Genomic DNA, 57,671 nt, shown 5'->3' with positions numbered 1-57,671 from the left:
GGCCCGCTGAACTGCTTCTGCATTACGGTACGCAAGAACAGCGCGACCACTACCTGCCCAAGCTGGCCAGCGGCGAACTGCTGCCCGCATTTGCGCTCACGGAGCCCCAAGCCGGGTCCGACGCGGGGGCTATGACCTCCCATGGCGAGGTCTTCCGCGATGACGACGGCGAGCTCAAGATCCGCCTGAACTGGACCAAGCGCTACATCTCACTGGCCGCCATCGCAGGCGTTCTCGGACTCGCCTTTAAGCTGCACGACCCGAACAACTATCTCGGCAAGGGCGAGGATCTCGGCATCACGTGCGCACTCGTGCCCACCGACCTTGACGGTGTGAAGCTGGGGCGCCGCCACGACCCGCTCGGCATTGCGTTCTACAACTGCCCCACCGAAGGCGAAGACGTGGTCGTGCCCATCGACGCCATTATCGGCGGCAAAGACGGCGCAGGCAAGGGCTGGGGCATGCTCATGGATGCACTCTCAGCCGGACGCGGCATCATGCTGCCTGCTCAAGCTACCGGCGGCGTCAAGTACTGCACCCGCGTTGCGGGCGGCCACGCCGCGGTGCGCGAACAGTTCGGACTCTCCATTGGCAAGTTCGAGGGCATCGAAGAGCCGCTGGCACGCATGTCGGGCTACTCGTACCTGCTCGAATCCGCCCGCCAGTACACCAACGGCGCCGTCGACAATGGCGAGAAGCCATCGGTTGTCTCCGCCATCGCCAAGTACCAGTTCACTGAACTGCAGCGCGACGCGGTGAACGACGCCATGGACGTGCTCGCCGGAAACGGCATCTCGCGTGGTCCGAAGAACCTGATGGCCAATGCCTACACCGGCGTGCCCATCAGCATCACCGTGGAGGGGGCGAACATCCTCACCCGCACCATGATGATCTTCGGGCAGGGGGCCATCCGTTGCCATCCGTACGCGCTCAAAGAGATCGAGGCACTCATGGAAGGCGATGTGAAAGCCTTCGACAACGCATTCTGGCCGCACATTGGCCACGTGGTGCGTAACGGCTTCCGCGCCTTCGGCCTCAGTCTAACGCGCGGTCGCCTCGCGTCCTCGCCGGTTGGCGGACCCTCCGCGAAGTACTACCACAAACTTGCGTGGGCCTCGGCCAGCTTCGCCTTCTGGGCGGATGTGGCAATGGGCACGCTGGGCGGCGGACTGAAGCGCAAAGAGAAGATTACCGGTCGCTTTGCCGATGTCCTGTCGTGGATGTACATGGCCACGGCCACACTGGCGCGCTTCGAACGCGACGGACGTCCCAAGGAGCAGGAGCCGTTCATGCACTGGGCGCTCCAGCACGCCTTCGCCCGTATCGACGAGGCGTTTGAAGGGCTGTACACCAACCTGAAGGTGCCCGGCCTCACATGGGCACTGCGCGGCATCGTCGCGCCGTGGTCGCGGCTGAACACCATCGGCTCCGACCCATCGGACGACCTGGGCCACACCATTGCTCGTGCCATCCAGCAGAAAGACGGTGCGCGCGAGTGGCTCACCGAAGGTGTCTACACAAACACCGATCCGAGCGACCCGATTGGGCAGCTGGAGCACGCATTCGAACTCAACCGCGAGGCGTATCACATCGGACAGACGATCAAAGACGCCATCCGCAACGGCGACCTGCCGAAGGCGCGTCCGCTGACCCTGCTCGACGAAGCCCTCGACCAGGGCATCATCACCCAGGACGAGTACGACCTGGTGCAGCGCGCCGAAGAAGCGAAAGCGCAGTACGTCAAGGTGGACTCGTTCACGCTCGACGAATACCGCGCCAGCATCCGGCGTCCGGGTACCCCCCGTGGCGACGGCGCGCCCACCCCGAAAACTGCGGGCGATGGTGCTCCGGCGGCTACGCCTACGGACCCGGAAGCGGTCTAATAGGCAACTCCTCAACCCAACTGGCGCTGAACTGCGTCACTCCATCGTGTGCAATCAGTGCACGATTCCTCGACGGGAGCGGCCCGGCACGTTCAGGCAACGTGTCGGGCCGTTGTGGTTGTGGGGGGAGCATGTTCATCTACCGTTTGAATATATCGTATTACACACGCTCCCCGCTTCACTGAGAGCTCGCTTCAAAAGATACGTCTGCTCATGCGGCTTCTGTCTGGTGGCTCGGTGGGTTGTGCGGTATTCGGGTGCCAGAAAGGTCCATCAGAAGAAGAGAAGCTCTGAACCTGATACAGATGTACCCTGCAACTATCCACACATGTATCCGAAATTGGATACAGATGTAGCCAAAAATAGGGAACATCTGTGTATTGTGGGAGGGCATTGCGCCGTGTAGATTGCCTGTGGTTTGTTTCCCAAGGGCGTGTTGAAAGCTATCTCACAAGGGATCGATCGCATGCATGCATACCAAATGTTAAGTTTGTGTGATCATCGGGAGGGGGCGGTTTTACAATGGCTGCACCGCCTTGTATGCTACCCGTGCATGTATTTCAAATCATCGGCTTTTCATGTTGTAGGTCGTTTCTCGTTTTCCTGTACGATGAATTTGCTTCTTATGCTTGTACACTCCGTTTCACCGCCAACAGCCTCGATATATCTTGGGCGAATGTCTGTCCTTTCTGCATTGATATTCATTCTGGTTTTGGTGGCCGGATGCGGGACAACCGGCCCTGAAGAAGAAACAGCAATTAATGAGGATATTGTGCTACTCAAGGAGGCAAGAGCGGAAGGGGAGACACTTGAAAGTAATCTCATCATGGGAGCCTGGACGCCCGAGTCTATTTTTGCGGCGATTCCTTTATGGGAAATTACTGTAGATAGCGACTTAAAAATAGGGGAGGAGAGTTTGCTCTTCGAACTGGGTTCACATCCTGGTCGTCCTGTCACTTTCATTCAGACAAGCCGTTCAGAGTCCTCGCTTCTCTACGTCCGGTCTATTTTTGGTGGTGCCTCCCTGGGTACTTTATACGAGTTCAACGGTGATGGGGAAGAGCGTGTACTGCGTGATAGTAGCTATGCGGTTTCGAGCGCAGTGTACCATCCGGAAGACGCGAATATCGTCTTCTACTATAGCTATGGGTCTGATCCCGCTTTCGGGAATGCCGATCAAGAACGCACGCCGGGGTACTACCGCCTCAATACCACCACTGGAGATGACACTCTCCTTGTAGAACACCGCTCGCCGTTGGGCCCGGATGAGATGATAAACGGCTTTGACGTGCACCCTAACGGCACCACGCTGCTCATTCCTGATGTCCGCTCCTCGATTTCAACCCCGCGCAGACCACGCATTGTGGAGTATGATCTGACCACAGAGACGCCCGACACCCTTGCTCTGGACTACGACTCGTTTATCAATGAGGGACTCTGGCTGCGCTACAGTCCGGACGGGGCCCAGATTCTCTACAGCAACTTTCCGTTTAATGCCTACTCGAACACAGCGGCCCCCGAAAGTGAAGTCGGCATTTTCGACCGAGCTACCGGGGCAAAGCGCGTGCTTGACGTGAATACCGACCCGCGTGGCGAATCGGTGCAGATTGCCCCGACATGGAGCCCAAATGGACAGCATATTCTGTACGGAAGTGCGCCGCTGACGTTACCACGTGGGGCTGTCGGGCCGTATTCGCTCTATGTCTTACAAGATGTGAACTGAACCGATCATAGACCCAGATACTGTTTTCCACAACTAATTTGCCAGTACACAAAAAAACCCTGCAGGAAATCTGTAGGGCCTCCAGTGATTTGCAAACACCAAACACAGCCGGGTACATGACAGCTTCTTCCGTGAAGCTCCTTCATTTATTTACTTGTCAATCACAGCTATAGGTGCTATGTGTCGCTTTCTCCGCCCCCTTACTCTCATCCTTCTAACGACCGCCGGACTGCTTCTTGGTCTTACCTTGATCGGATGCAAAAATTCCATTGAGCCAGAGAAGCCTCCAGCAATTAACGAGGCCATCGTGCAGATCGGTGAAGAACATTATCAAATGGGGGTTTGGACCCAACCGACTGAAATCTATGCGACTGAACCCCTTGACCGTCTGCGACTCGATAATAACTTAACTGCCAAAAAAGATACGACCCTTATTCCCAGTGGTACACCGGCACCCATTTTTATTGAGAAAAGTGAAGACGGAAAGAAGCTGTTGTTCATCGAAACGCCTCTCGAGTCACGACCCGGATTCTGGGGACCCCTCTACGAGATCGATACGCAGACCGGTGAAAAGCGCCGACTTCGCGACAGTAACCATGTCGTTAGCAGTGCTGTCTACCTTCCGGGCTCCAGTGGAAAGAAAGTTGTCTACTACAGCTACGGATCGATTCCAGAAGGAATTGAAGACGGCCCTATACCGGGCTACTACCTCCTGGACACCGAGACTGGTACTGATAGTTTGCTCGTCGAGCACGCAAGTCCAGCCGGACTGGAAGAAATTTTCAACGGCTTCGACGTAAGTCCCGACGGTCGCACGCTCCTCTATCCAATCAACTACGACAATATTGGGGGCGCCCGTTCACCAAAAGTAGCGACTTACGATTTGCCTACCGGCATCCGCGACACGCTGAGTTGGAGCTTTCGTCCCCAACTGCTCTGGATGCGCTACGGGCCAAGCGGCGACCAGCTTCTGTACAACATCTACCAGGAAGACGCCCTTTCGATTAGCAGTGGGCGTGTAGACTCGATCGGCGTGATCGATCTGGACACCGAGGCACGGCGCACGCTGCGCACAACGACTAACCCTGAAGGAGAGTCCATCGACCTGTTTCCCCGCTGGAGTCCTGACGGGCAACACATCGTCTACGGAAGCGGCCCGGTGGCTGGAGCAAGTGGGGCGGTCGGCAACTTCTCGCTACACGTGCTAAAAAACGTGAATTGATTCCTGACAAGGAAGTTACACACTCAAAATATTACAAAAACCCCCGCGGTTCGCCCGTGGGATATGCAATGGATCCGCTTGGATCCACTTGATCCGCCAAGATCACACATTGCCAGAGGGACCGTCCGCGAGGAAGTTGAGCTCACTGGCAATCAGGCTCTTTATTTACTCACAAGCACAAGATTGCCATGAAATTGCGCTATACCACTCTCATCCTATCAGCATTGATTCTCCTATTTGGGGACTTTACTGCCTATGGACAATTATATTCATCTTCACTAAACGACCCAGCTGTTGATCCCGCTGTCGAGATTATCGATATGGAATTAAGGGGGGATCCGGTGCGTGGAGCCACTGTCCAGTTGCAGGTCCGGTTTAAAGCTCATGTGGATGGCACGGGCGAAGCAATGCTTCACTTTCCAAAACACCTTGCACCGCCCAACCGGCAACGCGGAGAAACATACCGTACGGAGGAATTTAATCTTAAAAAAGAGAAGACATACGTAAAAAACTACACAATTCGAGTAGAGAGTTCGGGTAGTGCAATGATCGAGTTTATTTTGAGCGTTCCTGAGGCCCCTGTCGGCTATGCCCAGAGTGCCTCGGAGCATCTCAATGTTGATAGCGGTACCGACAGGTATCAAGTGTTTGCACCAGGAGATACCACTCGACATCGTATTAGTACCATTCAAGGATCGGTTGGAGAGGCCGGGGCAACAACGCAGTCAACTACCACGGTTTCAGTTAGTGGAAATGTGAACTTCATTGATCAAAACGAGAGTCCAAGCAGAATCGAAGGCCTCTACGGTAGCAAGGTGAAAATTTGGTTTCGGGACAGTAGCAATCCAAATCAACTCTACCACCCAAAGATTGGCGACAACGAGCACGTTCACTACGATCGAGTCGAAGAAGATGGGGGCTACCATTTCGAGTTCAGCTTTACACAGGATATAAGCGAGTACGACGAACTCCTTGTACTTGTAGGAACCTCGAATACAGCGGCTACGCTATCGGTTGGCCAGGGAGCTTGGATTGAAGATATTAGTGGAGGCACTGAGTCGTTTTTTGGTCCACAGCAGGGTGTTTCCTATGATATCAGCGGGATGGGATCAAATATTTCTATTTCGGATGCAAACGCTACAGTGAATTCGAAAGATGGGGCTATTCTTCGCAATATGATGCTTTCCCAAGAATTATTAATAGAGCGTTACGATGGGGAGATCCCCTTTGAGCAGCCTATTGTCAATGTTGTCCGTGAAGACCTTGAAAGTGACTGTGGCATTTTTTGGTATAAGGAAGATTGGCTTACAGGAAATGAAAGTTATGGTATAAAAATAGACGATACTTGTACAAATTTACAGACTGTATCACATGAGTATGGACACTACACGAACTACAAGATGTGGGGAGGTGAAACAGGTCGAATGCTGGCAGCAACCACTCAACTCAAGGAGGGATGGGCAATTTTTTTCTCATTTGCTGTTCGTAACTACGCCAACGAGGAATACGGCGATGAACTCCGTTCATACGTCGATAATACAGAGGAGGACGTTTTCGAGACGGGCATTCGCCCAGACGGCTCCTCATACCGATTCCAAGGCATTAAGTATGCGAATGGTGGAAGCCCCTCATACGCAGCATTTGCATGCTACCTTTGGAACCTCTACGATAGCTACGAAGATGATTTTTTCGAGAATACTCGCTATGGAAGTGGTGATAACGACGATATTAGTGGACTGGCAGATCGTGTATTTCAAGTGTTTCAGTCGGAACGAAAGAAATATGTTTCAAACTTTCACGACGCATTTAGAAGCGGACTCGATGGCGAACGCCAAACCTCAGTGGAAGGCAATTATCAGTTCATGTTTGACGACTTAGACGAGGTCCCTGACATCGGACTGCGTCCAGCCCAAGTCACAGATCTAAGTGGTTCCATCGGTACACAGGGGGTCGCCCTGCAATGGGAATCCCAAAGCTACCCTACAGGCCGGGATTACGGAAATTACGAATCGGGCTATCGTATTTACGCCGACGGCACTCTGATTGACACTGTGCCCTTTGGGGCCGATACATACACGCACAACACCAGCCAGCCTGGCACATTCTATCGCGTTACCGCATACAACGAAACTGGAAATTCTTCCAGTGCTCCGAGAGAGCAAGTTGGAATGACAGTCACCCTCTCCGGCCCTACGTACGTTGATCATGGACAGTCAGGCACCTGGAGCGCCAATGTTGAAGGCGGCGATGGGGCTACCAGCTACGATTGGGAATATCGCAATGTCGGCTCCACAGTGTGGAGTGCGAAAGGTTGTACAGGTGCGTCGTGCAGTCACACTTTTTACAACGATAGCGACCGACTCGACACGGGGGCGATGCGCGTGACCATAACCAAAGGAATCGAAACGGAAACAGCCAGTCAGTTGGTCTCGGTGGCACCTGGAGCCCCAGGATGCGAGCCCGGAGTCATCATTTGCCCTTCTACACAGCTCGCCGAGGTGAGCTCGTTTGAAGCCGAGCCTCAGGGCGAGTCGGCCCAGCTGGCGTGGACGACCACCGGCTCGATAGGCGAAGGCGCCTTCCGTGTGCAGCACCGCGCCGATAGCACCGCCGCGTGGAGCGACCTCCAGACCGTCGAGGTCGCGGAGAGGACGCAGGTTGACTCCACCGATGATGCGCCAACCTACCAGCTTGAAACCGACGCCCTGGCGCCGGGCACGCATCAGTTCCGGCTGCAGTGGGCCGCGGGCGACGAGACGGCGCTTCTGTCGGATGTGGTAGAGGCAGAGATCACACTGGAAGATCCGTACCGGCTGCGGGCCTATCCGAACCCAGCCGGGGCACAGATGACCGTGGAAAGTGCGGTCAAGGAGCGTCAGCACGTGCGGGTGCAGATCTACGATGTGCTCGGACGGCGCGTTACGACCGTCTACGACGGCCCGATGGCACCGAATGAGGTGAAGCACTTCACGGTGCAGCCCGGAGCCGATGGCCTAAGCAGCGGCACGTACTTCTTGCGCATGACCGGCGAGCAGTTCCAGACCACTACGCGCATTAGCGTCGTGCGGTAGACGCCCGGTGACACGTTTTGCAACGAGCCTCATTACAGGGACGCCCGGCCGCGTTGTCGGTGCGTCCCTGCGGTATGTGAGACGGGTACGGTGTGTATATCCGTCATGTGCTGGATACGCCGTTCGACCATTCGTCCCAGGACCCGTTTTACAGGAAGCAATCACGCACAGCTCAACTGCGGTCTCACTCATTGTAGTTTGCACATTGCATTGTGTATCTTGCCGATGCATGCACAGGCTTCGTCCGTGTGCAGGCAGACCGCATCTGTTCTCTGGTTTCTCTCTACAGCGTATTTCTATGTCCAATATCTTTGCAGACGACCTCCTCGACGGCGAGCACATCGTGATCACGGGCGGCGGGACGGGCCTTGGACGCGCCATGGCCGAGCAGTGCGCGGCGCTTGGCGCATCGGTCACGATCAACGGACGCCGCACCGAGCCGCTCGATGAAACGGTTGCTGCCATCGAAGAAGAGGGCGGCACCGCAAACGGCATCTCGTGCAACGTGCGCGACGCCGAATCCGTCAACGCCTTTTTCGATGAAGCCGAAGACGCGCAGGGCCCCGTCACCGCGCTTGTGAACAATGCCGCGGCCAACTTCCTGGCGGCCACGGAAGACCTCTCGCCCAACGGATTCGACGCCATCGTCAAGACGAATCTGTACGGCTCGTTCTACTGCACCCAGGCGTGCGGGCAGCGGTGGATTGAGCGCGGATCGGGCGGCGTGGTGCTGTCGATTGCCACGACCTACGCCGACACCGGAAGCGCGTTCGTCGTGCCGAGTGCCGTCTCAAAAGCAGGAATCGTGGCCATGATGCGCTCGTTGGCGGCGGAGTGGGGACCCGAGGGCATCCGCCTGAATGCAATTGCGCCGGGGCCTTTTCCTACGGAGGGCGCGTGGAGTCGCCTCGTCCCCGGTATGGATGTCGAAGAGGACATGAAGCAGCGGAATCCGACCCGCCGCTTTGGCGAGCCTGAGGAGTTGGCCACGCTCGTCGCGTTTCTGCTCTCCGATGGCGCCGCCTACATGAACGGCGAAGTCGTCACGTTCGACGGCGGCGAGAAGCTCGTGGCCGGGGGACAGTTCAACGCGTTCACGGCCATGCCGCGTGAGCAGATCAAGGGGCTGTTTGCGAAGATGAAGGCGGCGCGGGATAAGTAACCGGCTTCGGGCATCCATAGTAATCGGCCTGTAGGGGCACGGCGAGCCATGTTCCTACGGCGGTTCCACCGTCGTCCCTCCGCATCCCCAAATGCAACGAAAAGCGGTTCCGGGTTCACTAAGAACCTGTTTGGGTTTTGGTTTGACGGCGAGAGCGCGAGACGCTGAGGCGAAAATTGGACCCCAATCGAGGTTCGTAGCCGGGGCTACGGGCCGAGATTAGGGGCAATTTGCAGCCCAGCGGAGCCGCTCGGAGCCCAAAATAAGAAATCAAAACAGGTTCTAAATCCCTAAAAATGCGGCACGGCGCTTGCATGTCACTTCACCAATCCTTAGGCATGGATTAACGACATGTTAACTGAAGTACCCTGTCGCTTATGGCTACCCTCGATCTCAACCTTTTCGCACGCGCTGCCGACGACGTCGAACGCACGCAATATCAGATCCTTAGTGGGCTGCAACAGGCCCACAGGGATTTTGAAGAACAGCGCATCTACCCGCACCTGGGTCAACTCGTCTCGCTCTACACCTCGATCCAGACCATTATCGATCGGTCGGATTCGTACCGCAATGCCACTACCGGCGAGGCGACGGGCGTAGATTGGGAGGCGGGCGCGCTGCAGTACAAGTGGCCCGAACTCGAAGACGATGAGCTCTCTACGGTCCGAGCGCTCATGGAGTGGGCGCTGCCGCGCATCCAGGAGGCCATCGAAGAAGGCCGCTCGATCTATGAGATGGTCGAAGACAATTTCGATGTCGAGACCGTCGGCATTGTGCCGTCGTACGTGCAAGAGGGCTACGTGCTCGTGCCCGACCGCGAGGTGCACCGCCTGCACGTGCTCCGCTACACAGTGTCCATCTTCACAAAAGAAGACGAACAGTACCGCACGCTCCGCACCGAGCACTGTAAATCCATCGACCAGTTCGGGGTCGATACCCATCCCAGCACGATCAAGCTGGAGATGGTCGATGAGCGCAAGGACCTCCCGAATCCGGCAACGTACATGTTTAACACCGACCTGGCGGTGCCCTACGAGCCCACGTTATTGCCTGTAGCCAAGCGCACCCTCATGCGGCATTTGGCGCAGGAAGACGGCTGGGCATAGCATTCGTCTGATTTAGCACTGGGATACGCCGTGGTGTAGCCTCTGCATCACGGCGTTTTTTTGTTGAGGGGATGCGAAGCGTTGCGCCTCAAACAACAGTCCCGGCCAGCTTCGCAGGCGGGCATGCCATTGCAAAAAGCGAGTCGGGCGCGGACATTCGTCTCACGAATGGGTGGTTGCCAGCATCCCCGCGGCCTGCCAGCCCGAGTCGAACGCATCCTCCACCGAAATGCCGGTTCGGTAATTGCCTGCGAAGTGCAGTCCGGGATGGGCGGTTTCCAGTGCGTCCAGGCGGCCCAGCAGGCGTCCGTGGGCAGCGGTGTACTGCGGGATGGCGCGCGGCCACGTTACATGGTGCGCGTAGGTGGGACCGCCCGAAAGCCCAAGCAGGCGACCCAGATCGCGCTGCACCAGGGCTTCTGTGGCGTCGGGGCTCAGTTCCATATGCTCAGGATGCCGGGCCCCGCCTACAAATGTGGTGAGGAGCACCTGTCCCTCGGGCGCACGGTCTGGAAAGAGCGTGGAGGCGAAGATCGTCCCCAAAATGCGCAGATCGGACTCCGCTGCAGGCACGAGCATGCCGAATCCGTCTAAAGGATGCGACACCGCGTCTTCGGGCACAGCCAACGAGACGCTGCGCATGGGCGCATAGGGCAACGCGTGGAGCGGATCGAGGCCGAGTGGCGTATCGAGCGTAATGCCATCGCCCAGCCGGTGCAGCGGCGCCGCATAGACGACAGATTCAGCGCGCGTAGTGCCGTCCGCGTGGGTGAGCGTCCAGCCCCTTACAGCTGGCGCAATCTGCTGCACGGGGCAGTCAAGCGTCACAGCATCACTCAGGTGTGCTGCGAGGGCGTTCGGCAGCGTCTGCAAGCCGTCTCGAAACGAGAAGAGTCCGCTCAGGGTGGGCGCGTCCCCATTGTCGGAAGAGCCGCTGAGCGCCTTGCGGAGACCGCCTACGAAGAGCGAGCCGTGCTTTTTTTCGAGGGTCTTGAGCATCGGGAAAGCATGCTGCACCGCAAGCTGGTCGGGGCGTCCGCCGTACACCCCGGCCACGAAGGGGTTCACCGCGTAGTCGAGCACCTCGGGCCCCAGGCGGCGCGCTACGAAATCGGCGAGTGACTCGCCCGACGGACCGCGCTTGCGAAAGGGCTCCGTGAGCAGGCGGGCTTTGGCGCGGGCCGAAAGCAGCGGCGTGCGCAGGAAGTCAGGGATGGACTGCGGGATGGGCACCGGCTGTCGGTTGCGCACCACGAAGCGGTTACGCGCATCCGGGTTGGCAGTGATGCGCGCCGCCATCAGATCCAACTCGTGCAGCACCCGCGTGAGCGCCGGTCCCGCGCCGTTGATCGAGTTCGGCCCCTCCTCAATCAGCAGCCCGTCGTGCCGATGCGTACGAATGACGCCGCCCGCTTGCGCGTTCGACTCAAACACGCGCACGTCGTGTCCGCTGGTGTGAAGACGATAGGCTGCAGCAAGTCCGCTGATGCCTGCTCCGATGATGGCGACCTGCGTATCCATAACGATGTGGCGTATCCCCAAAACCAATACATGTGTTGAATAATGACGCGTATCTGTACGTCCGGCTGGAAACTCCCGTTGCGCGGCTCCCGTAAATTACGATACACATTTTGTAACCGTTGTGCGTGTTGCAGCACATTCTGTATTCAGCAGCACGGAGCACGGTTCGCGTTACTCGGACTACAGCAGAGGATACGTATGGCTACAGAAGCAATGAACGAAAGCTGGCGGCGCATCCGCGACCAGATCAAGACCATCTGGGAGGACGCCGAATTCGACGACAAGGAAATGAAGCGCGCACGCGGCGAGATGGATAAGATTGTGGGCCTCATCCACGACAAAACGGGCGACGATCCCGAAGAAATCCGCCGCAAGATGGGCGCTATTCTGTAGCATGTGCGCTCTGGGCGCATCCGGTCATCTCTGCACAAACTGAATCGCCTGCCCTGGATCTTCCACGGCAGGTGATTTGTTTTTAAGGGCTGGAACCGCTTTCAATCTCCTCACTCACCGTTTCGTATTTGCATGGCCGACGTTTCTGCTCCTGCCGACCTGGGCACCCCCGCCAATCCCGATTCGTCCTCGTTTCAGCGCCGCGACGCGCATTACCGCGACCTGCTCGACACCTTAGCCACGCGCCAGGCCAAGGTGGCCAAGGGCGGCGGCGACCGGCGTATTGAGCGGCAGCATAAGCGCGGCAAGCTCACTGCCCGCGAACGCATCGCCCGCCTGCTCGACGACCCTGACGACTTCACCGAGGTGGGACAGTTTGCCGGATACGAGATGTATGAAGACGAGGGCGGCTGTCCCTCGGGCGGCACGGTCATGGGGCTGGGCCACGTGAGCGGACGCCTGAGCCTGGTGGTAGCCAATGACGCCACCGTCAAGGCTGGCGCCTGGTTTCCGATCACCGCCAAGAAGAACCTGCGTGCGCAGGAGATCGCGCTCGAAAACCACGTGCCCATCATCTATCTGGTGGATTCGGCGGGTGTCTACCTGCCCATGCAGGACGAAATCTTCCCCGACAAGGAGCACTTCGGGCGCATCTTCCGCAACAACGCGATTCTCTCCAGCAAAGGCATCCCACAGATTGCGGCCATCATGGGGAGCTGTGTGGCGGGAGGCGCGTACCTGCCCATCATGAGCGACGAAGCGCTTATCGTAGACGGCACCGGATCGGTCTTCCTGGCCGGGCCGTTCCTCGTGAAGGCCGCCATCGGCGAAGAGGTCGAAGCCGACGAGTTGGGCGGTGCCACCACGCACACCGAAATCTCGGGCGTAGCCGACTACAAGTGCGAGTCGGACGAGGAGGCGCTCGACACCATTCGCGACATCATGAGCCACATGGGGCCGGAGCACCGCTTCGGCTTCACCCGCGACGAACCCGAAGCGCCTGCCTTTGACGCCGAAGAGATCTACGGGCTCGTGCCCGACAGCGGCCAGCAGCCCTATGATATGCGCGAGGTGCTGGCGCGCATTGTGGATGCGGAGTCGTGGACCGAGTACAAGAAAGGCTACGGGCGCACGCTGCTCACCGGCTATGCCCGCATTGACGGGTGGAACGTAGGCATCGTGGCGAATCAGCGCTCGGTGGTGCGCAATAAAACGAATCACGAGTCGAAGGGCGAAATCCAGGTCGGCGGCGTCATCTACGCCGATGCAGCCGACAAGGCCGCGCGCTTCATCATGAACTGTAACCAGAAGCAGATTCCGCTGGTGTTCTTTCAGGACGTAACCGGCTTCATGGTAGGCAAGCGCGCCGAGCACGGCGGCATCATCAAAGATGGCGCGAAGATGGTGAACGCCATGTCGAACAGCACCGTGCCCAAGTTCACGGTCGTTACGGGCAACTCCTACGGCGCAGGCAACTACGCCATGTGCGGACGCGCCTACGATCCGCGTCTCATCTGCGCGTGGCCCACGGCTAAGATTGCAGTGATGGGCGGCACGCAGGCCGCAAAGGTGCTGCATCAGATTCAGGTGCGCAAGCTCGAAAAGCAGGGCAAAGAGCTTTCCAAAGAAGAGGAGCAAGAGATGCTCGCGCGCATTGAAGATCGATACGAAGAGCAAACCACGCCGTACTACGCCGCCGCCCGGCTCTGGGTTGATGAGATCATCGATCCAGTAGATACGCGAGCCTGGCTCTCGCGCGGCATCAACATGGCCGACCTGAACCCGAACCTGCAGACGTTCAACCCCGGCGTCATCCAGACCTGACCACAGCTATTGCTGGTGGATAGGGCAGAGCGCCGTCTGCACGACCCCCCGACTGCCTATGAGTCCCGTACGTCACGCCGCCACCGCCCCGCACCAATCCGTTCGCGAGGAGCGCATCAACAGCCTCACCCACGGCGTGGGGCTTGCGCTTAGCCTCATTGGCTGGATTGTTCTGTTGATGCGTGGTGCGGCGCTCGAAAACACCTGGCTGTGGGCCAGCGGGGCGCTCTACGGGGCCACGCTCGTCTTTTTGTACGGTGCGTCTACGTTCTACCACAGCGTACGCCACCCGCGCCTGAAGTACCTTGCGCGGGTGGCCGACCACATCGGGATCTATCTGCTCATTGCGGGCACCTACACGCCCTTTCTGGTGATGCTGGGGCTCAATGACCCGCTCGGCTGGGGCGTACTGGCTGTGGTGTGGGGCTGCACCATCGCCGGACTCCTCTTTAAGGTGTGCTCGCAGCACCGCTTCCACTGGGGGGCCGTGGTGCCATACGTTGTGCTGGGCTGGGTGGGCATCTTCTGTGCGGGGCCGCTCATCGAGATGCTGTCGTGGGAGGGGTTCTCCTGGCTCGTGGCAGGCGGGGTATCCTACACCGGGGGCGTCGTCTTCTTTGGCTGGCACCGCATTCCGTTTAACCACGGCGTGTGGCATCTCTTTGTGCTTGGGGGCAGCGCCATCCATTACGTCGCCGTACTTCGGTTTGTGATGGCGTAGCTTACGGCATGTGCAGGTTTCCTGCCTCCTTTGTTGATCGCCGCCTTGTGGCAGAATGCGCGGTCCTGACATCCCCCATTCCCTCACGCTGTTCGGGTGTTTCCCCCTTCGCGAAGGGGAGACACGAGCGTCAGCGACTGACGAAGCGAATCGGAGTCCATGTCGCGCAGCGACAAAGGGGGATGCCCAACCCGAAAGGACCATCGAAAAACCCGCACACTGCTTTAGCTTGGTTCGTGCATCCGCGCCGGCGGAGCGCGGTTGGTGCCGGCAGGGGGGCACTACGCCGTGTATCCGCCTGAAATATAGGAGCGGAGCGACTCGACCTCGCTCTTGGCCTGCTCCGACATGTACTTGACGCAGTCGCCAATTGAGACGAGGCCGCGCAGACTGCCGTCGGACTTGACCACGGGCAGGTGGCGGCACTTGTGCTCGGTCATCAGCTCCATACACTCGCCCACCGTGCACGACGGCGGCACCGTGACCAGATCGGCTGTCATGACCTCGCGGACCTGCGTGGTGTCGGAGGTGCGCCCTTGCAGCACGATGCGGCGCAGGTAGTCGCGCTCGGTAAAGATGCCGGCGATAGCGTTGTCGTCCATCACCAGAATGGAGCCCACGTTGTGGTCAACCATCGTGCGGATGGCATCGCGCACCGTGGCGGTCGGCGTGGTGGTGACGACCTCATGGCCTTTGTGATTCAGCAGTTGTGACACCGGAAGCGTATCCATAGCGTGTATCCTCCAGGACAAAGCGCCCTGACTGAAAGTTATTTGTGTGAAACTGCGGTTAATGGAATTGTTGATATGGGGTGAAGGGGTGCTTGTTCGCCGTGCGGTGGCGCAGATCGCGGTGGGGCAATGGCGCACAAGAGGGCGTCCTGACGCGCTGCTGCTGAGTATTATGGGGCAGAGGGGCCCGAAGGGTCATGCTTTTTGTGCCCCTCGAAAGTGCGTCACAAGGCAGAGCCTTGCGACGAGAAGAGGGGTTGGTTAGGTTGGGGGGACAGAAGCGTCCGGAGACCTACGACCTACGCTACGCGAATAAGCTGTTTGAGCAGATCGAGCGTGGTGGTGTCGGGGTCGTCGTGGGCCGACACGCGAACGTGGCGGGCGTCTTCGAGTGCATCGGGCGCCTCGTAGCGTGCAGTGAGCATCTCGAAGTCCTCGGCCCGCGCATCCGATACCACGTCCGACTGTGTGGTTCGGGCATCGAGGCGCTGGCGAAGGGCCTCGTCGGGCGCGGTGAGTTCGGCGAAGATGGGCTGGAGGCTGACGTCATGCAGGCGTTCACGCAGGGCGTTTCGCGTGCTACGGCGACTGTACGTGGCGTCTAAGATGGTGCTCTCTCCGTTCCGGGCGCGTTCGGCGGCCTTGTCGGCCAGCGTGGCGTAGGTGCGCGCGGACATATCGGCGCTGTAGAGCTGGGCGCGGGTGGCGGCATCGGGGCGTTCGTGCAGCGGTACATCCGCCAAGGTTTTGCGTACGCGATCGGACGACACGACCTCCCAGCCGAGGGCATCACGGAGCGCCTGCGCCTGTGTGCTCTTACCGGTGCCGGGGCGGCCCATCACCACGACCACGCAGGGGCGAGCGTCGTTTATGAAGTAGCGCAGGGCCCATTGGTAGAAGCGCTGACTGTCGCGCTTGCATGCGTCCAGGGCCTCGCCCGTGATGTCGGGATCGCTGCGTTTCATGCCGTTGACCTTGCCCCGCACAAAGGCACGGTAGCTCTTGTAGAACGGAATGAGCGTGTGCAGATCCGGATCGCCCATCGCATCCGCCATGCCCCGAATGAAGGAGCGCGACAGGTCGGGCCGCCCGAACACGTCGAGTTCCATCGCCAGGAACGCCACATCGTTGGCAATGTCAATGTGCCGAAACCGCTCGGTGAACTCGATGCAGTCGTAGATGCAGACGCCCTGGGCGCTGCGATGCACGTGCTCAAGGCGCAGGTCGCCATGTCCATCCACGATGGACCCATTGGCGCGTCGCTGATGGAAGAGCGCAGCGTGCTGATCCATGAACCGCTCGGCGGCGTACTGAAGGGCTTCGTAGGCCGGATGCGTAATGAGCGCATCGCGGTGGCTGGTAGCCTGCTCAAAGTTCTCGCGGATGTTGGCCCAGATGCGGTCAATGCGCCCGTTCGCCGCAATTTCGGGGGTGGAGGTACGCTCGCGGTAGAACGGAGCCAGCGTATCGACCACCGCATCGAGATCGTCTTCCGAGAGCACGCCGCGGTCGAGGCGCGCATCCAGAAAGTCGTCGTGCGGCAGCATCTGCATTTTCACGGCGACCTCCACCACATTCGAGTCGTCGTCGAGGCGCAGGCCGTCGTCGGTCATCGAAATAGGGACCACGCCCTCATAGATGCGCCCGCACAGGCGGCTGTTCAGGCGGATTTCCTCCTCGCAGTAGTGGCGGCGGCGCGCCAGCGTGGTGAAATCCAGAAAGCCCAGGTCGACCGGCTTCTTGATCTTATACACGTAGGGCGGTGCCAGCGCCACGTACGAAATGTGGGTTTGCACCACCGTAATGGAGTCGGGGGCGTATGGATACGTGGCGGGGCGCTCCAGTGCGTGGCGGAGCGCCGCGCCGGTGGGGGCGTCTGATGCGGAGGCCGTAGTTGACATGAGTAGCGGGGAGCAAAACGAGAAAGTGAACGCCATGTGTGAGACAGCGGCGTCAATCCACAACCTCAACCGAGTCAGGCGGAACGCCTTCGAGGGCCGACTCGGCGGTGTTCACCAGGAAGTAGGCACTGCCCAGCGCCGTGGCTATAGAGAGCAGCAGAATAATGGTGATCAGCACCCGCGAGCGCGTGGGACTAAGCGGGCGAGACGTGTTCGGGTCTTCGTGCGGAGGCGGAGCCTGTTCAGCCATGAGGCAAGGGAGCAAGTAAGCACAAGTAACACACGCCCGTTCATAAGCCGCAGGGAGCGCACAGTTCAGCCCATGTGCGGGCTCCGTTCAGCATGTGCCTGTTCTGCGCAGAGAATATGCCGTTGGCGGTTGAATATGCCATGAGGTATGTTGTACGTTACAAAGGCGCTGGGATGCCACCCGCCCCGCACCCTGCTGTGCATTGTCGGGCTACCGATGACCGTTTTTCTTGCTGTGCGTCCTTTATCCACCCCGTTATCCTGTTCCGCTTTATGAGTGATGTGCCAACTTCAAATGGCGACCTGCGTCGTCTTATTCTGGATACGACCCGCCGTCTGCTGGTGAAGGAAGGCTACCACAACCTGTCGATGCGCAAGATCGCACAGTCGATCAACTACAGTGCCACCAGCATCTACCTGCACTTTGAAAGCAAAGATGCACTGCTGCATGCGCTCATTGATGAAGGAATGCAGCAATTGTATGATGCATTTACATCGATCGTGGGGCAATTCCCGGACCGTCCGGTGAAGCGGCTGCGGGCGCTCTGCGAGCAGTTTATCACGTTTGGGCTTGACAATCCGGAGTACTACGAGATCATGTTTCAGCTGCGTCCGGAGCAGATGGAACGCTATCCCGCCGAGAAGTACCGGCGCGCGCGGCGCAACCTCGACACCATTGCCGAGGCGCTGGCCGAAGGGGCGGATGAGGGCGTGTTTGAGGTGGCGGATGCGCGGGTATCGGCCAGCACCATCTGGGCATCGTTGCACGGCACGGTATCGCTGTTGCTTGCAGAGCGCGTCGACATTCGGATCGACCAGAATGACTTTATCGAAACGGCCATTCGCCAAACACTGCGCAGCTACACCACCCGTGCCGTCGCCTAACGCCTCGCTGTTGGGTAGCACGTGCGACTATGGCGCTTTCTTCCTCTTATGCTAACCCCCTGTCTTCTATGTCTGAAACAATTCACACTGCACCCCCCACCTCGGGCGATCCGATTCTCGGGAAAACGCTGCCCGACTTAATGTATGAAGCCGCCGAGCGCTTTCCGAACCCGCGCTCATTCAACCAGCCAACGGGTCCCACCTCGTGGGAGCCGATGGGCCTGCCTGAGTTCCGGGTTCAGTCGGAAGAGATGGCGCTCGGCCTGCGTGAGCTTGGGCTGGAGCGCGGCGACAAGGTCGCATTTCTCATGGAGAGCGACGTGAATTTCTGCATCGCCGACATGGGGTGCCTCATTGCGGGGCTGGTCGATGTGCCCATCTACCTGTCGCATGGTCCCGAGCAGATGGCCTACGTGATGGAACACGCCGAAGCCCGCGCGCTCATCGTGGCCGACACCGCACGCCTGTCGCAGGCCGCACACCTGCTGGAGGATCTGCCCCTCATCGAAACCGTCATCATTGCCGAAGGAGATGCCGACGCCGATCCGGCCTTGCCCGACAGCGTCTCGCTCCACACCATGGACGCGGTGCGCACCATCGGGCGCGACACCACCACCGACCGCGCCGCAGCCGCCGACAAGCTCTGCGCCAAGATTAGCCCCGACGACCTGGCTACGCTCATCTACACGAGCGGCACCACAGGTATGCCCAAAGGCGTGATGCTCTCGCACGAGAACATCTCCTCGAACGCGACGACGGCGCTCAACGAAATCCCGGGCCTCAAACAAGGGGCGGGCGCCGAAACCGTCATCTCGTTCCTGCCCATGACGCACATCTTTGCGCGGGCGCTGCAGTACGGATTCATGTGGATTGGCGCCAGCGTGCACTTCACCTCGCCAGACAATCTGGTGCAAGCGCTTCCGATCGTAAAACCCACCGCGTTTGCCTCCGTGCCGCGTGTGCTGGAGAAGGTGTATGCGGGGATCCAGAAGAAAATTATGGACATGGATGGCGTGCAGCACCAAATTGGAAGCTGGGCGCTTGGTCTGGCGCAGAAATACGACATGACAAAAGAGCCGTCGTTTGCGGAAAGCCTCCAGCTCAAGCTGGCTGACCGTCTCGTCTTTACCAAGTGGCGCGATGCACTGGGCGGACGCGTAAAGTACATCGTGGTGGGGGGCGCGGCGTTGCAGCCAAACCTGGCCAACCTGATGGCTGCAGCGGGCGTCACTATTCTGCAGGGGTACGGACTCACCGAAACAAGCCCGGTCATCAGCTTCAACCGGCCCGAGCGCAACATGCCAGGCACGGTGGGAGAGCCCATGCCGGGCGTGGAGGTCCGCATTGCCGAGGATAAAGAGATCCTTACGCGTGGCCCGCACGTGATGCAGGGCTACTACAAGGCTCCTGAGAAAACCAAAAAGGTGCTCACCGACGACGGCTGGTTCCACACGGGCGACATCGGGAAATTCGATGACAAGGGCAACTTGATGATCACCGACCGCAAGAAGTCGCTCTTCAAGCTCTCTACGGGCAAGTACGTCATCCCACAGCCCATTGAGAACAAGCTGGGCAGCGAAGCGCTGATCGACAAAGCTGTCGTGATTGGCAACGGACGCAAGTACTGCAGCGCGCTGATCTTTCCGAACGAAGATCAGGTCCGTGCGGTAGCGCGGCGTGGCGGACTGGATGAGGAGGCCCCGTTCTCCGACCTGTTGGAAGACGAAACGATCTACCAGGCCATCGCCGATCTGGTGCAGCAGGCTAACAAAGGCATGGATCATTGGTCCACAGTGAAACGATTTGCCCTCATCCCCGACGAACTGACCCCGGAGTCTGGACTGCTGACCCCGACGCTCAAGGTGAAACGTCCGGTGGTGCACGACACCTATGCCTCCGACATCGAGGCGCTCTACGAGGCTGAAAGCAGTACTGTGACCCGCACCGAGCGCGGTACAGTGCTTGTCACCTTGTAGTGCGGCACCACACATGGGTCTGGTGATAACGATCTGGCCGGTCTCCCACGATCTGCCAGATCCATCAGGGCCTACACCCGCTCTTCGAAGCCTGTTGGAAACCCAACAAAACGAGATGCAAGCGCTTCCATTTGTGTGCGTAGCGTTGTAAGTTAACACCGTTAAGTGCTGTGTCTCCTGTTCGCTATCCACTCACGACTCGCGTTTAGACTCTTATGGAAACGACCTCTGTATCCACCCGCTCCTTGCAGGTGGCCACGCCCACTACGCACCGCCCGTTTCGGACGGCTGCAGTGCTGGGCGCAGGCACCATGGGCGCGCAGATTGCCGCCCACCTGGCGAATGCCGGACTCAACGTGCATCTGCTCGACATCGCAGGCGACGACGATCCGAATAGCGTCGTCAAGAAGAGCTTCAAGCAGACGCGCAAGGCCAGCCCCGACCCGTTTGTAAATGACGAGGCCGCCGACCGCATCACGCTGGGCAACTTCGACGACCACTTCGAGCGCATCGCCGAGGCCGACTGGGTCATTGAGGCGGTGGTGGAGCGCATGGACATCAAGCGGAGCATCCACGAGCGCGTCGAAGAACACGCGGCCAGTGATGCGGTGATCTCCACCAACACCAGCGGGTTGCCCATCAATGAGATTGCAGAAGGACGCTCTGACGCCTTCAAGCAGCGCTTTCTGGGCACGCACTTTTTCAATCCGCCGCGTTACCTGGAGCTGCTGGAGCTGATTCCGACTGCTGATACGGATGCCGACCTCGTGGAGCGCGTCGCGCAGTTTGGGCGCGTGCACCTGGGCAAGAGCATCGTTGTTGCCAACGATGTGCCCTACTTTATCGGCAACCGCGTAGGCGTTTACGGACAGTTGCAGGCGATTCGGTACTTCACCGACGGCGACTACACCATCGAGGAGATCGACACCCTGACGGGTCCGCTCGTGGGACGCCCGAAGTCGGCCACCTTTCGTACCGCCGACCTCGTGGGCCTCGACGTGCTGCTCGACGTCACCCAAAACCTCTACGACAAGGTCGAAAACGACGAACAGCGCGAGGCCTTCCATGCGCCCGACCTGCTACAGAAGCTGGTGGATGCGGGCAAGCTGGGCCAGAAAACACGGGCCGGATTCTACACCAAAGACGACGGCGAGATTAAGTCGGTCGATCCGGACTCGCTGGAATACACCTCTGCCGCTGAGCAAGACCTGGGCGACCTGGGTGCGATCAAGAAGGCGGGCGACCTGACGGCGCGCTTGCAGGCGCTCTGGAACGATGACGGACGCGCGGGGCACTTCTTCCGCGAAACGACGCTCGACCTGCTGGCCTACAGTGCGAACCGCATCGGCGAAATTAGCGACAACCCCGCCGACGTCGACCGCGCCATCCGGTGGGGCTTTGGCTGGGAGATGGGTCCGTTCGAAATGTGGGATGCGCTGGGCATTCAGCCGGTAATCGAGGCCCTCAGCGAACGAGACCGCGTGCTGCCCGACTGGGTTCACACGCTCGCGAACCGAGACGATGCCGCGTTCTATCGAACCGATGGCGGTGCGCAGCAGGTCTACCGCCCGAGCGACGCCACCTACATTGACGACGCGGCTCCACGCGACGAACTCCCCCTCGCATCCGTTAAAACCAATGCCGACCGCACCCTGTGGCAGAACGACGAGGCGGCGCTGCTCGACATGGGCGATGGCGTGGCGCTCTTTGAGTTCCGATCCAAGGCGAATGCACTCGGACAGCAGGTGATGCGCGGGCTGCACGAGGCGATCACCATGGTCGAAGATACGCCCGAACTGCGTGGACTGGTGATCGGCAACGAAGGCAAAAACTTTAGCGTGGGTGCCAACCTGGGCGAGATGGCCGAATCGGCCATGCAGGGCGACTTTCAGGCGATTGGTGCGTACATCAAGCAGTTTCAGCAGACGATCCAGAAGGTGCGCTACGCCACGAAGCCGGTGGTTGTAGCCACGCATCAGAAAGTGCTGGGCGGCGGCTGCGAGATGGCGATGGCGTGTCCACAGCCGGTGGCCTCGCTTGAAACCTACATCGGACTCGTGGAGCTGGGCGTGGGGCTGATTCCCGCGGGCACCGGCACCATGCGCATGGCGGCGTGGGCCGACCAGCGCGCGGCGAGCGACCACCCGAGCGACATCCAGGCGATCTTGCGCGGCTACTTCGAGACGATCGCGATGGCGGAGGTGGCCGAGAGCGCGCACCAGGCGATCGACAACGGCATCCTGCCGGAGCACACGACCATTGTGATGCACGACAAGCGCCGCCTGCATGTGGCGAAGCAGCAGGTCATTGCCAAGAGCGAGCAGGGCTACCTGCCCCCGCCAACGCTCGACCGCATCAAGGTGCTGGGCGAACCCGGACGGGCCGCCTTTGACGTCGCGCTGCACCAGTACGAGGAGGGCGGCTACATCAGCGAGTACGACCAGTTCCTGGCGCACAAGCTGGCCTACGTGATGACCGGCGGCGACCTGACCGCGCCGCAAGAGGTCGACGAGCAGTACCTGCTGGATCTGGAGGTGGAGGTGTTCTTGAGTCTCCTGGGCGAAGAGAAGACCCAGGCGCGCGTTGAGCACATCCTGAAGCACAACAAGCCGCTGCGCAACTAAGAGCCTGTTTTGATTTTTTACTTTGGGCTCCGAGCGGCTTCAATGGGCTGCAAATTGCCCTCGATCTCGGCCCGTAGCCCCGGCTACGAACCTCCATCGGGGTTCAATTTTCGCCACATTGCTGCTCGCTCTCGCCTACAAACCAAAACCCAAACAGACTCTAAGACGCCTGCTCGCATCCCTTAACAAATCCAACGAATTCAACTATGCAAGCGACCAACGAAGCATTTATCATGAGCAGCGTGCGCACCGCCGTGGGCAAGGCGGATCGCGGCACGCTACGCACCACGCGTCCCGAAAAGCTGGGCGCCGAAGCCATCAAAGGCGCACTGGCGCGCGTGGGCGGCCTCTCGCCTGACGACGTCGACGACGTGATCATGGGCTGCGCCTTTCCCGAAGGGCCGCAGGGCATGAACATGGGCCGCGCCATCGCCCAGAAAGCGGGGCTGCCCGACCATGTGCCCGGTGCTACCGTGAACCGTTTCTGCTCCTCGGGCCTGCAGACCATTGCGATGGCCACGCAGGCCATCGTAACCGGACAGGCCGACGTGATGGTGGCGGGCGGAGCCGAATCCATGAGCCACGTGCCCATGAGCGGCTTTTACTTTCAGCCGGATCCGGAGCTTACGGAGACCGACCCCGACTACTTCGTGTCGATGGGCATTACCGCTGAGAACGTGGCCGACAAGTACGGCGTCTCGCGCGAGGAGCAAGACGAGTTCGCCCTGCGCTCGCATGAGCGCGCCGCTGACGCGGTCCAGAGCGGACGCTTCGACGATGAGATCGTCCCGCTCGACGTACGCATTCGCCACTACGACGACGGTGACGTGCAAGAGCAGTCCGTGACCTTTGACACCGATGAAGGCCCACGCTTCGACACCAGCATGGAAGCGCTCGGTGGACTGCGTCCGGCCTTTCGCCGGGGGGGCAGCGTAACCGCGGGCAACGCCTCGCAGCGCTCCGACGGCGGCGCGGCGACGGTCGTCGTAAGCGAGAAGAAGCTCGCCGACCTCGACGCCGACCCCATCGGACGCCTTGTGAGCTTCTCCGTGGCCGGTGTGGCGCCGGAGCTGATGGGCATCGGTCCGGTTGAGGCGATCCCGAAAGCGCTCGACCAAGCCGGGCTCTCGCTCGACGACATTGGGCTGGTGGAGTTGAATGAAGCCTTTGCTGCGCAGTCGGTGGCTGTGATTCGCGAGGTCGGCCTCGATCCCGAGATCGTGAACGTAAACGGCGGGGCCATTGCACTGGGGCACCCACTCGGCTGCACCGGCGCCAAGCTGACGGCTACGCTGCTACACGAAATGCGTCGGCGCGGCATCCGCTACGGCCTCTGCACCATGTGCGTAGGCGGCGGCATGGGCGCAGCAGGCGTCATCGAAAACCTGGATGCGTAGCGATTTTTCTGCACCCAGCTCATGTATGAAAGAACGCCTCGGCTCACTGCGAGTCGGGGCGTTTTTTTGATGTACAAGATACCTGCATTTCCACCACAGCCCGCACAGACCCCACGCCGTGTGTATCCGTACAAAAAATGCTCTCTTTCACATCAGGCCACATAAGTATGGATGCCACAAGTCGATCTGAGTCAGACAGCGCGCCACCAGAGCATGAGGAATCAGAATTTGCGGGTAAACAGCTCTTCATTACTGGGCTGCTCTTTGAGGTGATGCTGGCGCTGACTGCCATTGCGTGGGCGGCATGGCGAGAGCCGCCGTTGCTGGGAGACATCGGGTGGTCGGTGGATGCATTGGGCATGAGCATCGGGGCCACGCTTCCGCTCATCGCTGCGCTTCTGCTCATGGTGCGCGTGGAGGCCCCCTGGATGCAGGAGATAGAAGAACACGTGCGTTCGTTCTTGGCCCCGCTGCTGCGTTATGGCGGACTGCCTGGCATGGCGCTGCTGGCTATTGCTGCGGGCGTGGGCGAGGAACTGCTCTTTCGCGGCGTCTTGCAGGCCGAACTCGCGATGCTCTGGGAGCCGTGGAGCGCACTTGTGGTGGCCAGCATCGTATTCGGACTCTGCCACTGGATCACTCCAGCGTATGCGATCATTGCCACGATCATGGGCGCGTACCTCGGCGGACTCTACTGGTACACCGGCGGGCTCTTGGTGCCGGTGCTGGTGCACACCCTCTACGATTTCGTGGCGTTTGTCTACTTTGCGAAAACACAGTCGTCCGCGCAATCAGCGTAGGGGAGATGCAACAGCCGCGCGGCCTCGCAATCAGGCAGATTCGGGGTTGGGATGGGCTGTCAGATCATCGGGCGCCGCCTTGCGTCCCTCCTCAAACGCCTCCTGGAATTGCGCCTCCAGGTCATCCGTCTGGCCACGCAAGAAGTACGACGTGGCGGCGGTGCCTACTGCATACGTGCCCGCATACGCCACGCTGGCCGAGACCGCCTGTCCGAAGCCGGGGACAACCTGCACGAGCGCACGGGCCGCCTCGCGCAGTACGAATCCCGCACCTACGTTGACGCCGGCCGCCGCCAGAAACTCGCGGGCAGCCTCCAGATCCATGCGGCGTCCGCCCAGATAGCCGATGGCCATGACCAGGAGCACCTGCGCGGTGGTGATGGGGGCAATGTCGGCGAGTGGCGTGGGCGTGGCCGCGATGCCGGCGCACACCATAGCGGTACTCTGCGTGAGGCGATTGGCAATGAGCTTCTGTAGCGCCTGCATCCGCGAGAGGCGGGCAAACTCGACCTGGGCCTCGTCGGGAAGCTGGGTGAGCAGGTACTCCACGAGCGCTTCCACCTGCCAGCGCGCATCGGCCCGGCGGCGGCCCTGTGCATCCCACGACTGGTAGAGCGCCACGCCAAAGGTGCGCACCACAGCATCGGCAAGCGCCGGATAGGAATCTATTTTGTTGGTGAGATGCGACTGCACGGCCTCCACCCGTTCCTGTTTTTCCTGAAGTTCGGCAGAATCTTCGTCTTCGGGCTGATGCAGACGCACATACTGCGGTTCGAGCAGGTCGCAGTGGGTCACTACGCCCACGATCGGCGGGCGGTGACCATGCATCTGTTTAACGCGAGTTGCAATGGATGAGAGCGCCTCCAGGTCGCCATTAATCGCTGCATCCACCTCTTGCGCTTTGATGAGGAAGAGCAGCACATCGGGCGCGGTGTCGGAAAGGGCCGCCTGGATAGAAGCTTCGGGGCTGTCGGCAGTGTCGTCTTCGGCAGGATTGGAGCCCTCCTGTAAGCCGCGGGTGTCGAGAATCTCCAGCGCTCCCAGGTCGCTTTCGTACGTATACCATTGCGCCGCGCCGGTCTGGGACGTTTCGTGCCCCACAGCGGCTACTTCTTCTCCGAACAAGGCGTTGATCAGCGACGATTTCCCACTGCCTCGGCGTCCGACCAGTGCAAGGCGCGCCGGGCGCTTTTCCAGAAGCAGCGTACGCAGTTCCGTAAGGTGCTTTCGTACACGCCCGGTGAGCGAGCCCGGCAGTTTGTCGAGATGCTGATCGAGGCGCTTCAGCGTGTCAACCAGCGTGGTGCGCGATGAATCGGACATGGCATATAAGGTGGTCAGGGTGACGCGCGATGCAGAGCGGGTAACGTGCAAGTGCGTCGATCTTTACGAGAGATGCCGATGCAAGTTGCTGGCAACCGATGCGTGTTCTATAACCATAATCAAGAGGCAGTCTCTATTGTACGAGTGGATCCGTTATGGCAGAGCCACCGAAACATCAAGAATACAAGTTCGTAGCCTCTACATGAAGATATCATAGGGCATCTGCCCTCCGCTGTTCATCCCTTTTATTTTTATTGTCGAACACGCACAGACTCTTATGGCTTCCCGCAAAAAGCCCGGTGCAGACCTACGGCGCGACTACATGCTCTACGTTCAGGTAGGGATGGTGCTGGCACTGGTTATCTTGCTTACCGCATTCAACGTAAGCTACGACTCGCGCGGCGACTTCCAGGTCCAGCTCGAAGAGCAGGATGTGGTTGAGATGGAAGAAATCCAGCAGACCGAGCAAGAGACCACGCCGCCGCCGCCCCCGCGTCCTCCCGTTCCGCGTGAGGTGCCCGATGATGAAGTGATCGAAGACCAGGACATTGACTGGGATTCGAGCCTTGATCTTGAAGAGTCGCTCGATACCGGACCGCCTCCTGCCCCCGAAGAAGAAGAGGAAGAAGAGCAAGAGATCTTTGTGGCTGTTGAGGAGAGCCCCGAACTTCAGGGGGGAATGGAAGCGCTCTACGACGAGTTGGAGTACCCCGACTTTGCCCGCCGCGCTGGCATTGAAGGCCGCGTTGTTGTGCAGTTTGTGGTGGATGAAGAGGGCAACGTGACGAATCCGCGGGCCCTGACCTCGCCCCACAGCTCGCTGGCCGAGGAAGCCATCCGTGTTGTGAGTCAGATGAAGTTCACGCCGGGTAAACAGCGCAACCGTGCTGTGCGTGTGCAGATGTCACTGCCGGTCATGTTTGAGCTGAACTAACCAGCTCGAACGCTGAACTTGTAGGATGCCAATCAGGGGTAGAAAAAACCATGTCGCCGCAGGCGGCTTGAAAGAAGATGCACCAACATCTCTCTCATAAACCGCCCTTGGCGACATGGACGTCCACTATACGCTCGTTCGGATCTACCTGTTCATCTGCCGACACTACCAAGGTCGTCTCGCCGCTATCGCCCAGCGGCAGAGCAACAACAACGATCCGGACTTTACCGACAAAGAGGTACTGACCATCTATCTGTTCGGGCTGTTCAAAAAGAGAACGACCGTCAACGGGATATACGAATACGTGGATGATCACTTTTCGGATTGGTTTCCGGATCTACCGTCCTATCAGAGCTATAATCGGCGGCTGAACCGGCTGAACCGGCTGAATGCCGTATTTCCCCCACTTGTCGAACGAGCGCTGGAGCACATCGACAGTGAAGAGACTCGGGCGATCATGCTCCGTATTGCCGATTCGATGCCGATTATGATGGCGAAAGGACAGCGAGCTTCGCAAGCGACGGTGGCCTCTGAGCAGATCGCCGACGTGGGGTACTGCTCCTCAAAGGACACGTTTTATCACGGCGTAAAGCTCCATGTCATTGCCGAGAAGCGGAGCGATACGCTTCCGCTTCTCGATCGGGTGGGACTGACGCCGGGCAGCAAAAACGACCTCCAGGCCGCTCGTCTTGTGCTGCCAGCCATTGAAGGCGGCGTGCTCTGCGGGGACAAGGCCTACTGCGATGGCCCGCTGAAAGAGCGACTTGCTGAGGACCAAAACCTTGCCCTGCTGACTCCGATCAAGAAAGAGAAGGGGCAAAAGACGCTTTCGGCGGCAGATACGCTCTATTCGGAGGCCGTAAGTCGTCTTCGGCAGCCGATTGAGTCGCTTTTCAGCTGGATCGACGAGAAAACAGAGATTCAGTGTGCTTCAAAAGTCCGTTCGTACCGAGGATTGCTCGTGCATGTGTTCGGTCGGCTCACCGCAGCAATGCTGATCCTTGCTCTCAACCCTTGATTCGCATGTAGGGTTTAACATACGAAAAAGCGCCGTCCAGCAACATGCTGGGCGGCGCTTTTGCTATTTGGAAGACGTACTGGAGAAGCACAGAAGGCGTGCCCGTTACTGATTAGTGCTGTCTACCGTACAGGTGGTGTTAATGCCACCCCGCACATTGTACTCGGTTGTAATAGTAAGACGTGCTGGATTCTCAAGCTCAGCCATCAGGTCTTCGAAGAGCAGGGCGGTAATGTCCTCCTGAGCAGCGCCGATATCACGCCACGACATAAAGTAGTATTTGAGGCTCTTGAGCTCCAGAATCCAATCGCCGGGTACGTACGTGACTTCCACCGTACCAAAGTCAGGCAGACCCGAGAACGGACAGCGCGCCGAGAACTCGCCAGGCTCGGTTTTATAGACGACGCGCTGGCGCACGTCATGAGTGTATGGGATGCGGTCAATGTGGTCCTGACGCGTATCAGGCGGCAGAAACGGGCGAATATGCCCCTCAGGCTCTACCCCAAACTGACGCATGTATTCAAGCGCCGCCTCGGTGTGCTCAGCGGCTTGCTCGACCCATTCGGTGGGTGACGATGGCGATGGTGTAGACGAAGACATAGCAGAAGATTGAGGAAGCGGAAACGAAGGTCGTAACAATGTAGAACGAGGCTATGAGACCCTCGAACGGAGCACACCGCAAAACGTACCGATGCATGTGCATTATTTAGCGTTAACGCTCATGCAAAAAGCGGCGGTACTCTGCTATGACGGTTCTGGCCTTTGTCGTGATTCCCACACTGGTTCTGGCGTGCATTCTGGCGCCTGTACTGCTCAGCATGGGCGAAGACGGGTCCAGTGGGACAGACACAGGCGGCAATCCGCCGCCAAATAACGACGACCCGTCCCCACCACCTGCTCAGGGCGATTCGGCCACCGTGCCGCTCTCGGCTGTTGTGGTTGACACCGCCCGGCGTTCGCAGAGACGCCCCTCGTAACGCCTGAAGTGGGCCCGCACGTTTGCGAGCGCTACGCGTTGTCTTCCATAAGCAGATCCAGCAGCGTAATGATGCGTCGCTGCAGTTGTCGGCGATCCACGACCATATCTACAAAGCCATGCTCCAGCAAAAACTCGGAGCGCTGAAAGCCCTCGGGGAGATCGGAGCCGATGGTTTCACGGATGACGCGAGGCCCTGCGAAGCCAATAAGTGCCTCAGGCTCAGCAATGTGAATGTCGCCAAGCATGGCAAACGACGCCGTCACGCCGCCCGTGGTCGGGTGGGTAAGAATTGAGATGAAGGGGAGGCCCGCGTCTTCCAATCGTGTAAGATGAGCGCTGGTCTTCGCCATCTGCATGAGACTGAGTGCGCCCTCCATCATGCGGGCTCCGCCGCTCTGTGTAATCGTGATAAGCGGGTAGCCGTTGGTGTACGCCCGTTTGATTGCTCGTGCAATAATCTCGCCAACCACCGACCCCATCGAGCCGCCGATAAACGAGAAGTCCATAGCAGCGATGGAGGTCATGTGTCCACCCACCGGACCTGTAGCAGACTGTACAGCTTCGTTCTGAGAGGTCTTTTTCTGCGCGTCCTCCAACCGTTGCGAGTACGGCTTGCGGTCTTCAAAGTCGAGAACGTCGGTGGAGTACAGGTCTGTGTCGTGAAAGGTGAACGAGTCGTCGTCGAAGAGCAGGTCGAAGTAGCGATGGCTGCTCATCCCGAAGTGATAGCCAGACCCCGGAAAGACCAGCAGGTTGTCTTCGACCTCACGGCGGTTTACGATCTCATCCGTCTTGGGGCACTTCACCCATTGCCCTTCGGGCACTTCGTTCTGGTCGTCGCGCTTTGTAAGAATGCCTGCTTTCTTGCGGTGAAACCACGCCATGCCAACAGAGAGTCAATGAGTGAACACAAGTTGAAAGCCTGTTTTGATATCTTATTTTGGGCACCCCAGGAGTACTTCCTCTACCGACGGCTGTCGGTATCGGGGCGCTGCAAGCGGCTCCGCTGGGCTGCAACGAATCCTCGACCTCGTCCCGTAGCCCCGGGGGCCTTTAAGTCATGCCTCTGGTGCTACGAACCTCGATCGTGGTTCTCGTTTCGCGCCACCGGCGCTCGCTCTCGCCTTCAAACTAAAACCCAAACAGGCTTTGGGAGCAGTATACAACCTACGACGGACGCTGTCTACCGCACGGGCCTGGATTTATACCGATTTAGCGGATGGTGTGCCGTGAAAGGCTTTCAGATACGCCGGTTCCACCGTGCGCGGATCGGCACGGACGCCTTCATGTGCAAGGGTCCATCCGCGTTGAGCTACATGCCGGGCGGAAAGGGCCCGGTGTGAAGCCGGTACAACACGGATCTTGGATGCAACCGGCTGTGCGGCATCGTGATTGCGAAGTGGCGTGGCAGCCTTCTCGGCACCAGGGCCGGTGCACCAGATGACGCCTTTGCCTGTGGTGGCGTCCCACACCGCATCGGCGAGGGTCGAGATGTCGTACGGACCTGCGTCTACGAGCGGCGACCAGCTTTCATCGGTACGCAGATAGGCGGCGGCAAACACGTCGTTGCGGCGCGCATCGATCGTGGGTACCACGAGGTCGCCGGGAGATGCCCACGGTGCAAGGGCATACGCGGCGGCTTCGAGGGTGGGCACTGGAATGAGCGGTAGGGTGCGCGCCATTGCGAAGCCCTTGGCCGTACTCATGCCAATCCGGAGTCCGGTATACGACCCCGGCCCAGCCGATACAGCCACCGCATCCACCTGACCCGCTGACATGTCAGCATGGGCCAGCGTTTCTTGAATGAGGGGCGTCAGGCGGGCGGCATGCACACGCGGGCGGTGGATGTGCGCAGCAGCACGGCAGGCGTCGTTATGCCAGACCGCCACGCCACAGGCGGTGTCGGCGGTTTCGAGGGCGAGCAACGTGTTCATGGAAAGCACGGGGAGCAGAAAAGGGGACTACGCATCGGCCGTGTCGGGTACCGGAGCATGGGCAGCCAGCCACTGGTCGGCGGCAGCATTCAGGTCGAAGGTATCGCTGGCGGGTGCCTGGAAGGTGGTATGCACCCAGTCGCCACTGCCGTCATCAACCGGGCGATACCGCTCGCGGTACCAGTCGGGGCGGGCGGCCAGGTCGCGCAGGGCCTTGACGGCGGTGTCGACATCCGCGCGGGTGTTGTAGAGGCCAAACGAGAGGCGCACCATGCCCGGCTGGGTGCGCGGGCCACAGGTGTCCGTGCAAGACGTGGGCGCAATGCCCTGCTCATCGGCAATGCCCAGCAATTGGCGCACAAATGGCTGCGCGCAGAAGCATTCGTTGCGCACAGCAATGCCGAAGTAGTCGTTCAGCGCTGCCGTGACGAGCCCGTGGGGCAGGTCGTGCAGGTTCAGCGTAATCACGCCGATGCGTTCGGCGACCTCCAACCGATGAGATCCATAGATGGTAAGGCCGTCGATTTCGTTGAGCGCACTCATGGCGTACTGCGTAAGCGCCTGCTCATCCGCCTCGATTGCATCCATGCCTACGCGTTGTAGGATGCGCAGCGTAGCGCCCAGGAGCAACGATCCGGGCAGGTTTGGGGTGCCAGCCTCCTCGCGGTCGGGAAGCGCGCTGGTCACGTCGTAGCGCTTTGCATCCACAAACTCAACGATGCCGCCGCCGACCACTTCGGGCTCATGGTTATCAAACAATGCCTTACGCGCTACAATCAACCCCGGACTGCCTGGCGCATAGATCTTGTGTCCGCTCAGACACATCACATCAAGCGCCTCGCCGGGCGCGTCGCCGGTGATACGGATGGGGCGGTGGGCTGCCGACTGTGCCGCATCGACGACGCAGAGCGCACCTACGTCGTGTGCGGCTTCGGCAATGGCATGTACGGGATTTGCGATGCCCGTGACATTGGAGGCGGCAGTCACTGCTACGTAGTTGAGCCGGTCGCCATGCTCGTGGATAGCCGCCCGGAGCGCGGTCATGTCAACGCGTCCGGCATTGCCATCTGGATCCACCTGAAGCGGGACGTGCACCACCTTGCGCAGATGTTTGCGGTGCGGGAGGTCATTCGCATGGTGCTCCATGAGTGTGGTAATGGCCACGTCGCGCTCAGGATGCTGTGCAGCGAGCACGCGTGCCATGCGGTTGAGGCCGCCCGTCACGCCGGTACCGCAGAAAATGGCGGTGTAGTCGTCGGGGGCCCCTACAAACTGCAGTACGGCATCGTGAGCCTGCGCATACGCCTCGGTCATAATGCGCGCCCCATGGTGCAGGTGCGAGTGGGTGTTGGCATAGTGCTGCATGGCATCCTCAACGACAGCCTCGGCGCCCCGAAAGCGCAGGTTGGAGGCCGCGCTATCCAGGTAGGTGCGCGGGCCGATGGTGCCATCGGCCCGGGGATACGAGGTGGTGCGTCCGGTAAACTGGTCCCGAAGCGCTTCGATCTGCTGGCGGCGCACCGAAAACGGGGCCGTGGTTAGCGGGGACATAGACTGGGTAGACGGCATAACAGGCAGCAGCGGTTGTGAGCAGGAGCGCGTGCAGGTACACGCTGCGTAATGTATGGAGTTCTAACGACTTTCGCATCCGAGCGCAGACGAAATTTGCATCCGCTTGGTCACTGCGTTCTATTATCCATCTAATGAAAGCAAGCCCGCTCACCGGTATCATCTGTACGCATGACACGTCTTTCCTGGACATCTTGGTTTTCCTGGGGCCGTTTGTGGGGCCTGCTGCTTGTGGTGGGAACGCTTGCCGCTGCACCGCAGCAAACAACGGCCCAACAACTGTGGCTGCCCCCATATCAGCCCATGCAGTTCGCCGTTGAAGGGGTGCAGCCCGACATTCGCAACATCGAAGGGCTGTCAGGCGGATACTTCATTACGGGTACCGTATCGCTTACTGCTGGAACGGAGCTGGTAGCCGAGGTGCCGGTGGCCTACTTCCGCACTAACGAGATGCGGCCTGGGGCGGATACGAAGCTTGGGAATCCATACGTGGGGCTGGCACTGACCCCCGACCGGTCGCCGCTGATGATTGAGGTGGGCGGGCGCATCCCCGTAGCCGAAAACACATCAACGACTGTGCTGGGTCAGCATGCCGAGGTGGGGCGTCCGGGCGCGTTTCTGCCTGAGGGTGGAATGGTAACGCTGGCCGGAAACGCACGGGTGGCGCTCTCGCGCCAACTGAGTCTACGTCTGCGGGCAGGCGGTTTCTACGCGCACTCTACCGACGCCGCCCGCGCACCCGGTATGCCACCAGTCGACCGCGATCTGTTTACGCAGTACAGCACAGTGCTCTGGTACGAAGGCAACACCTTTACCACAGAGCTGGGATTCACCGGCCATGCGAACCTGACCGGACGCGGGGGCTACGGCGAAAAGAGCCAGCACGACCTGGCCGCTACCATTCACATTACCGGGCTGCCGGTGATTACGCCGGGTGTGTTTGCGGGCTGGAAGGTAAGCAGCGCGTTCCGCGACTCGGAGTCGTGGCAGCGGGCCCAGAATGCACGCCGAGACATGACCTCGTGGCGGTTCGGCGTTACGCTGTCAACGACGCTGTACTGATGGCGCAGCAATGGGGCCACGCGGGCAAGCAGAAGAGCTATCCGTTGAGTGCGGCCTGAAGGCTGTAGTACGTACCAAGGGCAACAAGGCCCCCGCAAGAGGCCGCTACGAATACGCCGGTAGCAGGGCCCAGCGCAAAAGGCATCACGATACCGCTGCCTACGCCTGCGCCGACACCGCCAGCCAGCGCCGATAGGGTCGAAGAGGAGCGTTCATTCGAAGCATCCGAGTCAGGGAGAGACGTCGTCATGGCAGAAGAGCTACCCAACAGTCTTTTCGAGAGCGTGCGAGGTGCAGTCTGCTACACACCGAACGACTCGCCACAGGCGCAGGTACGCGAGGCTTGTGGATTCATGAAGTGAAAGCCGTCGCCATCAAGGCCGTCGGTAAAGTCGAGCTCGGAGCCGTCGAGGTAGAGCGCGCTGCGCTGGTCGGCAATGACGGTGAGGTCGCCGCTCACCTGGTGCACCGCGTCGGTGTCTTGCAGGGTCGTGTCCCACCCCAGGTCGTAGGTGAGCCCCGAGCATCCGCCGGGCACCACGGCAATGCGCAAATACGCATCGCCAAGGGCCACGGTGTCTTCGGCGGCTACGGTGCGAAGCTGATTCTGGGCGCGTTCGGTAATGTCAATCTGCATGGCAAGGGGAGACTATAGTGCACATCTATATTGCAGGATGCGTACCGTAGCGTACAGGCGTAGGTTTCTATGCGATACTGCAGTGTGTTGCCTACATCCATTGTGCGTAGGAGATGAAGTAGGCTTCTGGAGCAAGCAGAGAGACTTCGCATCTCCAAAACGCCCAATACACACATCTGATACACGTGCACCTAACAAAAAATGAGACGCCCGGAACGGGGTCCAGGCGCCTCGTGCGATGCAGATACGGTGGAGGGAGACGACAGGCTACGGCTGGGCGGGTGCTTCAGTGCGCGCCTGCCCGTCGCCGCCGGTGTGCAGTTCTGGCTTCCAGGAATCCATGTAGCCAGTATCTTCGAGGTCGAGCGCCGCCTGCGTGAGCTTGAGCGGACGGAACGTGTCGACCATCACCGCAAGCTCTTCGGTGCCCTCCTTGCCGATAGAAGCCTCCGTGGAGCCGGGGTGTGGCCCGTGCGGAATACCGCCCGGATGCAGCGAGAACGAGGCGCGCGAAATGCCTTTGCGGCTCATGAAGTCGCCCTCAGCGTAAAACAGCACTTCATCCGAGTCAATATTCGAGTGATTGTACGGGGCCGGGATCGATTTCGGATGGTAGTCGAACAGCCGCGGCACAAAGGAGCACACGACGAAGTTGCGCGCCTCGAACATCTGATGCACGGGCGGCGGCTGGTGGATGCGCCCGGTGATCGGCTCAAAGTCGTGGATGGAAATAGCATACGGATACATGTAGCCATCCCAGCCGACCACGTCGAATGGATGGTAGCGCATCCAGTAGGAATGGATCTTCCCGTGCTTCTTGATGCGTAGCTCGAACGGTCCCTCTTCGTCGACCACGTTGAGTTGGGTGGGCGGACGCACATCGCGCTCGTGGAACGGACTCCGCTCCAGGAGCTGCCCGAACTCGTTCATGTACTTGCTCGGAAACTGCACGCCCGAGTTCGACTCGATAACGAGCAGACGCGGCTGCACCTCGTCCTCAAACGACCACCGGTGCGCCAGCGTGCGGGGCACGTGCACGTAGTCGCCATCGGTGAAGTCCACATTGCCGAGTGGCGTTTCGAGCGTACCTGTGCCCTCGTGCACGTAGATCAGCTCATCGGCGGCGGCGTTGCGGTAGAAGTAGCCCTCCATCGCGTCGGTCGGACGGCAGAGCGCAAGCTGCACATCCGGGTTGCCCATGATGTACGTGCGCCCTGAGAGCCAGTCGCCTCCCGGCTCCAGGTTGAAGCCTTCGATGTGGCGATGCTTCAGCGCCTCGTCGTCGGCATAGGTGATGCCATAGTCGACCGGGTCATCCACCTTCTCCACCAGCGTGGGCGGGTGGATGTGGTAGGCAATCGATGAGATGCCGCTGAAGCCTTCCGCGCCAATGACCTCTTCGGTGTACAGTTCGCCATCGGGACGACGGAACTGGACGTGGCGCTTGTCGGGCACCTCGCCCATGCGGGTATAGTGGGGCATATTGATTTTGGTTTTTGGATTGGGAGATTTTGGATTCACGAAGCAGCGCTACAGGTTGCCACGGCGGTCTTGCTCGCGCTCAATCGCCTCGAAGAGCGCCTTGAAGTTGCCCTCGCCGAAGGTGCGGGCGCCCTTACGCTGAATAATCTCGTAGAACATGGTCGGGCGGTCCTGCACCGGCTTGGTAAAGATCTGGAGCAGGTAGCCTTCGGGGTCGCGGTCAACGAGGATGTCAAGTGCCTGGAGCTGATCGATCTGTTCGTCGATCTCGCCCACGCGCTCGCTGAGCACCTCCTCGTTGTAGTAGTTGTCGGGGATGTCGAGGAACTGCACGCCGCGCTTGCGCAGCTCAGAGACCGTGCTGATGATGTCGTCGGTGGCAATGGCTACGTGCTGTACACCCGCGCCGTTGTAGAACTCCAGGTACTCCTCAATCTGGCTCTTCTTCTTACCGTCGGCGGGCTCGTTGATCGGAAATTTGATGCGCTCGTTGCCGTTGGCCATCACCTTCGACATCAACGCAGAATACTCCGTCGAGATGTCCTTGTCGGTGAACTGAAGCATGTTGTAGAAACCCATCGTGTCGGCGTAGTACTGCACGTACTTGTCCATGTCGCCACGGTGGACGTTGCCCACGCAGTGATCTACGTACTTCAGTCCGACCGATCCTGGATGGGCCCAGTCGGGGTTCTCCCACCGCTCGAAGCCCGGCAGGAAGAGGCCGTTGTACGCATCCCGTTCGATAAAGGAGTGGATCGTGTCGCCGTAGGTGCCGATGGCAGAGCGCACCACCGAGCCGTGCTCATCGGAGAGTGTTTCGGGCTCCTGTACGGGCACTGCACCGCGCGAGGTGGCTTCTTCATAAGCGTTCGTCGCGTCGTCGACCCAGAGCGCAATGTCGCGCACGCCGTCGCCGCGCTTATGCACATGCTTGGCGATGAACGAATCGGGCGAAAGCGCCGTGGTCAGCACAAAGCGTATTTTGTTCTGCTGAAGGAGATAGCTGGCCGCTTCCCGATGACCAGTTTCGGGGCCGCGATAGCCCACGATCTCGAATCCAAACAGATAGGCGTAGTGAAACGCGGCCTGGCGGGCGTTGCCCACGTAGTACTCGACATAATCGGTGCCTTGAATGGGCAAGAAGTCGTCGGGTGTAGTCGTGGCCGATTCGGGGGTGGGGGCGGTGGCGGATGTAGACATAGGAATAGCAGCAGCAATGAGCGAGGGAGGCGAACAGGTGAAAGCGCTTCCAGCCTCTATTACATACGTTGAGGGCAAGCGCCGAATGTCAGTACATGCGTACCGCTGAATCCGCCGTTCCGTTCCTGCAATTCATGGTGCGATACGAGGCATTGACTGCTGCGCAATGGCTGTACTGTGGAACGCGGGGGGCTCATACGTCCCGGTGCGGACTTGATAACAGAAGCGCTTTCAATTGCTGTTCTTGCATTGCAGTTTTCAGGGCTGCTTCCTACCTTGCGCAATGCGTTCACCGGAATCAAGATACACCAAAACGGGAGCGCATTTCCCTTCTCCACCCTGTTCGACACACCCCACACCCATATGCTATCCAACCAGATACGCCAGGCGCTGCTCATTGCCGTCGGCGTCCTGGGGCTTTTGGCGGCCGATACCGCCCATGCCCAGGACGATCCGCACGTGTTTCGCGGCGCCACGATCTACACCATGAGCGGCGACGCCATCGACAACGGCGCGCTCGTCATTCAAAACGGTGAGATTCTCGACGTAGGCTCCGTAGGCGCGGTCGACGTGCCCAGCGGCGCGGTCGAGGTCGACGCCTCGGGCCAGGTCATTATGCCCGGTCTGATCGACACGCACTCGCACATCGGCGGCGTGTCGGGCGGCGATGGATCGTCGCCGCTGCATCCCGGCGTGCGCACCATCGACGGCATCAACGTACGTAATTCCGGAATCATGCGGGCTCGCGCGGGCGGCATTACCACCGTGAATGTGCTGTCGGGGTCGGGGCATCTTATGAGTGGGCAGACCACTCACCTAAAGCTGCGTGACGGCTCTACCATCGACGACCTGCTGCTCTGCTACGAGGATTCGGACATCTGTGGCGGCATGAAGATGGCCAACGGCACCAATTCGCAGCGCGACAGCGGACCGTTCCCCGGCACGCGCGCCAAATCTGCAGCCGAGGCGCGGGCGCTCTTTCTGGAGGCGGAAGCCTACCGTGACCAGCTCAACAGCGATGATCCGCCCGACCGCGACCTGGGCATGGAAGGACTTGTGGAGGTGCTCAACGGCGAGCGCATCGTGCACTTTCATACGCATCGCCATGACGACATCATGACGGCGCTGCGCCTGCGCGATGAGTTTGGGTTTGAGCTTGTGCTGCATCACGTAAGTGAAGGCTGGCGCGTGGCCGACGAGATTGCCGAGGCGGGCGTACCTGCTTCCATCATCACGCTCGACTCGCCCGGTGGCAAGCATGAAGCCGTGAATCTCTACTTCAAGAACGGTCGTGTGCTCGACGAGGCCGGCGTTGACGTGTCGTATCATACCGACGATCCGATTACCGACTCGCGCCTCTTCCTGCGCTCGCCCGCCATGGGCGTTCGTGCTGGCATGGACCGCACCGCTGCGCTTGAATCCGTCACGATTGCGGGGGCACGCCAGCTTGGGCTCGAAGATCGCATCGGATCACTTGAACCCGGCAAAGATGCCGACTTCATCCTGCTCTCCGGCGATCCGCTCAGCACCTACACCCGCGTTAACGAGACGTGGATTGAGGGCATGCGCGTGTTCGATCGCAGCAACCCCGACGACAACGCCTTCTTTACAGGCGGATACCGCATTTTCGATGGCACCATGCACCATGTCCACGACATCAATGAATAACCCCACCCGCAACATCCGTCGTTCTTTTTCATCGGTTTGGATACGCTGCGTAGGCGGTGTCGTAGCGGGGGTGATGGCATGGATGCTCATGGCCGCGCCCCTCACCGCACAGATTGCCTTGCGCGCCGACACGGTGCACACCATGACGGGCGATCCCATCATTAACGGGGTGGTCCTCATCGAAGGATCCACCATCGCCGACGTCGGTCCTGCCGATGCGGTTGACATCCCCGACGGCGCCACGGTCTACGAAGGCACCGTCATTACACCGGGACTCGTGGACCCGCGCGGTACCGTGGGACTGAGCGGCATCTACAACGTAGACTCCGATCAGGACCAGCTCGATACCACGGCGCCCATGCAGCCTGAGCTGCGTGCGATCGACGCGTACAATCCGCAAGAAGAGCTGGTTGCCTTTTTGCGCGATCAGGGCATTACCACCGTGCACACCGGCCACGGCCCGGGCGCACTCATTAGCGGACAGACCGCCACCTTCAAAACCACCGGCGAAACCGTCGATGACGCGTCTCTGAGCGACATCAGCGCGCTCTCCATGACGCTGGGGCCGGCAGCCACGCAGCGGTTTAGCTCGCCCGGCACGCGAGCCAAGGGCGCGGCAATGCTTCGCGACATGTTCCTGCAAGCGGAGCGCTACCGCGACACGCCCGAGGACGAGCGCGAACGCAACCTGCCCATGGAGGTGCTTGTGCAGGTGCTCGATGGCGAGATTCCTGCGTTCATCCAGGCGCACCGTAGTCACGATATTATGACGGCGCTGCGGCTGGCCGAGGAGTTTGGCTTCAACCTGGTGCTCGAAGGAGCCGCCGAGGCATACCTCGTAACTGAAGAGATTGCTGAAGCGGACATCCCTGTCGTGCTCCACCCGCCCAAAATCCGCCCGTTTGGCGCTGCCGAAAACGCCCAGCTTACCACGGCTGGCGAACTGCATGCAGCAGGCATCCCGGTGGCCATTCAGAGTGGATACGAAGCCTACGTGCCCAAAACGCGCGTGGTGCTCTTTGAAGCAGGCGTTGCCGCGGCCAACGGACTGCCGCACGAGGCCGCGCTGGCCAGCATCACGCGCACGGCTGCCGACATCATTGGGCAGAGCGACGTGATTGGCACCCTGGAACCGGGCAAGCACGGCGATGTGGTGCTCTATAACGGCAACCCGTTCGAGTACGTCACCAACGCGTGCACGGTCGTCATTGAAGGCGAAGTCGTCAAAGAAGACGGCTGCTCCTAACAACGGCACGCCACGTCTGCAACACCTGGACTCTGCGGGGCGTGCCGAATAGGCGCGTCCCGTATGTAGTTGCATCCATCTGTTCACCATGGAATCCCTCACGCATCCTCCAACCTGATTATGTTTCGTGCACTGCTGCTCCACAACACCGATGGCGAGGTAACGCCCCGCCTCGATACGATTACGACGGATGACCTGCCGCCGGGCGATACCCACGTGCGGGTGCTCTACTCCAGCATCAACTACAAAGACGCGCTGGCCGTAACGAACAGCGCGCCCATCATTCGGGGCGACTTTCCGATTGCGCCGGGCATCGACCTGGTGGGCGAGGTCGTGTCCAGCGAAAGCGATGCGTGGGAGGCGGGCGACCGCGTGATCGGTACGGGCTGGGGGTTGGGCGAAGACGTGTGGGGTGGCTACACCGAAGAGGTGCGCGTACGGGCTGACCAGCTTGTGGCACTGCCCGAGGGCCTGTCGCCGCACCAGGCCATGACCATTGGCACCGCCGGGTTCACCGCTATGCTCTCGGTGATGGCACTCGAAGACCACGGCCTCACGCCCGAGAGCGGCGAGGTCGTTGTAACCGGTGCGTCAGGGGGGGCGGGAAGCATGGCCGTGGCGCTCCTGGCGCAGGCCGGATACACCGCCGTGGCCTCCACTGGAAGCGAAAATGCACATGCCTACCTGGATACGCTTGGTGCCGCACGCATTGTGCATCGCGACGCGTTCAGCGACGGACCCAAGCGCCCTATGGAGTCGGGCCAGTGGGCCGGGGCGATCGACGCCGTAGGGGGCAACACGCTGGCGACCCTCATTGCACAGCTAAAGCGTCATGCAAGCGTCGCCTCATTTGGCAACGCAGCCGGGCACGAGCTGCACACCACCGTACTGCCGTTCATCTTGCGTGGGGTGAACCTGCTGGGCATCGATTCGAACACCTGCCCCAACGACCGCCGCCGCACCGCCTGGACTCGCCTCGACGCGCTCCTGACCGATGACCTGCTGGAGCGGATGACGTATCAGGTGGTCAATCTTGAAGATGTGCCCGATGCAGCTCAAGACGTGCTCAGCGGCGACTCGCGCGGACGCATTGTGGTGGAGGTACAGGGGTAGAGCCCGTGCCCTGCTTTTGTCCGCTGCGCCCATTGCCCTACGCACGTAGAAATGAGGAATCAGTCGGCATCCGGCCTATCACACCCGGTCACTGACGCACGTCGCTACCCAATATCAGCTTCTTCCAGTTTGCTATGATGCATCGACTTACCTCATTTCTGTTCGTTATCATGCTTATCGGGGGGAGCTATCCATCGGTCCATGCCCAGAATCAAACGGACGCCTCCATCACGGGGCAAGGGAGTCTCAGTTTTGGGTTAGGCATTCCAACAGGAGACTTCAACGAGAACACGAACAATCTCGGCTATGGCGGCAATGTGTACATTGGAGCAGAATTTCCGAACTCGCCTGTAGGGGTCGGCATCGACTTTTCGGTCTTTGCCTTTGGGCGGAACACACGAAAAGCTCCCTTTAGCGAGACGATCCCGGGTGTGCGCGTTGATGTGATTACGACCAACACCATTGTACAGCCGCACCTGGTGCTTCGGTTACAGCCGCGCGAAGGTCTGGTGCGCCCCTATGCGGAAGGGCTCTTTGGCTTCAAATACCTGTTCACCGACACCCGCGTGCAAGACGAGCGACGCGAAGACGAAACGATTGCCAGTTCGCGCAACTTCGATGACTTTGCGCTAAGTGCCGGCGGAGCCGCAGGTGTGCACATCCGCGTGGCTCAGGGAAACCCAGGTAGTGAGCAGAACAGCTTCAGAGCCATCTATCTCAAGCTGGGACTTCAGTACATGTGGGGCCGCGAAGCCGAGTACCTCGACATTAGCGACGGCTACAACCCTGACAACCCCCAGGTCCGCCAATCCAACACGACGATGCTCATTCCCATGATTGGCGTTTCCTTCCAGTTTTAGCCCATCGAGCCCATAGAATAGGCTGTAGGGGGCGGATTTGCACAACATTCGGAATCAAGGGGATGCGCGGGTCGTTTTTCCTTACCCCGGTGGATTCACTGGGATTCGTCTACGCTTGCCCTCGACCCGGCTCTTGTCATGGCCTCTGATGTACCCTGTCCTTCGTGCGGCGCACTCATTCCCCCCGATGCGGGCGCCTGTCCGTTGTGTGGACATACCCTCGCGGGCAACGACGATGCGTCGCCTCCCCCCAACTCGGATGCAGAACGCGCCGACGCCACGCCGCCTGACGGCAACGCACCCAAAGCCAACACGCCTGAAGAAGCAGCCGAACCGGCCTCAAACGGAGCGGCGTACTGCACGGAGTGCGGAACTGCATTTGCGCCCGGCGACAAGTTCTGCAGTCAGTGCGGCACACCACGCGCTGGTGCAGACCGTCCGCCTGCTACAGAAGGGACGCGTCCGGTGGCGGCCAATCTGCCAGCGGGAGCCGACGCTGCCGCATCCGGTGAGCGCGATGACGAGGCGTCGGAGTCGGAGGCGATCGACGAGTCGGCGATCAATCGTAAGCTCGCGTGGCTTGTGGGCGGGGCCGTGGTGGTGATTGCGGCGCTGTTTCTGGCCACGCTCTTCAGCGAACGGGCGGGCGACCCGTTAGCGCGTACGGCCGCGGAGCGCAACGCCGGAGATAACATTGGGCAGCAAAGCGGAGCAGCCCCTGGCACGCCAAACGCAGGCAACGCGCCAGCTACCGCAGACCCCGCCACCGTCGATGCGCTCATCGACCAGTATAGTCCCGAGGTCAGCGAATCCATGGCCGCTCAGGTTGACTCGCTCCGCGAAGCCGCGGAGAGCGAAGAGGGCATTATGCGACAGACGATTCAGCAGGAGGTCGTGAATGCCTACATTGGTGCTGGGCATCTGGGACGGGCGGCTCAAGTGCAAAAAACAATGGCGGAAGACTCCGGCGATCCCGATGCGTGGCGCCGCACGGGCGATCTGCTCTACAGCTGGATGGAGCAGCTCGGTCAGGGCAATACCTCGAACGCCATTGGGCAGGTGGCCCCGCATGTCGTTGATGCGTACGAGCGCGTGCTTGAGCAAGAGCCGAACAACCTGGACGTGCGCACCGACATGGCCACGGCCATGCTGCAGACGAATGCGCCCATGCGGGGCGTGGAGCAGATCAACCGGGTGCTGGAGGAAGACCCCGACCACTTTCAGGCGCGCTTTAACAAGGGCATCATGCAGTTGTATATTGGCCGGGTGGATGAGGCCGTTGCTGAGTTTGAAGAAGTGAAGCGCATCGTAGGCGAAGACTCGCCGTACTACGAGCGCGCCGACCAGGCCATCACGCTGGCTCGCGAAGAAGAGGCCCGAGCGCGCGAAGAAGGCAACGCCCCTGCGGCACAGCCACCGGCTGCCGGAATGGCAACGCCCACGCCAGAAGCCGACTCGGCATCGGGCACTGCGCCTGCCGCTCCGAACCGATGAGTTGAGCCGTTGCACGCGTTGCTTCGCGCAACCATCCCCTGCTATCTTCGTTTGGAGGCCCCATACGCTGCTTCTCATGCACCCTCTCTGATTGGCCCGCCTCTGCACGATGGATACGTACCCGTGGTATGCCAAGTACACTGTGGCCCTGGCTGGGGGCGTGCTTACCGTGTACGTCATGGTCGTGGCCAAGTCCACACTGATCCCACTGCTGTTTGCCGGGTTCCTGGGCATTCTGCTAACGCCTGTGAGTGCACGCCTGGAGCGCCACGGCATCCCGCGCGTGGTGGCGGCTCTGCTCACGCTCACGCTAGCTGTAGCGGCACTGGTAGGAATCGGATTCTTCTTCTATATGCAGCTTGCCTCGTTCGTCGAGGATGTTGATCTGATTCGCACGCGTATCGAGGAGATGATGGCCAGCATCGAGCCGCTGGCTGCGCAGCTTGGGATTGGCAATCTGATCGACTTCCGCACGCTGGGCACCACCGCCATTGGCTATGTAGGCGATAACGCCACAAACCTGGTTCGCGGACTGGCAGGGGCGGCCAGTACCATCACTGCGGCGTTGCTGGTGCCGGTGTTCATCTTCTTTGTGCTTATTGGACGTACCTTCCTGCGCGACTTTCTGCTTCAGGCATTTGGCGCAGGCAATCCGGCCCGCGTAGAGCGGGTCGCGGCAACCATTGCAAAGGTAAAGCAGGTCGTGCAGCGCTACATCACCGGCGTGCTGATCGTGATTTGCATTCTGGCGATACTCAATTCGTTGCTGCTGCTCACCATCGGCGTTGATCACGCTCTGTTCTTTGGCGTGTTCGCTGCCATGCTCAACGTCGTTCCGTTCTTAGGACCCATCTTCGGATCCATCTTGCCGGTGCTCTACGCCCTGCTCACCATGGACTCCCTCATCTATCCGCTGTTGGTACTGGGCGGATTCTACGTGATCCAGCTCTTTGAAAGCAACCTGTTCACACCCACTATTGTCGGCAGCCAGGTGAGCATGAATGCGATGGTCACGCTATTTCTGCTCTTCGTGGGCGCTCAGATCTGGGGCCTTGCAGGTATGATCCTGTTTATCCCGATGGGGGCAATCCTCAAGGTCGTATGCGATGAGGTCGATTCGCTCAAGCCGCTGGGCTTCTTGCTCGGACGCATGCCCACTGACCGGGAAGAACGCAAGGGACCGCTGGCACGCCGCATCAGCGAGATTCCCTCGCGCATCGACCGTATGGAGGCGGAGCGGAGCGCGGCCCGGAAGGCGGCTGCACCGCCTTTTGCTGAGAGCGATACGCACGAGTCCATCACGAAGGAGTCCTCAACCCCCCAAGAACCGTCCGATTCGAGTAGCAGCTAACACACGGGCACACGGGTCTGGATCGACGGCATTTCTTTTGGCAGCCCCTTGAACGAGAGAGGGCCCAAGACGGGGCTTGTAAGAATTGCACGGGGTGGTGTGAGTAAGCCCGCTGCAGGTGGCTATCGCGGTTCGATTTCGAGCACCAGGCCGTCTGCATCCCGCACGAACAGGCGGTTCTCCTGCTCCTGATACGGATAGGCCTCTGCATCCAGTCGGCTACGCAGCGCGTGCCAGGCGTCTGAGGGCAGCGCAAAGCCAAGGTGGTGGATACCGCCGCGTCCGGGCACGGTGGGGTGCTCCATCTCTGTGACCTCCATGATTTCGAGGATGTCCTGCCCGTCGTCATCGGTAAGCATGGCACGGCGGCGCCCCTCTCGGATGGGATCGTCTTCGACCACGCGCAGCGTAAGCCCGAGCACATCCACATAGAAGTCGATGGCCTCGTCGAGCGCAGCGGTCATGATGGAGGCATGGTCTAAACGTATCATAAACGGGAGCAGGGTACTACGAAAACAGTGGGTTACGAAGACGACACCGCGGCATCGGCGTCGATGTCCAGGCGTTTCATTTTCTTGTATAGCCCTTGTCGCGAGATGCCCAGGGCCTGGGCAGAAGCTGAAATGTGGCCGTCGTGTGCCCGCAACACGTGCTCGATCGCCGCTTTTTCGGTCTGCGCCAGAACGGCGCTAAGTGCAACAGTATCGTCGTTCAAGAGCGTGTCGTAGGGATGGGAGGTCCCATTGCTGTGCTGCGTACGGGCTTCGCGGAGCGGCGCAGCCAGTGCATCCACCGTAATCTGAGGCGCGGGCTCGCTGCGCACAGACTGATACGCGCGTTCGACTTCGTTGCGAAGCTGTCGCACGTTGCCGGGCCAGTCATACGCCAGCAGGGCATCCAGGGCGTGCTGCGTGATGGTCACCAGCGGGGTCTGGGGCGTGCGCTGCTCGTCGAGTACGCGCTGCACGAGCACTGGAATGTCGGCGCGGCGCTCGCGCAACGGCGGCACCCGCAGTGTGATGATGCCCAGGCGGTGGGCCAACGCAGCAGGCATCGCATCGGCGGGGCGCGTGGTGGCGTCGCTGGGCGTGGTGGCCAGCAAGCGAATGTCGACCGAGCGGCAGGTGTCGCTTCCCACCGGAAACACACAGTCGGTGTTGAGCATGCGCAGGAGCTGTTCGTGCACGGCCTGCGGGAGCCGGTGCACAGCCTTCAGGAGCACCGATCCGCCTTCCGCCTTGTCGAGTACACCAGGCGTGTAGGTGCCGCTGTGTACGTGTCCAAAGAGATGCGCAGCCCAGTCACGGGGCTGTATGCTGGTGCGTTCTACAACGTGGAGTGGCCCGGTGCGGCGCTCGCTTACGGCGTGTACGGCGCGTGCTACCATCGTTTTGCCCACGCCGGGCGCACCAGTTACAAGCACGGGACTGTGACTGGCCCCGATCTGTTCGATGCGCTGCTTGAGGGCCTGCATGGGCGCGCTTTCGGCGACAAAAGCATCCGGAAAGCGAGCGCCTGTGGGTGTAGTAGAGGGAGAAGATGGCGTAGGAGCCCGGTCGAGCGCCATAAGCAGCATCGGCAGATACGGGCGGAGCGCCTCGGTCACGTCGGGGAGCGGGCCATCGGCGGCGTAGGTGAGGGTGAGCCGCGCATCGGACGGGGCCGGGTAGTGCAGCGCGGTAACCGATGCGCCGCTGAGTGTGCCCTGGTCGGCCACCATGCATTGCGCTTGGGCGTGGCGCGGACGATACTGGATGCGCACGCCATCTACCTGCGGATGCGCCTGAAGCAGCGTGGTGCACGCTGCGGTGACGCTGGCGTGTTCGGGCGGGGCCTCGGCCAATGCGGTGCTCAACAGCGTGCCCCACGACGTGGTATCGGTGGGGTCGTAGGCGGGCCAGTCGTTGAGCAAGGCGTGAAGCTGGTTGGCCTGATCGGGGCGCTCGCACCGGGCCATTGTAGCGTTCGCATCCGCCAGCATGGGACGCAGTGCGGGCAGCCGGTCGGCCTCTGGCATAATTGTGGCCGCATGGAGGGCCATCTGAGCCACGCGCAAGGCATCGCCACTCAACCGGTAGGCGGTGTGTGCCTGGGCGTACTGCTCAGCGGCATGGCGCGCCGCCTGCGCATCGCCCGACTGCTCGGCCTGGGCGACTGCCAGGGCCGCTTCGCTGGCACTCCACCGGGCTGCCATGGGCAGCACCGATCGGTAGCCTGCAAAGGCCTCGGCGTCTCGGAGGTGCGCCTGAGCCCGCACAATGTCACCCGCCTCGGCAGCGCCCTGGGTCTGGGCAAGGAGCGCCCGCACCTGATTGCCGCGGTGCCCCGTTTCGCGCGCATTCTGGTGGGCGCGTTCCCGCCACGTCTGGGCGGTATCGGTATCGCCGGCGCGGCGGGCCACCTCGGCACGCATCAGCGCCAGGTGAGAGCGTTGCAGTCCGTGTGGTAAGCGCTCGGCCCGCTCCATCACCTCATCGAGCTGGGTGCGCGCCCGTTCGATGGTGCCACGGCGCAGCGCCAGGCGCACGTAGAGCGAATGCAGATGCGCCTCGCCCAGCGCATAGCCTTGCATCGCGGTAAGGGCATCGGCAATGCATGCGTGGGCTTCGTCCCACCGCGCGGCCCGTAGCAGGGCACCAATGTGCGCATGATACGCCGCCAGGAGCGGATACGGACGGCAGTTGGTGGCCCCCTGGAGGCGCGTCTCTGCCGTGGTGGCGCGCTCGATAATCACCTCGGGCGGTGCCCCGGTGTCGTAGGCGAGGGCTGCCTCTTGCGCCTGGGCATGCCCCACCCAGCGGGTGTGATTGAGCTGATGCGCGATCGACTTCAACGCTGTGGCGTGAGCCTCGGCCTCGGCATACTGTCCCTGAAACCGCAGTGCCGGAGCATACATGTCGTGCAGCCAGCACTGCGCCAGACGGTCAATGTGCGGACGCCCGAGCGCCTGGGCTTCCCCCAGTGCATGGCGCATCAGGTCGTACTCGTCGAGCGCGAAGTACGCCTGGGCCTGCCCCAGATGCACCCAGCAGCGTCCGGGCCGATGGGCAAGCGCCTCAAAGTGTCGGTCGGCTCGGTCGAGATGAGCCAGACCGCGCGCCAGCACGTCGTTGGTGGTGCCGCGAAGTACGTCGGTCCAGCCGCGCCACAGCGCTACCTCGGCCTGCACACGCGGCGGGTGTGCCGACAGGTCGGCATCCGCATCCGGCAGGTGGCGTCGAGCGGCGTCGGGCTGCAGGCGGGCAGAGCACAACAGCTGCGCCCACAGCGCATGCAGCCGCACTACGCCCGTGTCGAGAGCGTCAGCATCGGCCTGCTGATCCAGTGGGGCCTGCACCAGCGGCTCAATCATGTGCGCCACATCGCGCACGCGCCCTTCGGCGAGCAGGCTGGAGGCCATCGTTATGGTCGATGCGTACTTCACGAGCGCGCACAGAGTGATGCAAAAGAACAGCGGCAAGCGCCAAAGCAGCGCCTCAACATCCGGGTGCTACATAAATCCGAGCTCCAACTGCGCTTCCTCCGACATCATCTGCGGCGAAAACGGTGGGTGGAACGTCAGCTCCAGGTAGACGCTCTTCACGCCTTCGGTGAGGCGCACGGCGTCTTCGGCCTGACCCGGCAAGATGCCCGCTGCGGGACAGTTCGGCGCGGTCAGCGTCATGAGCACATCCACATGGGCGTCGTCGTGGATGTCGATATTGTAGATGAGCCCAAGGTCAAAGATGTTGACGGGAATCTCGGGGTCGTAGATGTCGGAGAGCGACTCCACGATGCGCTCGTAGAGCTCGGTGTGCTCGTCGGGGGCGTCTTGCATGTGGGCCGGCAGCGTCTCCGGGCGCTCCAGTTCGCGGCTGTCATCAAGGCGCGGGTCGTCGGCGTCGGACGCTGTGTCAGGAGCGGCGTCGGTATCGGGCGTGGTATCGGGCATAGCGTTATGCGTTGGAGGATGAAACAGCGGAGTCGGATGCAGGCTCTGCGGATTCGGCGAGGCGGGCGGCGCGCGTCCGAATCTGCTCGATCATCGAGTGTAGGCCGTTGTTGCGGGTGGAGGACAGGTGCTCACGCATCCCAATGTCGTCGATAAACGAGAGGTCAGCCTCGCGCACAGCTTCAGGCGGCTGGTCGTCGAGCACGCGGATGAGCAGCCCGGCCAGGCCCTTCGTAATCATGGCATCGCTGTCGCCCTGCATGGTCATGCGGTCCCGGTCGCGTGCGGTGTGAATCCACACCTTCGACTGGCACCCGTGGATGCGCGTAGCATCAGTCTTGAGCGCGTCGTCCATGGGCGGCAGCTTCTTTCCGATCTCAATCAGATACTCGTAGCGGCCTATCCAGTCGTCGAACAGCGAAAAGTCATCGACGATGGCGCGAGCCCGCTCATCGATGGTCGATGATGCATCAGCCATAATACAAACAAGCAGTTAGGGAGACAGGGTTTCAGGGGGATGCGAACGGAAGGCATCACAGAGCGATCCCATCGCATCACCCAAACATGGTCTGCACCCGGTCGAGGCCCTCCACAAGACGGTCTACGTCCTGGCGCGTGTTGTAGAGCGCAAAGGAGGCACGAATGGTACCGGGCAGGTCGAGCCGCTCCATGAGGGGCTGCGTGCAGTGGTGACCGGTGCGAACGGCAAGACCCAGGCGGTCGAGAATGGTGCCTGCATCGTACGGGTGGATGTCGTCGAACACGAACGAACACACGCTGGTCTTTTCGGGTGCGGTGCCCACCAGACGAAGCCCATCGATGGCTGCAAGCTGCTCGTGTGCGTACTGCAGCACATCCTCTTCGTGGGCGTGCACAGCCTCGTGGTCAAGCTCCCGCACAAACCGCGCCGCTGCACCGAGCCCAATAACGCCCGCAATGTGCGGTGTGCCCGCCTCCAGCCGGTGCGGCAGGTCGGCGTAGGTGGTGCCATCGAACGATACCTCGTCGATCATGTCGCCGCCGCCGTGGTAGGGCGGTAGACCGTCGAGCAGGTCGTATTTCCCGTAGAGCACACCAATGCCCGTGGGCCCGAACATCTTGTGGCCCGAGAAGGCGTAGAAATCGGCATCCAGCGCCTGCACATCCACCGGCAGGTGAGCCATCGACTGCGCGCCGTCGATCACTACCGGCACACCGTGGGCGTGGGCGGTGTCAATGATGGACGCAACCGGGTGGATCGTGCCCAGCGCATTGGAGACGTGCCCCATGGCGAGCAGGAACGTCTCTTCGGCCAGCAGCTGGCGCCCGGCCTCCATGTCGAGCGTGCCATCGTCATGGATCGGCCACACCTTGAGCGTGGCGCCGGTGGCCTCGCAGGCCATCTGCCACGGCACAATGTTAGAGTGGTGCTCCATGTGCGTAACGACCACCGTGTCGTCGGGGCCGAGCTGGGGCCGCGCAAATGTCTGTGCCACCAGGTTCAGCGACTCGGTGCAGCCGCGCGTGAAGATGACCTGATCGGAGGAGGGCGCGTTGATCAGATCGGCCACGGACTGGCGGGCCTCCTCGAACGCGTCGGTGGCGTCCTGACTCAGCTTGTGGACGCCCCGGTGCACGTTGCTGTTTTCGTGCGCGTAGTAGCGCGCCATGCGGTCGAGCACAACCTGCGGCTTCTGCGTGGTGGCCGCGTTGTCGAGATACACCAGCGGCGTATCCTCATAGACCGACTGATGCAGCGCAGGAAACTCGCCGCGCATGGCGTCAACGTCGAACCGGGGAGGCGCAGATACAGGCATAGCAGCACAGAATAGGTTCGTAGAACGCCGTGGCCCCGAATCGGACCACGGCCATGAGACGATTAGCTGGCGAACGTGCGCAGGCGGTCCTGTACGCGGTCTTCAATGAGCGCCTTGAGCGGCTCCACCTCAATCACGTCGATCACGTCTTGCGCAAAGGCCTTCATCATGAGGATGCGGGCGCGTTCCTGGCTGAGTCCGCGTGAGCGCAGGTAGAAGAGGCCCTCTTCATCCAGCTGACCGGCGGTAGCGCCGTGGCTGCACACCACATCGTCGGCGTAGATCTCAAGCTCGGGCTTGGTGTAGATCTGCGCGTCGTTGTTCAGCACCAGGCTGTCGTTCGACTGGTACGCGTCGATGCGCTGCGAGTCGCGATGCACGAACACCTTGCCGTTGAAGACCACGGTCGACTGGTCGTTCAGGACGTGCTTGTACAGCTCGTTGCTCACGCAGTCGGCGTGCACGTGGTCAACAAGCGTGTTGTTGTCGACGTGCATACTGCCGTGTCCAATGACGAGCCCGTACAGGTTCGTTTCGCAGTTGGGGCCGTCGGGCGTCAGGGTCATGTTGTTGCGCACGACCTCGCCGCTGAAGGTGAACGTATCGGTCGAGAGCACGCTGTCGCCTTCGTGGTAACCGAAGCGGCTGAGCACCTGCGAGGCGTTGTCGTCTTCCTCCTGAATCACATAGTGATCGAGGTAGCCCCGCTCGCCCACAAACATCTCCGTCACCGTGTTGGTGAAGGTGCGGGCGTCTGTTAGGCTGAGTTGGCGACCAATCACGCGGGCTTTCGCATCCGCCTCTACCACGAACAGGTGGCGCGGCTGCATAAGCAGGTCGTCCTGTGCAGCGTTCACGTGCAGCAGCAGAATCGGCTGCTCCAGTTCCGTGCCTTCAGGCACGTGAATGAACGCTCCGTCTTGCACAAACGCCGTGTTGAGTGCGGTGAGCACTTCGTCTTCGGCATCGGCATATTCGCCGTAGTGCGCCTTAAAGGCCGGATGGGTTCCCGCATCTTTCAGAGACGTCACCGTCACCTCCTCCGGCAGCGCGTCGAGCTGCGAGAGCGAGTGGTCGGGCCGCCCGTTCACGAGCACGAGCACGTGTGCGTCGAGGTCATCAATGAGGTACGGGTCCAGGTCGCGGGCCGACACGTCGGCCTCGTTCGGGCCAAGGGGCAGCGTGTAGGGACGGTCGAGCACCGAGGCAATGTCGGTGTACTTCCAGGCTTCTTGCTTGCGCGTGGGCACGCCCAGCTCCTGAAAGCGCTGGATAGCGGCTTCGCGCCGTTTGGCCACCGAGGCGTTGGTTCCGTTGAGCGCCTGGCCGTGGTTTACCTGAAAGGCCGACACAAATCGGTCAATAGGCTGCGCGCTGGTATCGAGAGTGGTGGTAGACATAAACAGTTGGGGAATGCTGATGCAACAGGTGGCGATACAAAGCCCTGCCCAGCGACGCAAGCCGCCGGGCAGAACGCGAGCAGCATCCGATTAGGCCGCCGCAGGCTCACGCTGAAAGCGCTCGTAGCCCTCTTCTTCAAGGCGGATGGCCAGGTCCTTATCGCCCGATTCGGCGATGCGTCCGTTCACCATCACGTGCACATGGTCCGGCTCAATGTAGTCGAGCAGGCGCTGATAGTGCGTAATCAGCAGGAACGCGCGCTCAGCAGAACGCAGCTTGTTCACGCCGTCCGACACCGTGCGCAGCGCGTCAATGTCGAGGCCGGAGTCGGTTTCGTCGAGCACAGCCAGCGTGGGCTCCAGCATGGCCAGCTGAAAGATCTCGTTGCGCTTCTTCTCGCCGCCAGAGAAGCCCTGATTCACCGAACGCTTCACGAGATCCGGATCCAGATCCACGAGCTTAGCACGCTCGCGCACCAGCTTCAGGAAGTCCGCCGCGCCGAGTTCCTCCTCGCCGCGCGCTTCACGCACAGAGTTGACGGCCTCGCGCAGGAAGTTCGTCATGCTCACGCCCGGCAGCTCCACCGGATACTGAAACGCCAGAAACACGCCTTCTTCAGCGCGCTCCTCCGCCTCCAGCTCCAGCAGATCTTCGCCTTTGTAGCGGATGGAGCCGTCCGTCACCACGTACTCTTCGCGCCCCGCCAGCACCGCCGCCAGCGTGCTCTTGCCGGAGCCGTTCGGCCCCATAATTGCGTGCACTTCGCCCTCGTTAATGGTGAGGTCCACGCCCTTCAGAATTTCGATGTCTTCGTCCTCCACGCTCACGTGCAGGTTTTCTACTTCAAGGAGTGCCATGTGTCGGTATATCAGTCGTTTAGTCGTAAAAAGTTGGATTCAGGAGAATGCGCAGGTCACGCCGGGGCCGCGTATGTATCGCAGCCCCCGGCGCTCCCGCATCCTCGTTGGAAGCATGGTTCGCGCAGGCGAACAGTCTCCGGTTCTTATCCTACACTGCCTTCCAGCTCAATGGCGAGCAGCTCTTTCGCCTCCACTGCGAACTCCATCGGCAGCTCCGCCAGAATCTCCTGGCAGAAGCCATTCACGATCAGCTTCAGCGCTTCCTCTTCGCCCAGGCCGCGCTGATGGCAGTAGAACATCTGGTCTTCGCCGACCTTCGAGGTCGTCGCCTCGTGCTCCACCTTGGCCGTCGGGTTGCCAATCTCGATGTACGGGAAGGTGTGCGCGCCGCACTTGTCGCCCAGCAGGAGCGAGTCGCACTGCGAGAAGTTACGGGCGTTTTCGGCGTTTTTGCCCACCTTCACCAGCCCGCGGTAGCTGTTGTTGCTCACACCGGCCGAGATCCCTTTCGAGATGATGGTGCTCTTCGTGTTCTTGCCGATGTGATGCATCTTCGTACCCGTATCGGCCTGCTGATGGCCCTTGGTGAATGCCACCGAGTAGAACTCACCAACCGACTCGTCGCCCTTCAGGATAACCGACGGATACTTCTGCGTGACCGCCGATCCGGTTTCGAGCTGGGTCCAGCTGATCTTGGAGCGGTCGCCTTCACAGATGCCGCGCTTCGTGACGAGGTTGTAGACGCCGCCCTCGCCATCTTTCGTGCCGGGGTACCAGTTCTGGATCGTGGAGTACTTGATCTCCGCATCCTCATGGGCAATCAGCTCCACCACAGCCGCATGCAGCTGGTGCTTCTGATTCATGGGCGCGGTGCAGCCTTCCAGATAGCTCACGTAGCTATCGGGCTCGGCAATGATGAGCGTGCGCTCAAACTGACCCGTGTTCTGGTCGTTGATGCGGAAGTACGTCGACAGCTCCATGGGGCAGGTTACGCCCTCAGGCACGTAGACGAACGAGCCGTCGCTAAAGACCGCGGAGTTGAGTGCAGCGAACAGGTTGTCGGTGTACGGCACCACGCGACCGAGATACTTTTTCACGATCTCGGGATGCTCGCGGGCCGCCTCTCCAAACGACATGAAGATGACGCCTTTCTCCTTCAGCTTCTTCTTAAAGGTGGTGGCCACCGACACGCTGTCCATCACCGCGTCTACCGCCACACCGGTTAGCGCCTTCTGCTCTTCAAGCGGGATGCCGAGGCGCTCGAATGTCTCCAGAATCTCATCTGGGACCTCATCGAGGCTGTCGTAGCTGGCCTTTTCTTTCGGCGCTGAGAAATAGCGCATATCTTGGAAGTCGGGCCGCTCGTAGTCGAGGTGGGCCCAATCGGGGTAGTTGCCCTCTTCCACCTGACGCTCAAAGTAGCGAAAGGCTTTCAAGCGCCACTCCAGCAGCCACTCGGGTTCGTCTTTTCGCTCAGAGATGTAGCGAACAATGTTTTCGTCGAGTCCTTCAGGAAGGGTTTCGGACTCGATATCGGTACGCCAACCATGCTCGTATTCCTGGTTGGCTACATTCTCAAGATACTCGGTTTCAGAAGTACTCATGGGGCATCGGAATACGTGGATCGGACAGGGCGCGAACCAGAGGCCGCACGGAGCGCAATATACAGTAGTGTAAACGCTCGTTTACGCTTGGGTCTCTTGGTGTAAACACAGGGTTACAACATGTATGGTAGGGGGCCGTTCCGGCATGGATGCGTTCCGTCTCTATTTAATTGCACCTTGACGTTCGGCGGCAGACGACAGAGATTCTACAGGCAAAACGGCCCGTAGTCTTTGAAGCTGTACGGTACCCCAACATAGAACCGCCCCACGCCATAAAGCGCAGGGCGGTGCGAAGCAGAAGGGCAGCTTCGAGAGGTGCAGCAGTGTATTGAAATGCATGCTTGTGCTCAGGTCCCCACCTGATTGTTCAAGCACAAGCATCCCTGTATACCACTATGCAGGGCCCGGCGGACATTTGGCGTCCGGGAGCAGCCTCGCTCGGAGCATCGTCCGGTGCACTCAGTCAGCACAGCAGGCGTGAACATGCCCTACAATCGGTACAGACTGCGGAGCAGGGCTTGCGTTTGGACGGGCCAAGATCGAAATTAGATATGCTGTATTACTGCGGTTGTATACGGCCGCGCTCGCTGTTGCACTCATCTGTCGCATCCCCCTATGAAAGTTCTGGCCTGGCCGGCATACGCGAATACCACGGGCAACCCGTACAATCGCCTTCTTAGCGAGGCGCTGGAGGAGCACGGTATCGAAGTGCACGAGTTTACGCCCGAGCGCGCCCTGAAGGGCTCCTACGACCTGTGGCACGTGCACTGGCCCGATGACGTGCTCAGCTATCCATCGCTGGCCCGTGCTGGGGGGATGATGACGGCCGAGTTGGCCCTGATGGCCTGGGCCCGGGCGCGCGGCATTCCCGTCGTGTGGACGGTTCACGATCTGGGCCCGCACGACAACTACCATCCGCTGCTGGAGCGCCTGTTTTGGAAAGGGTTTATCCCGCAGGTCGACGGCTACATCAGTCTGAGCGCGACCGGGCGCGAGCTGGCGCGCACGCAGCATCCCCGGCTGGAGCGCGTACCCTCGAAGGTGGTGCCGCACGGCCACTACCGCACGGCCTACCCGGATCCGATGCCGCGTGCTGAAGGACGCGAGGCGCTGGGCATTGACGACGATGTGCCGGTGATCCTGTACATTGGCCGGATCCGCCCGTACAAGAATGTGGGGCGGCTTATCCGCGCGTTCACGTCGATGGAGCATTCGCGTGCTCGCTTGCTCGTGGCAGGCAACCCGGCAAGCAGTTCGCTGCGCGAGTCGCTGCAATACGCGGCTGCGTCCAACCCGCGTGTGCGGCTGGACCTGCGCTTCATCCCCACCGACCTGGTGCCCACGTACATGGCAGCGGCTGATATGGTGGCGTTGCCGTATGACAACGTGCTGCACTCCGGCGCGGCGCTGCTGGCCCTCTCGTTCAACCGTCCGGTGATGGTACCGGCCCGTGGCGCGATGCGTGAGCTCCAGGAGTACGTGGGCAGCAGCTGGGTGCACACGTTTGACGGGCGCCTGCTGGCCTCCAAGCTCGACGCGGGGCTGCAGTGGGCTACCGAAACCCAGCGCCCGGATGAGGCGCCCCTCGACCTGTTTGGGTGGGATGTGCTTGCAGAGCGCACCATCGATCTGTACCAGCAGGTAACCGGTGCGCGTGGATGACCGCTGGGCGGCTCTTCGGGACCGGGCGCTGCACGGCGTGGCGTGGTCGGCGGTGCAGAACTGGGGCAGCCGCCTCATCACGTTTGTGGTGTTTGCGGTGCTGGCCCAGCTGCTATCGCCGGAATCGTTCGGCGTGATTGCACTGGCGGGCACGTACATCGCCCTCTTGCGTGTGCTGGTGGATCAGGGATTTGCCGCCGCTATCATTCAGCGGGATACGCTGGAAGACGGCCACCTCGACACTGCGTTCGTAGCGAATCTGGCAGGCAGCGTCCTTCTCATGGCCGCCAGCTGGCCCCTGGCGCATCCGGTGGCTCGGCTCTTCGACACGCCGCTGTTGGGGCCGGTCATTCAGGCGCTGGCCCCGGCGTTTCTGCTGGCGGCACTGGCAGGCGTGCAGCAAGCGCTGTTTGAGCGGCGGATGCAGTATCGCGTGCTGGCGATCCGCGAGTTCGCAGCCAGCTGTGTGGGCGGAGTCGTTGGTGTGGGGCTGGCCCTCTACGGGGCCGGGGTGTGGAGCCTGGTGGGCTGGTTTCTGGCAGAGCGCACCGCCGCCGTTGTGGTGCTGTGGACCGCCAGTCCGTGGCGCCCGGGCCGCCAGATTACGCGACGCCACTTCATGGATCTCTTTTCCTTTGGCATCCACCTGGTCGGGTCCAACCTGCTCGACTACGTGAATCGCCGCGCCGATAACCTGATTATCGGGTACGTGCTGGGACCGGCTGCGCTCGGGTTCTACGACGTAGCGTACAAGCTGTACACCGCGGGCGTGGACCTGGTGACGCAGACGGTGTCCTCGGTCGCGTTTTCGGCCTTCTCGAAGCTGCAAGACCGCCGCGACCAGATGCGCGATGCCTTCTACAAAGGTACGCAGACCGCCAGCATCGTAGCGTTTCCGGCGTTCCTGGGGGCAGCAGCCATCGCCCCCGATCTCATTCCCGCCGTGTTTGGCGCCAAGTGGGTGCCCGATAGCGTGCACGTCTTTCAGGTGCTGGCGCTGGTGGGTGGACTCCACGCGCTCTTCTACTTCAACCCGGCGGTGCTCTTAGCCTGCAACAAACCACATTGGCGCCTCGGACTCAACGTCATGAACGCGACCGCCAACGTCATTGCCTACACGATCGCCGTGCAGTTTGGCGTCGTGGCCGTTGCCGCCGCGTTTGTAGGGCGGGCCTACCTTCTGGCACCAGTTGAGCTATGGATGCTGCGACGCCTCATTGACGTGCGCACGCGGACCTACCTGCGCAATATTGCTGTGCCCGCTGTGGCCGCTGGAGCGATGGCCGCTGCGCTTGTTGCCCTGCGCATCTACGCGGTGCCGGGCTGGTCGGGGGGGATGTGGATGGCTGTGGCGATTC

The 57,671-nt window shown here is 60.7% G+C and carries 47 protein-coding genes (2 of these 47 running past the window's edge); 26 read left to right on the top strand and 21 right to left on the bottom strand.

Annotation, left to right across the window (positions count from 1 at the left end; genetic code table 11):
- The 6 genes from CRI93_RS09185 to CRI93_RS09160 form a co-directional block, all read left to right on the top strand.
- Positions 1-1,883, top strand: the 3' portion of a protein-coding gene (locus CRI93_RS09185) for an acyl-CoA dehydrogenase (RefSeq protein ID WP_098062327.1). The gene continues 646 nt to the left of window position 1, outside the view; the window shows 1,883 of its 2,529 coding nt (coding positions 647-2,529); the start codon falls outside the window, past its left edge; the stop codon is at positions 1,881-1,883.
- 676 nt (positions 1,884-2,559) lie between these two features.
- The gene (locus CRI93_RS15150; protein WP_141491645.1) at positions 2,560-3,606 is read left to right on the top strand and encodes a TolB-like translocation protein; all 1,047 of its coding nucleotides are present in this window, start codon (positions 2,560-2,562) and stop codon (positions 3,604-3,606) included.
- Positions 3,607-3,940: 334 nt separating this feature from the next.
- A complete protein-coding gene (locus CRI93_RS09175; protein ID WP_176521808.1) occupies positions 3,941-4,828 on the top strand; it encodes a PD40 domain-containing protein in 888 nt (295 codons plus the stop codon).
- Between the two features lie 188 nt (positions 4,829-5,016).
- Positions 5,017-7,899, top strand: a complete 2,883-nt coding sequence (locus tag CRI93_RS09170; RefSeq protein ID WP_098062324.1) for a T9SS type A sorting domain-containing protein — start codon at positions 5,017-5,019, stop codon at positions 7,897-7,899.
- Positions 7,900-8,197: 298 nt separating this feature from the next.
- Positions 8,198-9,061: an SDR family oxidoreductase gene (locus CRI93_RS09165; protein WP_098062323.1), complete on the top strand. Its 864-nt coding sequence runs from the start codon at positions 8,198-8,200 to the stop codon at positions 9,059-9,061.
- Between the two features lie 377 nt (positions 9,062-9,438).
- Entirely contained in the window at positions 9,439-10,167 is a 729-nt protein-coding gene (locus CRI93_RS09160) for a hypothetical protein (protein ID WP_098062322.1), read from the top strand.
- 162 nt (positions 10,168-10,329) lie between these two features.
- Here CRI93_RS09160 and hemG read toward each other — a convergent pair whose 3' ends face one another.
- Positions 10,330-11,688, bottom strand: a complete 1,359-nt coding sequence (gene hemG / locus CRI93_RS09155) for a protoporphyrinogen oxidase (protein ID WP_098062321.1) — start codon at positions 11,686-11,688, stop codon at positions 10,330-10,332.
- A gap of 198 nt (positions 11,689-11,886) precedes the next feature.
- Between hemG and CRI93_RS09150 the strand changes: the two genes are divergently transcribed.
- From CRI93_RS09150 to trhA, 3 genes are all read left to right on the top strand, one after another.
- Positions 11,887-12,081: a general stress protein CsbD gene (locus CRI93_RS09150; RefSeq protein WP_098062320.1), complete on the top strand. Its 195-nt coding sequence runs from the start codon at positions 11,887-11,889 to the stop codon at positions 12,079-12,081.
- Between the two features lie 132 nt (positions 12,082-12,213).
- Complete coding sequence (locus tag CRI93_RS09145; protein ID WP_098062319.1) at positions 12,214-13,905, top strand: acyl-CoA carboxylase subunit beta; 1,692 nt, start codon at positions 12,214-12,216, stop codon at positions 13,903-13,905.
- Positions 13,906-13,963: 58 nt separating this feature from the next.
- The gene (gene trhA / locus CRI93_RS09140; protein ID WP_098062318.1) at positions 13,964-14,626 is read left to right on the top strand and encodes a PAQR family membrane homeostasis protein TrhA; all 663 of its coding nucleotides are present in this window, start codon (positions 13,964-13,966) and stop codon (positions 14,624-14,626) included.
- Positions 14,627-14,907: 281 nt separating this feature from the next.
- On the opposite strand, the gene CRI93_RS09135 is transcribed toward trhA, so the two are convergent.
- From CRI93_RS09135 to CRI93_RS09125, 3 genes are all read right to left on the bottom strand, one after another.
- The gene (locus CRI93_RS09135; protein ID WP_098062317.1) at positions 14,908-15,357 is read right to left on the bottom strand and encodes a CBS domain-containing protein; all 450 of its coding nucleotides are present in this window, start codon (positions 15,355-15,357) and stop codon (positions 14,908-14,910) included.
- Positions 15,358-15,656: 299 nt separating this feature from the next.
- Complete coding sequence (locus CRI93_RS09130; RefSeq protein WP_098062316.1) at positions 15,657-17,258, bottom strand: bifunctional aminoglycoside phosphotransferase/ATP-binding protein; 1,602 nt, start codon at positions 17,256-17,258, stop codon at positions 15,657-15,659.
- A gap of 52 nt (positions 17,259-17,310) precedes the next feature.
- Positions 17,311-17,508, bottom strand: coding sequence for a hypothetical protein (locus tag CRI93_RS09125; RefSeq protein ID WP_098062315.1), 198 nt, complete (start codon positions 17,506-17,508; stop codon positions 17,311-17,313).
- 272 nt (positions 17,509-17,780) lie between these two features.
- Between CRI93_RS09125 and CRI93_RS09120 the strand changes: the two genes are divergently transcribed.
- From CRI93_RS09120 to CRI93_RS09100, 5 genes are all read left to right on the top strand, one after another.
- The gene (locus tag CRI93_RS09120) at positions 17,781-18,392 is read left to right on the top strand and encodes a TetR/AcrR family transcriptional regulator (protein WP_098062314.1); all 612 of its coding nucleotides are present in this window, start codon (positions 17,781-17,783) and stop codon (positions 18,390-18,392) included.
- Positions 18,393-18,460: 68 nt separating this feature from the next.
- A complete protein-coding gene (locus tag CRI93_RS09115; protein ID WP_098062313.1) occupies positions 18,461-20,368 on the top strand; it encodes an AMP-dependent synthetase/ligase in 1,908 nt (635 codons plus the stop codon).
- Positions 20,369-20,583: 215 nt separating this feature from the next.
- Positions 20,584-22,992: a 3-hydroxyacyl-CoA dehydrogenase/enoyl-CoA hydratase family protein gene (locus tag CRI93_RS09110; protein ID WP_098062312.1), complete on the top strand. Its 2,409-nt coding sequence runs from the start codon at positions 20,584-20,586 to the stop codon at positions 22,990-22,992.
- Positions 22,993-23,198: 206 nt separating this feature from the next.
- A complete protein-coding gene (locus CRI93_RS09105) occupies positions 23,199-24,389 on the top strand; it encodes a thiolase family protein (RefSeq protein WP_098062311.1) in 1,191 nt (396 codons plus the stop codon).
- 167 nt (positions 24,390-24,556) lie between these two features.
- Positions 24,557-25,189, top strand: coding sequence for a CPBP family intramembrane glutamic endopeptidase (locus CRI93_RS09100; RefSeq protein WP_176521807.1), 633 nt, complete (start codon positions 24,557-24,559; stop codon positions 25,187-25,189).
- A gap of 30 nt (positions 25,190-25,219) precedes the next feature.
- Here CRI93_RS09100 and CRI93_RS09095 read toward each other — a convergent pair whose 3' ends face one another.
- Complete coding sequence (locus CRI93_RS09095; protein WP_098062309.1) at positions 25,220-26,512, bottom strand: GTPase family protein; 1,293 nt, start codon at positions 26,510-26,512, stop codon at positions 25,220-25,222.
- A gap of 277 nt (positions 26,513-26,789) precedes the next feature.
- Between CRI93_RS09095 and CRI93_RS09090 the strand changes: the two genes are divergently transcribed.
- Both CRI93_RS09090 and CRI93_RS09085 read left to right on the top strand, forming a co-directional pair.
- Entirely contained in the window at positions 26,790-27,446 is a 657-nt protein-coding gene (locus CRI93_RS09090; protein WP_098062308.1) for an energy transducer TonB, read from the top strand.
- A 115-nt stretch (positions 27,447-27,561) separates the two neighbouring features.
- The gene (locus CRI93_RS09085) at positions 27,562-28,464 is read left to right on the top strand and encodes a transposase (RefSeq protein WP_098062307.1); all 903 of its coding nucleotides are present in this window, start codon (positions 27,562-27,564) and stop codon (positions 28,462-28,464) included.
- Between the two features lie 105 nt (positions 28,465-28,569).
- Here CRI93_RS09085 and queF read toward each other — a convergent pair whose 3' ends face one another.
- Positions 28,570-29,064, bottom strand: a complete 495-nt coding sequence (queF, locus tag CRI93_RS09080; protein WP_098062306.1) for a preQ(1) synthase — start codon at positions 29,062-29,064, stop codon at positions 28,570-28,572.
- 146 nt (positions 29,065-29,210) lie between these two features.
- Here queF and CRI93_RS09075 point away from each other — a divergent pair, with 146 nt between their 5' ends.
- Positions 29,211-29,441 carry a hypothetical protein gene (locus tag CRI93_RS09075; protein WP_098062305.1) on the top strand — a complete coding sequence of 77 codons (231 nt, stop codon included), beginning with the start codon at positions 29,211-29,213 and terminating at the stop codon, positions 29,439-29,441.
- Between the two features lie 31 nt (positions 29,442-29,472).
- Here CRI93_RS09075 and accD read toward each other — a convergent pair whose 3' ends face one another.
- The 3 genes from accD to CRI93_RS09060 form a co-directional block, all read right to left on the bottom strand.
- Positions 29,473-30,327: an acetyl-CoA carboxylase, carboxyltransferase subunit beta gene (gene accD, locus CRI93_RS09070; RefSeq protein WP_098062304.1), complete on the bottom strand. Its 855-nt coding sequence runs from the start codon at positions 30,325-30,327 to the stop codon at positions 29,473-29,475.
- A 318-nt stretch (positions 30,328-30,645) separates the two neighbouring features.
- Positions 30,646-31,377 carry a tRNA (adenosine(37)-N6)-threonylcarbamoyltransferase complex dimerization subunit type 1 TsaB gene (gene tsaB / locus CRI93_RS09065; RefSeq protein ID WP_098062303.1) on the bottom strand — a complete coding sequence of 244 codons (732 nt, stop codon included), beginning with the start codon at positions 31,375-31,377 and terminating at the stop codon, positions 30,646-30,648.
- A gap of 27 nt (positions 31,378-31,404) precedes the next feature.
- A complete protein-coding gene (locus tag CRI93_RS09060; RefSeq protein WP_098062302.1) occupies positions 31,405-32,946 on the bottom strand; it encodes an aminotransferase class V-fold PLP-dependent enzyme in 1,542 nt (513 codons plus the stop codon).
- Positions 32,947-33,249: 303 nt separating this feature from the next.
- Between CRI93_RS09060 and CRI93_RS09055 the strand changes: the two genes are divergently transcribed.
- Positions 33,250-34,008 carry a hypothetical protein gene (locus CRI93_RS09055; protein WP_141491643.1) on the top strand — a complete coding sequence of 253 codons (759 nt, stop codon included), beginning with the start codon at positions 33,250-33,252 and terminating at the stop codon, positions 34,006-34,008.
- A gap of 37 nt (positions 34,009-34,045) precedes the next feature.
- Here CRI93_RS09055 and CRI93_RS15145 read toward each other — a convergent pair whose 3' ends face one another.
- From CRI93_RS15145 to hppD, 4 genes are all read right to left on the bottom strand, one after another.
- Positions 34,046-34,258 (bottom strand): hypothetical protein, encoded by a 213-nt coding sequence (locus tag CRI93_RS15145; protein WP_141491642.1) that lies wholly within the window; start codon positions 34,256-34,258, stop codon positions 34,046-34,048.
- 51 nt (positions 34,259-34,309) lie between these two features.
- Positions 34,310-34,645: a HesB/IscA family protein gene (locus tag CRI93_RS09050; RefSeq protein WP_098062300.1), complete on the bottom strand. Its 336-nt coding sequence runs from the start codon at positions 34,643-34,645 to the stop codon at positions 34,310-34,312.
- Between the two features lie 267 nt (positions 34,646-34,912).
- Complete coding sequence (locus CRI93_RS09045) at positions 34,913-36,127, bottom strand: homogentisate 1,2-dioxygenase (RefSeq protein WP_098062299.1); 1,215 nt, start codon at positions 36,125-36,127, stop codon at positions 34,913-34,915.
- A 48-nt stretch (positions 36,128-36,175) separates the two neighbouring features.
- Positions 36,176-37,327 carry a 4-hydroxyphenylpyruvate dioxygenase gene (gene hppD / locus CRI93_RS09040; protein WP_098062298.1) on the bottom strand — a complete coding sequence of 384 codons (1,152 nt, stop codon included), beginning with the start codon at positions 37,325-37,327 and terminating at the stop codon, positions 36,176-36,178.
- Between the two features lie 363 nt (positions 37,328-37,690).
- On the opposite strand from hppD, the gene CRI93_RS09035 reads away from it, so the two are divergent.
- The 6 genes from CRI93_RS09035 (at position 37,691) to CRI93_RS09010 (ending at position 45,059) form a co-directional block, all read left to right on the top strand.
- Entirely contained in the window at positions 37,691-38,995 is a 1,305-nt protein-coding gene (locus CRI93_RS09035; protein ID WP_098062344.1) for an amidohydrolase family protein, read from the top strand.
- Entirely contained in the window at positions 38,973-40,241 is a 1,269-nt protein-coding gene (locus CRI93_RS09030) for an amidohydrolase family protein (RefSeq protein WP_245850430.1), read from the top strand. Before CRI93_RS09035 ends, CRI93_RS09030 begins: the two co-directional genes overlap by 23 nt.
- 120 nt (positions 40,242-40,361) lie before the next feature.
- Positions 40,362-41,354 carry an MDR family oxidoreductase gene (locus CRI93_RS09025; protein WP_098062296.1) on the top strand — a complete coding sequence of 331 codons (993 nt, stop codon included), beginning with the start codon at positions 40,362-40,364 and terminating at the stop codon, positions 41,352-41,354.
- A 134-nt stretch (positions 41,355-41,488) separates the two neighbouring features.
- The gene (locus CRI93_RS09020; protein WP_141491640.1) at positions 41,489-42,214 is read left to right on the top strand and encodes a hypothetical protein; all 726 of its coding nucleotides are present in this window, start codon (positions 41,489-41,491) and stop codon (positions 42,212-42,214) included.
- A gap of 138 nt (positions 42,215-42,352) precedes the next feature.
- Positions 42,353-43,708: a double zinc ribbon domain-containing protein gene (locus tag CRI93_RS09015; RefSeq protein WP_098062294.1), complete on the top strand. Its 1,356-nt coding sequence runs from the start codon at positions 42,353-42,355 to the stop codon at positions 43,706-43,708.
- 109 nt (positions 43,709-43,817) lie between these two features.
- Positions 43,818-45,059 (top strand): AI-2E family transporter, encoded by a 1,242-nt coding sequence (locus CRI93_RS09010; protein ID WP_098062293.1) that lies wholly within the window; start codon positions 43,818-43,820, stop codon positions 45,057-45,059.
- A gap of 122 nt (positions 45,060-45,181) precedes the next feature.
- On the opposite strand, the gene CRI93_RS09005 is transcribed toward CRI93_RS09010, so the two are convergent.
- From CRI93_RS09005 to sufB, 8 genes are all read right to left on the bottom strand, one after another.
- On the bottom strand, positions 45,182-45,550 hold the full coding sequence (locus CRI93_RS09005) for a VOC family protein (protein WP_098062292.1): 369 nt from the start codon (positions 45,548-45,550) through the stop codon (positions 45,182-45,184).
- A 32-nt stretch (positions 45,551-45,582) separates the two neighbouring features.
- The gene (locus tag CRI93_RS09000; RefSeq protein WP_141491639.1) at positions 45,583-48,483 is read right to left on the bottom strand and encodes a sigma 54-interacting transcriptional regulator; all 2,901 of its coding nucleotides are present in this window, start codon (positions 48,481-48,483) and stop codon (positions 45,583-45,585) included.
- 66 nt (positions 48,484-48,549) lie between these two features.
- Positions 48,550-48,876, bottom strand: a complete 327-nt coding sequence (locus tag CRI93_RS08995) for an iron-sulfur cluster assembly protein (RefSeq protein WP_176521809.1) — start codon at positions 48,874-48,876, stop codon at positions 48,550-48,552.
- Positions 48,877-48,994: 118 nt separating this feature from the next.
- Complete coding sequence (locus CRI93_RS08990; protein WP_098062289.1) at positions 48,995-49,468, bottom strand: SufE family protein; 474 nt, start codon at positions 49,466-49,468, stop codon at positions 48,995-48,997.
- A 76-nt stretch (positions 49,469-49,544) separates the two neighbouring features.
- Positions 49,545-50,786 carry a cysteine desulfurase gene (locus tag CRI93_RS08985; RefSeq protein WP_098062288.1) on the bottom strand — a complete coding sequence of 414 codons (1,242 nt, stop codon included), beginning with the start codon at positions 50,784-50,786 and terminating at the stop codon, positions 49,545-49,547.
- 62 nt (positions 50,787-50,848) lie between these two features.
- Positions 50,849-52,186, bottom strand: coding sequence for a Fe-S cluster assembly protein SufD (gene sufD / locus CRI93_RS08980; protein WP_098062287.1), 1,338 nt, complete (start codon positions 52,184-52,186; stop codon positions 50,849-50,851).
- 90 nt (positions 52,187-52,276) lie between these two features.
- Positions 52,277-53,044, bottom strand: a complete 768-nt coding sequence (gene sufC / locus CRI93_RS08975; protein WP_098062286.1) for a Fe-S cluster assembly ATPase SufC — start codon at positions 53,042-53,044, stop codon at positions 52,277-52,279.
- A gap of 146 nt (positions 53,045-53,190) precedes the next feature.
- A complete protein-coding gene (gene sufB, locus CRI93_RS08970; protein WP_098062285.1) occupies positions 53,191-54,651 on the bottom strand; it encodes a Fe-S cluster assembly protein SufB in 1,461 nt (486 codons plus the stop codon).
- 615 nt (positions 54,652-55,266) lie between these two features.
- Here sufB and CRI93_RS08965 point away from each other — a divergent pair.
- Together CRI93_RS08965 and CRI93_RS08960 are read left to right on the top strand one after the other, a co-directional pair.
- Positions 55,267-56,313 carry a glycosyltransferase family 4 protein gene (locus CRI93_RS08965; RefSeq protein WP_098062284.1) on the top strand — a complete coding sequence of 349 codons (1,047 nt, stop codon included), beginning with the start codon at positions 55,267-55,269 and terminating at the stop codon, positions 56,311-56,313.
- Positions 56,306-57,671 carry the 5' portion of a lipopolysaccharide biosynthesis protein gene (locus tag CRI93_RS08960; RefSeq protein ID WP_176521806.1) on the top strand. The gene runs 95 nt beyond the window's last position, so the window shows 1,366 of its 1,461 coding nt (coding positions 1-1,366); it begins with the start codon at positions 56,306-56,308; its stop codon lies off the right edge, out of view. Before CRI93_RS08965 ends, CRI93_RS08960 begins: the two co-directional genes overlap by 8 nt.

Source organism: Longimonas halophila, from assembly GCF_002554705.1.
Classification (GTDB): Bacteria; Bacteroidota; Rhodothermia; order Rhodothermales; family Salinibacteraceae; genus Longimonas; species Longimonas halophila.
Note: the sequence above shows the minus strand (reverse complement) of the source record. Positions and strands in the feature narration are given on the sequence as shown.

Coding starts and splice junctions, on each gene's coding strand:
- CRI93_RS09030 (WP_245850430.1), top strand. CDS start 38,973: ATGTCCACGACATCAATGAATAACCCCACCCGCAACATCCGTCGTTCT.
- CRI93_RS09075 (WP_098062305.1), top strand. CDS start 29,211: ATGACGGTTCTGGCCTTTGTCGTGATTCCCACACTGGTTCTGGCGTGC.
- CRI93_RS08985 (WP_098062288.1), bottom strand. CDS start 50,786: ATGCCTGTATCTGCGCCTCCCCGGTTCGACGTTGACGCCATGCGCGGC.
- CRI93_RS09125 (WP_098062315.1), bottom strand. CDS start 17,508: ATGGCTGAACAGGCTCCGCCTCCGCACGAAGACCCGAACACGTCTCGC.
- CRI93_RS09110 (WP_098062312.1), top strand. CDS start 20,584: ATGGAAACGACCTCTGTATCCACCCGCTCCTTGCAGGTGGCCACGCCC.
- CRI93_RS08965 (WP_098062284.1), top strand. CDS start 55,267: ATGAAAGTTCTGGCCTGGCCGGCATACGCGAATACCACGGGCAACCCG.
- CRI93_RS09160 (WP_098062322.1), top strand. CDS start 9,439: ATGGCTACCCTCGATCTCAACCTTTTCGCACGCGCTGCCGACGACGTC.
- CRI93_RS09005 (WP_098062292.1), bottom strand. CDS start 45,550: ATGATACGTTTAGACCATGCCTCCATCATGACCGCTGCGCTCGACGAG.
- queF (WP_098062306.1), bottom strand. CDS start 29,064: ATGTCTTCGTCTACACCATCGCCATCGTCACCCACCGAATGGGTCGAG.
- hemG (WP_098062321.1), bottom strand. CDS start 11,688: ATGGATACGCAGGTCGCCATCATCGGAGCAGGCATCAGCGGACTTGCT.
- CRI93_RS09130 (WP_098062316.1), bottom strand. CDS start 17,258: ATGTCAACTACGGCCTCCGCATCAGACGCCCCCACCGGCGCGGCGCTC.
- CRI93_RS15150 (WP_141491645.1), top strand. CDS start 2,560: ATGTCTGTCCTTTCTGCATTGATATTCATTCTGGTTTTGGTGGCCGGA.
- CRI93_RS09120 (WP_098062314.1), top strand. CDS start 17,781: ATGAGTGATGTGCCAACTTCAAATGGCGACCTGCGTCGTCTTATTCTG.
- accD (WP_098062304.1), bottom strand. CDS start 30,327: ATGGCGTGGTTTCACCGCAAGAAAGCAGGCATTCTTACAAAGCGCGAC.
- CRI93_RS09010 (WP_098062293.1), top strand. CDS start 43,818: ATGGATACGTACCCGTGGTATGCCAAGTACACTGTGGCCCTGGCTGGG.
- trhA (WP_098062318.1), top strand. CDS start 13,964: ATGAGTCCCGTACGTCACGCCGCCACCGCCCCGCACCAATCCGTTCGC.
- CRI93_RS09150 (WP_098062320.1), top strand. CDS start 11,887: ATGGCTACAGAAGCAATGAACGAAAGCTGGCGGCGCATCCGCGACCAG.
- CRI93_RS09025 (WP_098062296.1), top strand. CDS start 40,362: ATGTTTCGTGCACTGCTGCTCCACAACACCGATGGCGAGGTAACGCCC.
- CRI93_RS09015 (WP_098062294.1), top strand. CDS start 42,353: ATGGCCTCTGATGTACCCTGTCCTTCGTGCGGCGCACTCATTCCCCCC.
- sufB (WP_098062285.1), bottom strand. CDS start 54,651: ATGAGTACTTCTGAAACCGAGTATCTTGAGAATGTAGCCAACCAGGAA.
- CRI93_RS09060 (WP_098062302.1), bottom strand. CDS start 32,946: ATGCCGTCTACCCAGTCTATGTCCCCGCTAACCACGGCCCCGTTTTCG.
- CRI93_RS15145 (WP_141491642.1), bottom strand. CDS start 34,258: ATGACGACGTCTCTCCCTGACTCGGATGCTTCGAATGAACGCTCCTCT.
- CRI93_RS09035 (WP_098062344.1), top strand. CDS start 37,691: ATGCTATCCAACCAGATACGCCAGGCGCTGCTCATTGCCGTCGGCGTC.
- sufD (WP_098062287.1), bottom strand. CDS start 52,186: ATGTCTACCACCACTCTCGATACCAGCGCGCAGCCTATTGACCGATTT.
- CRI93_RS09050 (WP_098062300.1), bottom strand. CDS start 34,645: ATGCAGATTGACATTACCGAACGCGCCCAGAATCAGCTTCGCACCGTA.
- hppD (WP_098062298.1), bottom strand. CDS start 37,327: ATGTCTACATCCGCCACCGCCCCCACCCCCGAATCGGCCACGACTACA.
- CRI93_RS09175 (WP_176521808.1), top strand. CDS start 3,941: ATGGGGGTTTGGACCCAACCGACTGAAATCTATGCGACTGAACCCCTT.
- CRI93_RS09170 (WP_098062324.1), top strand. CDS start 5,017: ATGAAATTGCGCTATACCACTCTCATCCTATCAGCATTGATTCTCCTA.
- CRI93_RS08990 (WP_098062289.1), bottom strand. CDS start 49,468: ATGGCTGATGCATCATCGACCATCGATGAGCGGGCTCGCGCCATCGTC.
- CRI93_RS09115 (WP_098062313.1), top strand. CDS start 18,461: ATGTCTGAAACAATTCACACTGCACCCCCCACCTCGGGCGATCCGATT.
- CRI93_RS09165 (WP_098062323.1), top strand. CDS start 8,198: ATGTCCAATATCTTTGCAGACGACCTCCTCGACGGCGAGCACATCGTG.
- CRI93_RS09090 (WP_098062308.1), top strand. CDS start 26,790: ATGGCTTCCCGCAAAAAGCCCGGTGCAGACCTACGGCGCGACTACATG.
- tsaB (WP_098062303.1), bottom strand. CDS start 31,377: ATGAACACGTTGCTCGCCCTCGAAACCGCCGACACCGCCTGTGGCGTG.
- CRI93_RS09095 (WP_098062309.1), bottom strand. CDS start 26,512: ATGTCCGATTCATCGCGCACCACGCTGGTTGACACGCTGAAGCGCCTC.
- CRI93_RS09045 (WP_098062299.1), bottom strand. CDS start 36,127: ATGCCCCACTATACCCGCATGGGCGAGGTGCCCGACAAGCGCCACGTC.
- CRI93_RS09105 (WP_098062311.1), top strand. CDS start 23,199: ATGCAAGCGACCAACGAAGCATTTATCATGAGCAGCGTGCGCACCGCC.
- CRI93_RS09100 (WP_176521807.1), top strand. CDS start 24,557: ATGGATGCCACAAGTCGATCTGAGTCAGACAGCGCGCCACCAGAGCAT.
- CRI93_RS09135 (WP_098062317.1), bottom strand. CDS start 15,357: ATGGATACGCTTCCGGTGTCACAACTGCTGAATCACAAAGGCCATGAG.
- CRI93_RS09055 (WP_141491643.1), top strand. CDS start 33,250: ATGCAGTTCGCCGTTGAAGGGGTGCAGCCCGACATTCGCAACATCGAA.
- CRI93_RS09020 (WP_141491640.1), top strand. CDS start 41,489: ATGATGCATCGACTTACCTCATTTCTGTTCGTTATCATGCTTATCGGG.
- sufC (WP_098062286.1), bottom strand. CDS start 53,044: ATGGCACTCCTTGAAGTAGAAAACCTGCACGTGAGCGTGGAGGACGAA.
- CRI93_RS09085 (WP_098062307.1), top strand. CDS start 27,562: ATGGACGTCCACTATACGCTCGTTCGGATCTACCTGTTCATCTGCCGA.
- CRI93_RS09145 (WP_098062319.1), top strand. CDS start 12,214: ATGGCCGACGTTTCTGCTCCTGCCGACCTGGGCACCCCCGCCAATCCC.
- CRI93_RS08995 (WP_176521809.1), bottom strand. CDS start 48,876: ATGCAAGACGCCCCCGACGAGCACACCGAGCTCTACGAGCGCATCGTG.